Here is a 41,173-nt window from a genome sequence, read left to right on the forward strand (position 1 = left end):
GTGCCATTGACTTTGGAGATGTCTACACCCTGTTCACGAGCGAATTTACGCACGCTTGGTGTAGCCAGAACGTCACGGTCAGGAGCTGGTACAGCTGCTGGTGCTGCTCCGCCTTCTTTAGCATCAGCAGGGCTGCTTGCCGCAGGAGAAGAAGTGGTGTTTGCACTGCCTTGAGCTGCGTCAGCTTCTGCTTCTGCATTTCCGTCATCTGGAATATCGCCTTCTGCATCGATTACAGCTACAGTTTGGCCTACGTGGAATATGTCGCCATCTTTAGCAAATACTTCAAGAACGGTACCGTTAACTGGACAAGGAACTTCTACTACAGCCTTGTCGTTTTGTACTTCCAAAATAATATCTTCATCGGTTACTTTATCGCCGACTTTGATATGCACTTTAATAATTTCACCTTCATGCAGGCCTTCGCCAAGCTCAGGGAACGGGTAGTTGTATTTAGCCACGTTCAAGTACCTCCTTAATGGTAATAGACTATGGGATGTGATTTATTTAAAATTCCAGAACTTTCTTCACGCCTGCAATAACACGAGCAGGGTTAGGCAACCAAGTATCTTCGATTTGAGCGAACGGATAAATTGTATCCGGTCCAGCTACACGAAGCACTGGAGCTTCCAAGTGCAGGATACCTTTTTCATTGATTTGTGCAATAACTTCTGCAGCTACGCCGGAGCTCTTTTGAGCTTCTTGTACCACAATTGCACGGTTTGTTTTCTTCACAGACTCCATGATGGTGTCAATGTCGATTGGGCTAACGGTACGCAGGTCGATAATTTCGGCAGAAATGCCTTCTTTCTCGAGCTGTTCAGCAGCCTTAGTAGCTGTGTGAACCATCAGACCGTAAGCGATAATGGTAACATCGGAACCTTCGCGAACTACGTTAGCTTTGCCAAGTTCAACTGTGTACTCACCTTCAGGCACTTCAGCGCGGAAAGCATGGTACAAGTTAAGGTGTTCCATGAAGAATACCGGGTCGTTGTCGCGGATCGAAGCGATCATCAGACCTTTAGCATCGTAAGGGTTAGAAGGAACTACTACTTTAATACCCGGGCTTTGAGCAATCAAACCTTCCAGGGAGTCAGTGTGCAGCTCAGCCGCTTTAACACCGCCACCAAATGGTGTACGGAATACGATTGGAGAGTTGTATTTGCCGCCGGAACGGTAGCGCATACGTGCAGCTTGGATTACGATTTGATCCAGAGCTTCATAAATAAAGCCGATAAATTGAATTTCTGCGATTGGACGGAAGCCTTGGATACCAAGACCTACAGCCAGACCACCGATAGCGGACTCGGCCAGCGGCGTATCGAATACGCGATCTTCGCCAAACTCTTTTTGCAGACCTTCAGTTGTGCGGAATACCCCGCCTACATTACCAACATCTTCCCCAAAAACGAGAACGTTAGGGTCACGATTCAGTTCAACGCGGATTCCGTCACGGATCGCTTCTTTCAAGTTCATTTGTGCCATGCCTGTTATCCCCCTTATTCAAAATCGGCTTTTTGCTCTTCCAGATGTTTCGGAGTTGCCTCGAACATGCTGTCAATCAAGCCGGAAACGGTCATTTTTTCGGTTTGCTCTGCTTTTTTGATTTGCTCGTTAACAGTAGCTTTTGCTTCTTCTTTCACGCGTGCTGTATCTTCTTCGGTCCAAAGGCCTTTTTTCTCCAAATACTTAGCAAGACGGGCAATTGGGTCCTTCTCGCTCCATTGTCCTTCTTCTTCTTTAGAGCGGTATTTGCTCGCATCGTCAGAAAGGGAGTGTGGACGGAAACGGTAAGTTACAGCTTCAATCAGAGTAGCGCCTTCTCCGTTACGAGCACGCTCAGCAGCTTCTTGAACTGCGCTGATTACTGCGAAAATGTCCATACCGTCAACCTTGATTCCCGGAATACCAGCTGCAACCGCTTTGTGAGCGATAGACTTGGAAGCTGTTTGTTTCGAGAATGGCGTGGTGATGGCGTAACCGTTGTTTTGAACAAAGAAAATAACAGGCAATTTAAAGCGTCCAGCAAAGTTAAGACCTTCATAGAAGTCACCTTCGGAAGAACCGCCGTCACCAGTGTAAGTGATAGCAACATTCTTTTGGTTCTTCAATTTGAAGCCCATTGCAATCCCTGTAGCGTGCAGAATTTGTGCACCGATGATGATTTGTGGCATCAGTACGTTTACACCGTCAGGAATTTGTCCACCATGTTGGTGTCCACGGGAATACAGGAACGCTTGGTACAGCGGGAGGCCATGCCATACAAGCTGTGGAATATCACGGTAGCCCGGGCAGATGAAATCTTCCTTCTGCAGCGCGAACTCACTACCGATCATTGTAGCTTCTTGACCGGATACCGGTGCGTAGAAACCAAGGCGGCCTTGACGGCCCAGGTTCACCGCACGGTCATCCCAAGTACGGGTAAATACCATACGGTACATAATTTCCTTCAATTGATCATCAGTAAGAGCAGGCAGTTTATCTTTATTGATAACTTCTCCATCCGGGGAAAGTACCGAAAGAGCCTCGACGTCCTCTGTATACACTTCATAAGGAACTTTACTCATTATCATCTTCACCTCAACAAAAAAATTTGAATATCAGTTGCCTCTGTTATAGAATTATTATACACCTGTTTTATCCGTTTCGTCAAAGAAATACGCATAAAATTTATGTTTCCATAAATTTTGTATGTATAACAGGTCTAATTTTATTATATAACAGACGCCATACATTTTGGCAAGTAAATGATGTATGACACATTTACCCCTTGGTAATATTATCGTATTGCCGTCGGGAATGCAAAATTCGACAAGAAAGGTGACAAGAACAGCTATGAGTGAGCCTGTTTTTCTGAAACGTACAATAGTGAAACAAACCCTGTGGAGCGAATCGCTGCAGGAGGAACGTAAGCTGCGAATCTACCTTCCGCCCGGCTACAATGAAATTCTCAGTTATCCCGTCGTGTACTGCCAGGATGGTGAGGAGTTCTTCAACTTCGGCCGAATCGCCACACTGGCGGGCCAACTTATTCTCGAAGAAGATGTCGAACCCTTCATTATTGTAGGCGTTGAAGTTGATGTGAAAGTTAGAACCCAGGAATACGCACCATTCGGCAATCGTTTTGAACAATACCTGTCTTGCTTTGCCGAAGAAATTATTCCCTTCATTGAACATAATTATCCGGTACGGCGTACGCCTGCTGAGCGCATTCTAGCTGGTGACTCTTTGGGAGGTAGCGTCTCCCTCCACCTTGCCTTAGCTTATCCATCCATATTTAACCGTATCCTCAGTCTTTCCGGCGCTTTTTATCCCGAGACCCGTGAAATGATTGAAGATGAAGTGGATCTCTCCTGGCTTACTATTAATATGGTGGTTGGACTGCAAGAAACGGAATACAAGACGGATACAGGCGTCTATGACTTTGTTGATATGAACCGCAAGACGAGGGCGCTGCTTGAAGAACGCGGAGCCACAGTATCCTATCGTGAGAAAGACGGCGTTCACCTCTGGGGATTCTGGCAGAAGGAACTGCCCGAATCACTACTCTATTTTTTAAACAGCTAAAACAGGCTTGAGACAAGAAAAAATGAACATCTTGAGAACAGTATGTACAATCCATGTGTGATGACGCTTTCAGGGCGTGAGGGGCAGAAACGGCCCCCCGCCCTTCACAAGGACGGTTGTTCCGAATCTTAAAGCATGGATTAGAGCTTTTCTCTCACGATGGTGTCGAGCAGTACATCGCAACCAGCATCCATCAGATCATAAACCTGTTCAAAGTTTCCGGTAAAGTAAGGGTCCGGTACTTCGCGCAGTTCATCCTCTGGCAGCAAATCCATAAAGAACAACAGCTCCGCCTCTTCTCCACCCTGGAGCTTCCGCACATTGGTTCCATTAGAATTATCCATACAAATGATATATTGATAGTTCTCAAAATCATCGCTGGACACCCGGCGAGCCTTCATGCCTTCATAGCTGATTCCATGCTGGTCGAGGATACGCCGTGTCCCCTCATGTGGAGGGTTGCCGATGTGCCAGTCCCCTGTACCTGCAGAGTCTACAATAATTGAACCGGACAAGCCGCGTTCGTTGATCTTATGGCGTAGCACAGCTTCAGCCATTGGCGATCGACAAATATTGCCGAGACAAACAAACAGTACGTTAACGATTTCTCTCACCTCCAATTCTTTTTCTACAAAACCAAGCAGTTACCAGCATCACGCTGGACACGCTATTCTTATTTTAGCGCTGTCTGGGGCAATTGTACAACTTTTCAAACTGCATTATACTTGAGACTTGGTTCTGGATCAGAACTTTAGAATTGTAAGGAAGGGGAGGATTAGTGATGCCATCCGGAAGAATCGTGATTTGGGCCGGTGGAGAGCTATCTCCGGAACATTTGAATGTATTAGATGAAGAGGATTTTATTATCGGTGCCGATCGGGGTGCCTTGTTCCTCATTAACCATGGGATAACGCCGGATCTTGCAGTAGGAGATTTCGATTCTGTATCCCCAGAAGCGCTGCAAGAGATTAAGAACGGAAGCCGGGAGATTATTACTTGCGATGCGGTAGACAAAGACCTGACTGACAGTGAGCTAGCCCTGGACCTGGCGCTGAACAGATCTCCCTCATCGATCCTCATGATGGGCGTGACCGGATCGCGGGTTGATCACATGCTGGCCAGCATTCAAATGATGACACTGGCGATGCAGCGTCAGGTGAGCTGTTCCATTATGGACAGCCATAATTATATTAGCCTAACAGGGTCACAGGCCCTTGTTGAGGATCGCGGCTACACCTATGTATCCCTGCTGCCTCTAACGCCTGAAGTGACAGGAATTACGCTCGAGGGCTTTCAATATCCGCTGAGCAACGCCACATTGAAGCTTGGACAGTCACTTGGTGTAAGTAACAAACTGCTCTCAGCATCCGGGACCGTAACCATCGAGAGCGGTCTGCTGCTGATTATTCAGAGTAAGGATTGATTTACATACGAGATTTAGAGACATGGCTGTAACTTTTAAATGCATATCGATTAGGCCGAAAACCCCTTGCTGTTCAAGGGGTTTTCGGCCTTTTCATTCTATCATTCGCTGTAAATATTAATTTTTTGTAACTTTTAATCGTTTTTTAATAAAACGCTTACATCCCTTACCCTGCCTTGATTTGACTCATCTATTCCAATAAATAGGTGGTAGATTACCTGCTATACTACGAATCAGCGAAAGAAACAAAAGAAAAAAACGAAATAAAGAAATACACCTTGGAGGGATATACAACATGAATAAACAACAATGGTTCAAAAAATCAATTGTCATCGGGATGTGCACTACTATTGGCCTGTCCACACTGGCTGCAACTGAAATCGGCACACCACGCGCCGCCGCAGCTACAGCGTCCAAAGGACAAAGTATTATAAATCTCGGTAAAAAATATATGGGCGTTCGTTATGAATTCGGAGCATCTACTTCAAGCACTCGTACTTTTGACTGCTCGTCGTTCACCAAGTATATTTTCGGTAAATATGGTGTAGATCTACCCCGTACTTCTCAAGCCCAATCCAAAGTTGGTAAATCCGTTTCCAAAGCTAATCTTCGTGTCGGAGACCTTATCTTCTTCTCCAGCGGCGGTAGAGCTACCGGCAAGAATGTAACTCACGTAGCTGTATATGCAGGTAATGGCAAGATTCTGCACACGTACGGTTCGCCAGGCGTCACAGTCTCAGATCTGAATTCCGGTAACTGGAAAAGAACTTATCTATTCGCCCGCCGCGTACTGTAACAGCTCTAAAGATTAGAGTTTTGACTATGATAGAGGATTGGGTTCAGCATGTGGCGTCTCCGGGAGACGCCCTCATTACATAGCCGGATCCCCTTACCGTATGAATGAGTTTGTTCCGATAGCCCTTGTCCACCTTCAGGCGGATATGCCGGATATACACATCTACGACATTGGTGTCCGCTTCAAAATTATAGCCCCAGACCTGCTGCAAGATTTCGGTTCTGGGGCATATTTGCCCTGCATGTGCTGCCAGGTAATAGAGCAGGTCGAATTCCTTGCCTGTTAACTTCAGCTGTTGGCCATCTCGGTTCACATGCCGGCAGCTAGGATCCAGAACCAGACCGTCAATTTTTAAAAGATGATTCTTTCGGCGGCGCCGCCCGCTGAGAATTAATAAATTTATGATCCGGCAGGTCAGTTCCCCTGTATGGATAGGCCGGGACAGATAATCATTTGCCCCGGCCTTGAAGGCTGCTACCGCGCCTTCTCCAGCACCTGCGCCGGATATGACGAATACGGGCAGCTCCATCCCTTGGTCACGTAGCTCGGCAATGAGCTGCCAGCCATCCCATTCATTCGCCCGCTCCAGCTCGGCCAGGAGCAGCAAGGGCTCGCCTTCGATTAACAATGAGCGAAGATCTTCGAGATCCTCGCTCATTGTTATTTTTAAACCGGCTTCCGATAAGGCCTGTAGGACAGCGTCATGATCTGCTTTTTCCTGAATATAAGTTCCGCCGTTCGGTTCTTGTCCACTGTCTTCCCGAACTTCTTTAAACCACACGATTATCTCGTTCACCGCTGCGTCCTCCGCGTCACGACTTCTTGGCTTCCGGGTATTCCGGCACAGATAATCGTAGCGTTCCCCATATACAAAAAGAGCATTCCATCCTCGATGAAATGCCCCCTCTGTAATATACGCTTAGTTTCCTTTTACAACGTCGATCTCTTGAAACTTCACAACTTCCGTCTCCCAGCGTTGCTGTACGAACTCCTGGTGGGTCGGGTGATTCATGTAAGTCTCAAAAGCTTCTTGGCCATCAAACTCCATGCTGAAACCAAAATGGAAATCGCATTTCGGGCTGACTTGGCGCAGAACCTCGAATTCTTTCACTCCTGTAATGGAGGTCAAGATTCTCTCCCCATCCTTCAGAAAAGCTTCTGTCTCAGGTGCATCCACAGGATATTTCAAGCTAAAGTAAACCATGTGCCGAAGAATTCCGTTATTCATGTTATTAGCCTCCCATTATTTTATACAGATTGTGTCGACCACTGCTCGACATCCCAAGTCTTCGTAACCCAGTCTTCATAGAAATCCGGTTCGTGGGAAACGAGCAGTACAGTCCCTTTGTATTCCCGTAATGCACGTTTGAGCTCTGCTTTGGCAACCACATCAAGGTGATTGGTCGGCTCATCAAACAGAATCCAGTTGCTCTCGCGCATCATCAGCTTGCACAGACGCACCTTGGCCTGTTCTCCCCCACTCAACATGCTGAGCGGACGGGTGATATGCTCATTCTTCAAGCCACAGCGAGCCAGGTGTCCACGCACCTCGTTCTGACTCAGGCTGGAGAATTCGCTCCACACATCCTCAATCGGCGTAATATTCGCCGCCTTGGCCTCTTGCTGGAAGTAGGCTGGTGTAAGATAATCGCCGAGATACGTTTTGCCACTGTATGCCGGAATTACGCCGAGAATCGTCTTCAGCAATGTTGATTTACCGACACCGTTGCAGCCGACAATGGCAATCTTCTCGCCGCGTTCAATGGTCATATTCAGCTTCGGCAGAAGCGGGCGATCATAGCCGATCTCAAAATCAATACCTTCGAAGACCGTTTTGCCACTGGCCCGAGATTCTTTGAAGACGAAGGTTGGCTTAGCTGCTTCTTCTGGCCGGTCGATCCTTTCCATCCGATCCAATTGCTTCTCGCGGCTCTTGGCCCGGCCGGAAGTTGAAGCCCGCGCTTTGTTGCGCTGGATGAAATCCTCCTGCTTTTTGATGTACTCCTGCTGCTTCGCATAAGCTTCAATATGCTGGTTCTTGTTCAGTTCAGCCATCTCAAGGAAACGCTCATAGTTCCCGGTATAACGGGTCAGCTTCGTGAATTCCAGGTGATAGACCACGTTCACGACCTTGTTCATGAATTCCGTATCATGGGAGATCAGAATAAAGGCGTACGGATATTGCTTCAAGTAGTTGGTCAGCCAGTCGATATGCTCTACATCGAGATAGTTGGTAGGCTCATCAAGCAGCAGTACGGTAGGCTTCTCAAGCAGGAGCTTGGCCAAAAGCACCTTAGTCCGCTGACCCCCGCTCAGGGAAGCTACGTCTCGATCCAGACCAATCGCGGACAATCCGAGACCATTCCCCATTTCCTCTACCTTTACATCAATCAGATAAAAGTCGCCGATCTCCAGCTCCTCTTGAATCTCACCCATCTTCTCCAGCAGCACTTCAAGCTCTTCAGGCGTGGCATCACCCATCTTGTCAGTAATGGCCATCATTTCCTGCTCCAGCTCTAATAGCGGGAGGAAAGCATCTTTCAGCACATCACGTATCGTCTTGCCTGGCGTCAGTTTGGTATGCTGATCCAGGTAACCATAACGGACACGCGGCGTCCACTCCACCTTGCCGCTGTCTTTCAGCAGCTTTCCTGTCAAGATATTCATCAATGTCGATTTGCCCACACCATTTGCTCCGACCAATCCAACATGTTCGCCGGCTAACAACCGGAACGATACATCCCTGAACAACTGGCGTTCACCAAAATTGTGAGCAACTTCTTCTACTGTCAGTAAACCCATAACTTCTCTGCAAGCTCCTATCTATATTTTAAAATAAAGCGAGAATACGTAACACACAATGATTCATTGTAGCATAAGTATGCGTCACTCTGACAAGGAAAATTAACGAATACGAACTTAAGGTCCTTATTTATGACTAGATCGTCACTACGGTGAATGTTTGGACTTCCGGTCGCTGTTGTCCCCAGATTTCTTTGATTATACAGCTACTAGCGGTTGAAATCTGGGCACAAAGGCGATCGCTCCGCTCCTACAGTTCCAAATCTTCCCCTCCGTTCCTTCTCGTTTTAAGTCACTTTCTTTTATTCGTCTTATATAACGAATAAGAGCAACCAATCAGTTCTAAACAGAGAGATCACTGCATTTTGCCGCGAAAAAGAGCACTGCGCCGCTGCGGCCGTCGCATAGCAATTGCCTCCTTCAGCATCACCTCCAGCACATTTCCAAGTCTTCCCTTAGACCGGAAAGGATCGTGCTGCAAAGGCAAAGCGAACACCTCAGCTGTGCCCAGCGCCTTCTGCAACAGAACAGCAGCGCTATCTCCAGCCAGCGGCAGACCTACTTTCCAGCCTTTCTTCGGCTCAAGACGACGCCGGCGCAGCCAATGCAGCAGCTCCCCGAGCCGCCAGTCTGCCCCTGAAGCAATCAGCAGCGGCACATCACAGTGATTGAATGCTTCCATATCTCCCTCTTCGCTGAGAGTTCCGAGATCCAGTACAATGAAGGAATACTCGCCATGTGGGAGCCTGCTATTCCCTTTACCCGGACTACTCCAGTAATGAACATTGCTCCAGGCAAAGGATAGAGCAGCGCACATATCGGCTGGAACAAGTTCCTGCCCCTGTACCATCGCAAAAAGATTACGGAACACTGCTCCGTCCGAGGAGCCGTCAACCCAAGCTGTGAGACCGTGCCTGGACAGACGAGCAGCTACAGCCAATGAGGTGTGCGTCGTCCCAAGCCCATTCGCTGTACCAGCCAGCGATACAACAACGGCTTCCGATTCACATGTGGTGGGCCGTTCGGGTATCTCCTCAACTCGGATACGCTTGCCGAGATCTAGTGAAGCCAGTGCTTCCAGAACTAAAGCGGCGCTGGGGTACCTCTCTTCAGGAAGTTGCCTGAGCAGGCGGCGCAGAACCGGAATGAATTCTGGAGGAACGTCTCCCTGCAGCCTGGACTCCATACCCGGCTCCCAACTACAGTATTCGCCCCCCGTTGCCAAGTAGAGCAGCAGTGCCCCAAGTCCGTAGAGGTCGGAGACCGGCTGACTCTGCCCGGCATATTGCTCAGGAGCAGCAAAACCCACAGTTCCCAGCTTGCTCGTATCCCCATCCCCTGCGCGTCCATAGCTTCGGGCAATGCCAAAATCGATCAGCACCAGATTGTGCTGTCCAGTAAGCATGATATTAGATGGTTTCAGATCCCGATAGATGATCGGAGTGGGCTGATTGTGTAGATACTTTAACACTTCCAGCAGCTGCAGTGCATACTGGATCAGGAGATTCCAAGGTACTGGCCCGGGATGTAGTTCTAGATAACGACTCAATGTTACCCCTTCGATATAATCCATCACCAGATAGGAATACCCTTCTTTGTCGGGTGGATAGAAATCAGTGACTCTCGGCAGTCTGGGATGATTCAAGGAAATCAGCAATTCCGCCTCGGCTTCAATATCACCAGCAGCATGCATGACGTCTGGACTTACACTTTCCTTCACCGCCCACCATTTGCCCGGCAGCCGCAGATCTTCGGCCAGATACACTTGGCTCATTCCCCCAGACCCAATCAGGTCTACGACCCGATAACGTTCTCCAAGCAGTTGTCCTACTGCTAGCTTTGATGGATATCGCATATACACATCTCTCCCTTTAAGATCGCTCATTATAAATTCAGTGAAAGAATAAAGGACCTAACTCAAAATCAGTGCTTACTTACACAAGGAGCGGACTCCAAAGGCCTATGCCTTATCCAGCAAGCTAATTCAAGAAGCTAACGAACCTCAGAGACGCTATGGCCTATTCAACAAACTAATTCAAGAAGCTAACGGACCTCAGAGACGCTATGCCTATTCCACAAGCTAATTCAAGAAGCTAACGGACCTCAGAGACGCTATGGGGAGAAATCCTGAGTAAAACTTGCTATTCAATAGGAAATAACGTCATCTGAGTCCGCTAGATGCTCCAGAACAGCTTCATCCGGAAATAACGGCTATACAGTCCGTTCACTTCTATTAAATGAGCTTTAATCTACGAAATGGGTGTTCTCATAAAGTCAGTCGTTTTGAGCAAATTCTTTTGACAAACCCGGTTGATGATATTGAGCCAGAATAAAAATATAAAAAAAGAAAGCACCACCAATGACTCAATACCGGCGGTACGCCGGTCGTCAACGGGATGCTTTCCCAAAAATATATAATAATCTAATTAATATTTAATCATATAAAGTGTTATCTCGTCACGGTTATGGAACAGCTGCTTCGCCCGCTGGATCTGCATGCGCTCGCTCTCGAACATGGCGATAAGCTCCTTGATTAGCGCCAGTGGCTTCTTGTGCATCAGCTTCACCGTCACGATGGCTGTTCCGCCCGGAGCCAGACTGTGCAACTGCCCTGTCACGAGCTTAGCCATCAGCTTGGGGCTCCAGCTCATATCGCAGACGAAGAGATCAAATTCATGATCTTTGAATTTTACATCTCCGGCGTTCTTGCGCAGCACTTTAAGACCAGGAGCGTTACGCAGGGAAACGTGCATCAAGGCCGGATCAACAGCTGTGACTTTCACACCGCGCTCCAGCAGGAATGAAGTCCAGCCGCCCGGCGAAGCGCCGATGTCAACGGCATTTCGGAAGTTAGCAAAAGAAATACCGAACTCTTTCTCCGCTTCCATCAGCTTGAATTTGGCGCGGGAGATCTGCCCGTCTTCCTTGCGGAAACGGATCGCTCCACCGTTCCAACTGGAGAGGTTGTCCTCCGGGCGTGAAACCCCAGCGTACAGAGCATCCTTGGTTGCGTAAACGGAAATGACCCACTCCGGCTCCTGAACAGTGAACTCAGCTTCAAGGCTGTGCAGTTCTCCCTGAAGCCATTCCCGCAACTCACCTGGACTCTCCTCCCAGAAGGAATCCGCACTCTTGCGGACATGCAGCGCCACCTTCACGCCTTCTAGCTCACTGCGGCGACTCAAATAGGTAGCCAGACGCTGCAATGCTTCCATAACACCCTCGTCCTGAAATTGTACAGGCTGAATATGCCGCAGAAAAATTGGCGGCTGCTGTGCCAGCGATCGGGCCACATCCTCAGGACTTGCTTGAAGGGTGGCCAGGAAGATTTCACCTGGCAGCAACAGCGTGCTTTTCACAGCCCCAAACAAACGGCGCAATTCTTCCTGCGCATAGGGTGCAAAACCATGATTGGCCGTACAAATATAACGTGAAATCACTTCTTCCGAAGCAGTTACCTGCTCCGCTCTATCTTCTATCAAGTTGTTCAAATGGATTTGCCTCCAGGTCTAATTTTTATCCAGGGACGACCGTTTTCCCATTCCACATGGACAGGGATATCATAGGTCGCCCTAATCATCTCGTCCGTCAATACTTCTTCCTTGCGGCCGGAGCCGGCCAGCTTCCCGTCCTTGATCAACGCCACATGACTGAACATTGGCACGATCTCCTCAATATGATGCGTCACATAGACCACTGTAACATTGCGCTGTCTCAGCTTGTCCACTTCATCCAGCATTTTCTCCCGTTCGTACAGATCGAGTCCTGCACAAGGTTCATCCATGACAAGCAGCTTGGGATTAGCCATCAGACAACGAGCCAGCATGACCTTTTTACGTTCTCCCTGCGACAGTGTCCCAAGGGAATGGAAGGCAAGTGACCCGATATTCATATCCTTTAGCAGCGCAAGAGCCCGTTCTTTTACGTCCTCCGGGATACTTTGATAGAAACGCAAAAACGCAAACGCCCCGGTTGCCACGACTTCCCACACCGGATCGCTGAGCGACAGCTTCTCCATCAAGGAAGGTCCAATATAACCGATTTCCTTCCTTACTTCGCGCAGATCGCATTGTCCATAGCGGTTGCCAAGAACATCAATTGTCCCACTACTCGGAAACATATAACCGGTCAGCATCTCAAGAATCGTGGTTTTTCCGGAACCATTGCGACCAAGAATTGCCCAATTCTCACCTTCTTTGATTTCCAGCGATACATCGTCCAGGATCAGACTTTCTTCTCTACGGAGCGTAAGATGTTGTAATGACATCATGGCGTAATCCCCCTCCTTATGTATTCCAGCACCCGCTCTACTGAACCCATCGAATAATGAACTTCTGGTGGTGTCAGGCGGTCAGCTTGTGCCACTAGAAGGGCGGGCACACTGGATATACGATAACTCCTCACCAATTCTGGCAGCATGTTCACATTTGCCTCGTGAATCACAAGATCATCCCGCACCAAATGTCCTGCGACCTCCAGCATACGACGGGCAACTTTGCAGGTTCCGCACAGTGGTGTATGCAGAAAGACTATCAGAGGATCACCGGGAACCTCCAGCGCTTTCAGCAATTCCGGCTCCTTCATCTCCTGCATCATCATGAAGCACCCTTACTAGCGGCGATCTTCTGAAGTTGCTCCACACTAAGCGGGCCGTTATGCAGAGCCGTTCCCTCAGGCTTGGCCGGGTACAAGATTTCGAACATTTCCTTGCGCCCCCAAGGACTGGAAGTGTGCAGAAAGATAGACCGGGGGAACAGACCCTCCAGCACAATCCGCTTGGCCACTTCATCACCATTGTGGTCGTCAGGGCCCATATCATAATCCAGCGACAAAATATCAACATCGCAATCCCGCAGCAGCATCAGGCATTCTTCAGTCGTACGGGCCAGTGCGAAACCCTCCGGCCGCTTGCGGTAATCATCCATATATACGTTAATCAAGGTCAATCCTCCGTTCCAAACCAGGCCTTTACCAGGGAAATCTCATGGGAATGACTCCCGTCCGGTCCCTTCGCCGTCTCCATTACAAGCGCTGCACCCTGCAGCGGCTCTGACGTCAATAGTCCTGCCAGACCTTCCGCTCCGATATGCCCTTGCCCAATGGCAGCATGCCGGTCCCGGCGCGAAGCCAAGGGGTACCTTGAATCATTAAGATGTACGGCAACGAGATGGGGCCAATAGCCGAGGTCTTCTCCGCGGCGGAGCAGTGCCTCTGTATCTTCCGGGTTCCAGATTCCAGCTGCATAAGCATGGCAAGTATCGAAGCAGAAGCCAATTTTCTCTGGATATCGGCTCAGTTCACGTACCTTCACCATTTCTTCCAGCGTCATGCCCTCCCGGCCGTGATTGCCGGCTTGATTCTCGATTAAGAGCTTGGTTCGGCCTTCCCAAGACGCCAAGGTTTCATTCATACATTGTATAATATTTTGATAGCCTTGTAACGGCTCCATCCCGCCAAATTGTCCAAAATGCACGACAATCCCCAGTGAGCCGCAAGCTTCGGCAATCTCCAGATCATTTCGCAGTGAAGCCACCATCACGGCTGCAGGTGTTGCAGCATCCTTCCCTGCCGCCATATTGGTCGGATAAGGCGTATGCGCGATAGAGACGATTCCGTTCTTTCGACAAAAGGATGCGCAGTCCTCGGCATCCCGGCCATCGACCGGCTTGAGCTTCAGACTGCGCGGATTTTTCGGAAAATACTGAAAGCTTGTCGCACCGCTCTCCCAGGCGAAACGGGCCGCTCGGCCGTATCCACCACGAATGCTGACATGTGCCCCAATTTTAGGGCTATTGTTCATGCTGGCAGTCCGGGCAATAGAACACTTTGCGTCCGGACAGCTCGATTTTGACAACTGTTCCCCCTCCGCGCAGGCAAGGCTCGCCTTCACGGTCATACACCATGCACCGGTCGTTATACGATCCTGTGACGGTATCGCCATTCATAAATGGCATTTCCATATAGCCGCCGATCTCTGTCGCGTCAATCAAAACCTTACGGATGGCCTCATACAATCTTGCGATGGAATCCGGGGTCAGGTTCTGCACGAGTGCAGACGGCAACAATCTGGCTTCAAAAGCGATCTCATCGGCATAGCAGTTGCCAATACCGGCGATGAACTGCTGGTTCACCAGCAGGCTCTTCAGTGCGCCACGCCGACCTTTGAGCATCCCTGTAAAACGCTCCAGGGTCATCCGCCGATCCAGCGGTTCTGGTCCAAGCTTGCCCATGGCGGCTTCCGCTTCTTTAACCGACAGCAGATGCAGGTAGCCAAGCCGCAGACCCATGAAATAGAGGATATGATCGCCAAAGGCAATCTCCACTTGAGTGTTGCGGTCCGGTCTTTCTTCCTCCGTGCCGTAGAACAATAACCCGCCCAGCATTAAGTGCAGCAGCAGTCTGCGTCCGTCATGCAAGTGGAACAGAATATGCTTGGCCCGTCTCTCCACAAATACTACACGTGCGCCAACCAGAGCCTGAGTGAATGCCTCAGTCTCCAGATTAATGGATTTTTCTCTATTCACAGTTACGCCTGTAATCGGCACGTTGATAATATGTTGTCCAAGCCTTTGTCTATAGTTCTCCATTTCCGGCAGTTCCGGCATATCTCAATCTTCCCTTCTAGGTTGGTGGAATGGCCCGCGCCTATACCATTATACACCGAGAAATGTTTGAAGTTCAGCTAAATCGGCACAAATGACGTCCGGGGTGATTCCCGTGATCTCTTTATAATGTTCCAGGTTCTCCGCATTGGTGAGACCTGTATAGACCAATATGGTTTGACAACCTGCACGGGCACCTGCCGCAATATCCGTCCGCATGTTGTCTCCAACCATGATAGCATTTCCAGGCTCAATTCCCAGCCGATCTGTTGCATATGCTATCAGATGGGAATGAGGTTTGCCAATAACTACTGGAGCAATCCCGGTGGCTGCTTCAATAGCGGCACCAATCGTTCCTGCACCCGGCATGATTCCGCCGTCACCTGGCAGCATCAGATCCGGATTCGTCAGTACAGATGTGGCACCACCCAAAATCCAGCGCTGGGCCTGTGCCAGCTTGTCATATGTAAAGGAACGATCGATTCCCTGCACGACATACTGGGGCGATTCTGTCACAATATTCAGACCCGCCTCTTCACAAGCCTGGTGCAACCCCTTTTCTCCAAGTATCGCCACGGATGCCCCCGGCGATTCCTCGGCAATATAACGGGCAGCCGCCAGTGAGGACGTGCACACCTCATCCGCCTTGGCTTCAATGCCCATGCCACGCAGATGTGCCGCTACGTCCTCCGCTGTACGTGATGAATTATTGGTTACGAACAAGAAAGGGATCTCTGCTTTTCTTAAACCAGCAATTAAGGTATCTGCGCCCGCAATCATCGTATGTCCATGATACAACGTACCATCGAGATCGATTAGCAATCCTGAGGTTTTATTCATAACTTCTCCTTTGCTAAATGCAAAAACTATATTTAATAATGTGAATTAATCATCTTATGAATTAAATATTCCCTTATGTTATAAGGCTTCCAGATAACTCCAATACAACTTTCACCATTAAGTCTTTATATTCAAACACACTTTGTCGATGAGAATCGAACCTGGTTTGAGTTCCGGCATTTTTTGGACAAGGCTGTCAGTTCCTGCGCTTTCCCGGAAAATAATTATTTTCCGGGCGCTCTACGATACACAGGAAATGTACCAAACTCTTCGGCTAGTAATGTCTCCGGGAAGACGGCCTGCGCCTCTTCCTGAAGCGGAGCTAGCTCATCAAATGAAATGTATCGGGAACTGAAGTGGGTCAGTAGCAGAGAACGCGCTCCGGCTTCGCGGGCAGTCTCCGCAGCCTGTCTTGCCGTACTGTGGTGATACTGATGAGCCATGTCGGCCAGATCATGAGCAAAGGTAGCTTCATGGATCATCAGGTCGGCATCCAGTGAAAGTCGAAGGGCTTCCTTGCAGGGCCTTGTATCTCCAAGCACTGTTACAATACGACCACGCTTCGGCTCGTTAACAACATCAGCTGGCTGGATAACGAGACCATCCGGTGTTGTTACAACTTCCCCTTTCTTCAGCTTGCCGTACAGTGGTCCCGGTTTCAGGCCATAGCTCAGCAGAAGCTCTGTATTGAGGCTGCCAGGGCTATCCTTCTCCGTAACACGGTATCCGTAACTGTCAATCCGGTGTTCAAGCAGGCCCGCCTCCACACGGAAGCTTTCGTCCTCAAACACAACACCCCCGGTATGCTCTACAATTTCCAGCTTATAAGGGATGCGGGACTGGCTCACGGACAACGAGATCTCAAGAAAATCTTTCAACCCCGGAGGTCCATATACAGTCAGTGGAGCAGTGCCTCCTTGATAGCCACGACTGGAGATTAGCCCGGGCAGGCCAAACAAATGGTCACCATGCAAGTGAGTGATGAAGATCTTCTCCAACTTGCCTAATCGCAGTGGGGAACTAAGTACCTGATGTTGTGTCCCCTCCCCGCAATCAAACATCCAGAAGCTGCGCCGCTCTTCCAGCAGACGCAAGGCAATCGATGTCACGTTTCTTTGCAAGGTTGGCACCCCGGCATTGGTTCCTAAAAAGTATATTTCCATAGCTCTCCTCCTTTCTGTGCATTGTGTCTGTTCCGTTCTTCTATTATTCCAGCAAGCAGAAACGGCTTTGCCGTCCTCTAAGGGACGGTATCCGTTTCAGCGAGAAATATAAGGATGATTGTTAGCGTAAAACATATAAATCCTTATAGTTCAAAAAACCTCCCGTAACCGGGAGGCTTCGCCGGATGAGGGCTTATATACACCCTCATTCCGGCTATCATCAAAAGAAATTACTGCTTCTCTACGTTAAAATACTGCGCTTCAGGATGCGCGAATACCATCGCAGATACAGAAGCTTCAGGTTCCATCATGAAGCCTTCGGTCAGCTGAACGCCGATGTCTTCAGGAGACATTAACTTGAACAGCGGCCCCTGATCTTCAAGATCTGGACAAGCCGGGTAACCGAAGGAAACACGAATCCCTTGATAACGAGCGCCATGACGTTGCTTCATGGTCAGATCCGCCGGATCTGGGAAGCCCCAAGTATCCCGCATCATATGATGGACACGCTCCGCCAGACCTTCCGCCACCTCTAGAGCAACTGCCTGCAGTGCATGGGAGCGCAGATAATCTCCTCTATCCTTCAGCTCCGTGGACATTTCGCGAACGCCGTGTCCTGCCGTCACCACAAGGAACCCTACATAATCCATAATGCCGCTATCTACCGGCTTCAAGAAGTCGGCCAGACACAGGAATGGCTCAACCCCTTGGCGTGGGAAGGTAAAGGTATGCAGCACCTTGGAGATATCCTGCGGATCATAGATCAGAATATCATTGCCCTTGGACTGAGCCGGGAAGAAGCGGTACATCGCATGCGGCGTAATCGTCCCGTCCACCATCGCTTGATGCAGAATATCATCAACCGTCGCCTTTAGATCCACTGTACGCTTGTCCCCTGCCGCAAGCAGGTTTTCCACCGAGCCTTTAAGTCCCAGATGGTGGCCCAGTAGCATCTGCATGTTCACATAAGGTACGATATGCCCTAGCGGATAATTGCGCAGGACATGACGCTCCAGATCCGGAGGCGTAAAGACTGGTGCATCCGGTGAGATATTAGAGCGGACCGCACGGGTCAGCTTCGGCAGTTCTGTTTTCACCGCTACAGTAGCACCCGCTTCAGCTTCGGCACGAACCTCTTCTTCAATCTTGGCCCGTTCTTCCGGATTCATGAGCCGGTTGGCAATGTCCAATCCGTCCATGGCATCCTTGGCGTACAACACCAGTCCGTCATATTCCGGACGAATGCGCGTCTTGGTAAACTTGCGTGTCAACGCCGCACCGCCGACCATGATCGGCACATCAATACCGGCGTTCCGCAAATCCTGTGCAGTCAGCACCATTTGCTGGGCCGACTTCACCAGAAGGCCAGAGAGACCGATAGCGTCTGCTTTTTCACGCCGGAACGCTTCGATGATGTTTTCCGGTGGTACTTTTATACCCAAATTGACGATCTGGTAACCATTGTTGGAAAGGATGATCTCAACCAGGTTTTTCCCAATATCATGCACATCCCCTTTGACGGTGGCCAGCATGATCTTTCCTTTTACCGCAGTCTCATCCTTCTCCATAAACTGCTCCAGATGTCCAACCGAAGCCTTCATAACTTCCGCACTCTGCAGCACCTCAGCCACGATCAGCTCATTGTTGTTAAACAATCTTCCGACCTCAGACATCCCGGCCATTAGCGGACCGTTGATAATCTCCAGCGGGGACGCTTTGGTTAGCGCCTCGTTCAGATCGGGAATCAGACCTTCCTTCGTCCCTTCAACTACATACGAAGCTAGGCGCTCGTCCAACGAGAGATTGGAGATTTTCTCCTTCTTCTCGACTTTCTTGCCACGGAAGGCAGCGACAAAAGCGGATAGCGTATCATCGTTAGTATTGTAGATCAATTGCTCGGCCAAGATCCGCTCTGCTTCGGGAATGGAAGCATAACGCTCCACCTTCTCGGTGTTCACAATAGCGTAGTCGAGTCCAGCCTTGGTGCATTCATACAGGAACACAGAGTTCAGTACTTCACGCCCTGCTTCAGGCAGACCAAAGGAAACGTTACTGATCCCGAGAATCGTATGAACAGATGGCAGTGCCTCTTTAATCATGCGTATCCCGTCAATCGTCTCCTTCGCGGAACCGATATATTGCTCATCCCCCGTCCCAACCGGAAACACCAGCGTATCAAAAATCAGGTCTTCCGATGACAGTCCATACTTGTTCACGAGCAGGTCATGAGAACGTACCGCTACCGCCAGCTTGTCAACCGCCTTAATCGCTTGCCCGCTCTCATCAATTGTTCCAACGACAATAGCAGCACCATATTTATGGATCAACGGCGTAACATGCTCGAATTTTTCTTCACCATCTTCAAGGTTAATGGAGTTAATGATCGCTTTGCCCTGGCAATACTGCAAGGCAAGGTCAATAACCTTCGGGTCTGTGGTATCGATCATCAGCGGAACTTTAACCTTTTTGACCACGAGCTCCAAGAACTGCTTGATGTCTTCGCTCTCGTCACGGTCAGGGTCCTGTACGCAAACGTCAACTACCTGTGCACCGCTCTTGACCTGAGCTCGGGCAATTTCAGAAGCTTCCTCATATTTTCCTTCAACGATCAGACGTTTGAATTTCCGTGAACCCAGTACATTCGTACGCTCTCCGACCATGTATGGACGGTTACCATCTTCGACATAGACGGGATCAATACCCGACAAGGCAGGCGGATGAGTACCGTTCAGCGCACGCGGCGGGAATTTGGACAATTCATCTACCATAGCCCGGATATGTTCCGGTGTCGTTCCGCAGCAGCCGCCAGCGATGTTTAGCCAGCCCTTTTCGGCAAAAGCACCAATCTTGCGGGCCAGTGAATCTGGCGATTCATGATAATGCCCGTTCTCGTCCGGCAGACCCGCATTCGGATAACAGCTGATAGCGGATGATGAAATATCCGACAACGTCCGGATGTGATCGCGCATGAACTCGGGTCCGGTCGCACAGTTGAGGCCGACAGAGATCGGTTTCAAGTGCTCCAGTGAGATGTAAAAGGCTTCGATATTCTGACCAGCGAGCGTTGTGCCCATTGGCTCAATCGTACCCGAAATCATGACAGGCAATGTAATACCGGTCTTCTCAAAAGCATTACGAATTCCGATACTGCCCGCTTTAACATTCAGGGTATCCTGTGAGGTCTCTAGCAGCAGTACATCGACTTCACCATCAATCAAGGCAACAGCCTGTTCCTCATAGCTCTCCACCAGTTCCGCAAACGTGACACCGCCGGTTACCGACAAGGTCTTGGTTGTAGGTCCCATAGCACCAACTACATAACGCGGGTGGTCTGGAGTATCATACTTTTCAACAGCATTGCGCGCCAGTTTGGCGGCTGCCAGGTTAATCTCGCGTGCCCGCTGCGGAATATCGTACTCCGCAAGAACAACTGATGTAGCTCCAAATGTATTGGTCTCGATGAGATCAGCGCCTGCTTCCAGGTACTGCTCATGAATCGTCTGGATAACCTCTGGCCGGGTAAGCACCAACATCTCATTACATCCGTCCAGTTCTTCTCCGCCAAAATCTTCTCCAGTCAGCGGGACCTGTTGGATCATGGTCCCCATCGCGCCATCAAGAATCAAAATTCGTTGCTGTAAGCTCTCAGCAAGTGTATATTTAGCCATGTTCCTATCCCCCCAGTAAAACATTAGAGTAAGTTTAGCAGAATAAAGGGAATTCGGAAAGTCTTCCTTCCGTCTCTGCCGATTCTTAGCTGCTCATCTCATGCTGTCATAATTATGGCAATGGCTTAACAGTAAGCTCCTTGCTTGGCATAGAATGCTGTGTCCGTGCCGATACATGTGAGGTCACATTGTAAAGCCCTTCCTTATCAAAAGTTCCTTCTGCGGTGTACTTTCCTTCTCCTGCCGAAGTCCCTTTTAGTTCCATCTTTTCGGTCTTCCCATCTTTGTTTACGATTTCAAAAAGCACTTCCTTGGCATCATCCACAGGTTTACCCTCCTGGGTCACCTTAGCTTCGAATGTAACCGGGCTGCTCACTGTAACTTCAGCTGGACTCCATTCCAGCTCTACTTTGATCGGCTCCATCGATATATCTACCGAATGACCAGCGTGCCCTCCCCCAGCTGTCCCAGAGGCGCAGCCTGCCAGTAGCAATGTGAACGCAATACCTAATAATGAGACCTTTTTCCTCGGGTTCAACATTTGAAGCCCTCCTGATATAATGGTTATCCTATTACTAGAGTTGCTATTTAAGATGAGTTTAAGATACGAACTTAAGGCTTGGCGTCACTCCAGTGAAGCTTGGACTTTCGGTCGTTGTTGTCTCCAGATTTCTTCTGTTTAACCGCTAGTAGCGGTTGAAATCCGGAAACAAAGACGAGCGCTTCGCTCCTACAGTTCCAATCTTCCCCTACGTTCCTTCTCGCTTTTTGTTAATCTCTTTTGTTCATCTTAAATAGAATCAAACATTGCTGCATGGAGCCCTAGGTGTAATAATTCTCTTTCTATTATACACATTATTCTCATTTTTTCAGGAAGGAAAGCCTGTTTTATCAACATACTAGTAATAGAAAAAGCCGCCTCATCCGTAGGAAACCTACTTCAGAAGACGGCTCTATTCAAAAAATAAGTTCCTTACAGAGTTTGTACCAACGGCAGAAGCTCCGCTAGATGCCCGATCTCATAGTCCGGCGTAATCGCCGGATCTTTTTCCTTACCGGTACGGTTAATCCAGACGGTCGTAAGTCCCGTGCTCAAGCCGCCGAGAATATCGGTTGTCAGTTTATCACCGACCATGACTCCCTGCTCCGGTGTGATATCAAGCAGGCCAAGGGCATGCTCAAAAATCGAAGTATCCGGTTTGCCTTTACCAAAACTGCCGGAGATCACAACATGATCAAAATAAGGAATCAGTTCCGGTACTCCATCCAGTTTCTCCTGTTGAAGTGCAGGACAACCATTGGTTAGCAACAGTAGTTTCACTTGTCCGCGCAGTTGATCCAGTACCTGCAATGTCTCTTCATACATATAAGGACGGCTGCGGCGTTCGGCTGCAAACTTGGCTGCGAGCGTCTCAGCAAGAACCTCATCCTCTACACCTAGCGACGCCAGTCCCCGGCGCCAAGACTCTTTGCGGTAAACCGGTGCCAGTTGCTCCAACTGACGGAATTCAGGCTGTTCACCAGCGCTAAAGTTAGCCCAAAGCGCTTCAAACGGATTAATCCCAATCATTTTGGTAAACGGAAAGGTCTCATAGGACTCATACAAACCCCTGGCTTCCCTGCGTACAGCAGCTTCCAACTCATGGGGATCCACAGCGTCTCCTGCAGCCTCACAAGCAGAGCGAAACGATTCCTCTACACTGCGTTCATCCCAAAGCAGCGTATCGTCCAAATCAAAAAGTACAGCGGTAATCGGCATTTAAGTAACTCCCTCTCCCTGAAGTGAACTGCTCTCTATTGTTTACAATTGCTCTACCGGAATGTTGTTGACCTTACCGAATTCTTGCAGTCGTTCGCCCATCGCAGCCGTGTCATAACGGTTAATCAGCTTGGAGAACACCCACGTGGTGCGTTTGCCTTTATACTTAATCGTGACAGCACTGCGAGAAACTGTGATCTTCTCAATATCGGTAGCAGGCAGCCAACGTTCGCGGTTGAATTTGATAGTGGACAATCTGTTCCGCTCTACCTTCAGGTAAGGACGACGGAAATACAGCATAGCTGCCAGCAGCAAGTACAACCCCACGCCCAGCCAGTGCATGAAGACGCTTCCTCCACTTTGATCCAGTGTACCGATGAGCCAATAAAGCACACCTAGTGCAACGAGAACAACGGGCAATACGATATTGCGCCCCTTGAATACATCGCTAGTCTTTGTACTGGAAGCCGAGGATTGAATGGCATCCTTCCCTTGTTTCTTTCTTTGCTTATTGAGTTGCTGTGAATTGCGTTGAACCATTCTTTCCCAAGAACGGGCCATGTCTCTTCCCCCTAGTCATCCTGAAATATCTATGAAAAGAAACAGAGGGTTCATGTTAAGCCTCTGCTCCTTGTTCAACGCTTATTTATCTACGAATTCAATGTTGTCCAGTTGGGCACGGAAATTGCGGCGAATGTTGCCCAAGTAAATTTCACGGAGCTTGGCGCGCTCAGCCAGTTCTTCTTCATTCAGACCCTCGTTCTTCTGCTTGTGTGCCAGTTCATTAATTCGTGCAATCAATTCATCTATATTCAATATTTTCGCCTCCCTAATAAATTCATTCTAACTTTGCCATGAGAAAAAGAGCTTGTCAAGGTTTACCCCCTGCAAGCTCTCTAATGTTCCTATCTCTGAACATAAAGTTGTTAAAATAACGGGACTGTTAAAACGTCTCCTGCATGAATAGTGCTGTCGGTCAATTGGCTCGATCGTTTAATTCCTTCTATATATACAGCTGTCTTCATATTGGTCGGCTTATATCTAAGAGCGATGCTCCAGAGAGTATCTCCTTGTTCAACCACAACCCTCTTCTCTTGCTTCGCAAGATTAACAGGTCCAGCAAACACATTACCTACTACTGTAAAGCCCGCAACAATCAGCAGCAGAAAAAGAGCGATCTTATAGAAGTTAAATGTTCTGATCAACTGACTTAATCCATTCGATAGCACATTGGTGATTTCTTGAATTCTATTTATTAGTCCAGAACCTAAAGTTTGTCCTACAGAGCTAACTTCTGTGTCCTTGTCATAGATGCTATGGTATGTACTGTACTTTAACATAATTCATCATCCTCCAAACACTTGTTCTTACTTGCAAAATCAATATAACACGAACATGTGTTTTGATCAATACTATTTTCGAACAATTGTTCCCCTCTTATAAAATCCCCTTTCTGAGTGAAAAAAATGCTCTTGATGTGCTCATCTCCCTTGCCGTTCTTGCGTATTCCTTCGACATAGAGGCCGATTATTGAAGATATCATTCTCCTTCCTGTTCTCATCCTTGTTCCCTTCTCTTAAACTATCGATAACGTTAGAACTTATGTTTGTGCGAACGGCAGTTCTATGTTATAATTTTCCCAAACATTACTATATGGGGTTGATTCTGATGTCAAAGATTTCGAGTCGCCAGCTGGCGATCCTGGAATTTATACGTAACGAAGTCCGCAGCAAGGGTTATCCTCCTTCCGTACGGGAAATCGGAGAAGCTGTAGGCCTCGCCTCCAGCTCCACGGTACACGGTCATCTGGACCGCCTTGAGAAGAAAGGCCTGATCCGCCGGGATCCGACAAAGCCGCGTGCCATTGAACTGCTTGGCCAGGAAGACTCGGAGAATGTCCATCAATTTGCCCAGACGATCACTCGCGTTCCTGTAGTAGGGAAGGTTACCGCCGGGGTACCTATCACCGCAACAGAGAACATCGAGGACTATTTCCCGCTCCCAACACATTATGTTGGTGACAACAAGGTATTTATGCTTTCTGTTCTTGGTGACAGTATGATCGATGCTGGCATTATGAACGGCGATTATGTCATTGTGCGCCAGCAGCAGACCGCAGACAATGGTGATATTGTTGTCGCTATGACTGAAGATGATGAAGCTACCGTTAAGACTTTCTATAAGGAACGTGATCATATTCGCCTCCAGCCGGAGAACCCGTCCTATGAGCCACTTCGCCTGAATCGGGTAAGCATTTTGGGTAAAGTCATCGGATTATTCCGGGATGTCCACTAATCTATCATTAATGTCTCTATTAGAAGACTGTTCCGTTCAGCGGTGCAGTCTTTTTTCTGTCTAAACTCTTTTCCCTAACTCGAATAAAGAAGCAAGAATTCAGAACAAAACTATCGCGATAGTTTGCGTCAAATAAGTACTGAGGTATCCTCTGAGTTTAGATAGGGCCACACTTTTTTTATTTTTACTCACGATTTCGGATTAACGGCACCCTTGCTCCGCACATATCCTAATTTAAAGGAGTGCTGATCCCATGCCCAATTACCGAATTGTCGTCGATTTAACACAACGAATGCTGTATTTGCTGGATAACAATACTGTCGTCCGAGGTTACCCTGTCGGAATCGGAACGATGCTAACCACAACACCAGAGGGAGAATATACGATCATTAACAAACAGCCTAATCCCGGAGGTCCATTCGGTGTGTTCTGGATGGGACTTTCCAAGCTGCATTATGGCATTCACGGGACGAATGACCCCTCCTCCATTGGACATCTGGTCTCGCACGGATGCATTCGAATGTTCAACCAAGATGTACTGGCACTTGCTGCGCTGGTTCCAATTGGGACGCGGGTGACTATCCGGCGTTAACCGCCTGGTACTGGATGATTTGACGTGCAAATAGCCGTCAGACGGTGTCTGGCGGCTTGGTCATGGGGATAATTCAAATTACAGCAAGAAAGATCTAGAGATAATAACTAACAAGATGAAGAGAACCAAGATTGCAGCAGTAGATGTGCCAAGACCATATCCTCCAGCAAATTCACCCATGAGTAATTCCTCCTTTTCTATGAAGACACCAGGATTTGCAGCGACAAAAGATCGGCCCTTAGGAAAGGGAGATTTCTTCTCCGCTAACTTAATGCCCGAATAGTCCAGGCCCCTTGATTAGATCCAGCAAATACTCAAAATGATTACAAGCAGAATGTAAAGCACCAAAATCGTTCCTGTTGACGTAAAAGGACTAACTACTGGTCCACAATGTTCTGCACCCATGTGAATTCCTCCTTCAGATTAATGACTACAGAACAGAATATGTAACAGTATCCTACTGAGTTTGGGCAAACCGGAAAAGAAATGTACTCCTGTGACGAAGGTAAAAGCTTACCTTTGAGGGGACTTAGAAGGTCCACACTAAGATGGATCTTATTTATTTCTATCGGGGAAGTATAGTACACTGGTAACAAACCAATGTTCGGAGGATTCTCATCATGTGCGGACGTTATACCATTACAGTCTCTATAGAAGAACTAATGCTGAGGTATCTTACGAATGATGCCAGCATCCTTCATTATGCTCCCAGATATAATGCCGCTCCCATGCAGCATATTCCGGCTGTGATTCACACAGGTACCGGCAACCGAATCGGTGAGCTTCGTTGGGGCCTTGTTCCATCATGGGCGCAGGACGATAAGATCGGCAGCAAAATGATCAATGCCCGTGGGGAGTCTTTATTGGAAAAAGCCTCGTTCAAGAAACTCGTTGCCTCTCGGCGGTGCCTGATCCCTGCAGACGGCTACTATGACTGGAAAAAGGTAGACGGTCGCAAGCAGCCTATGAGAATTGGCATGCGGGACGGCAGTATTTTCTCAATGGCTGCTCTATATGATATATGGCTGGACCCGAAAGGCGAGAAGCTGGCCACCTGCACGATTATCACGACCACACCTAATTCATTGATGGCTGAAATTCACGATCGTATGCCTGTTATTCTGCGACCGGAAGACGAAAGCGATTGGCTCGGACGGGACAACCATGATGTCCAAAATTTATTAAAGCTGCTTAAGCCTTATGATTCTGCCAAAATGAGAGCATACCCCGTAGCCCCTGCAGTCGGCAATGTCAAAAATGATTATCCTGAACTATTAAAAGAGGCTGCCCAGTAGCAGCCCCCTTTACTTACTCTTTGGTATTTCCAATCCGGTTGTTAAAAGCCAGCTCGAACAGCCCCGTCGCGGATAAACCTGACAATGCCCCCGCCCATAATCGCAGCACCAATTCCATGTCTGTGAACGGATAGGCCGCCGCTCCGATAAGCATCCCTACAATTACACCGATAAGCGGCACCATATTTTTAGGAACCTTCACCGTGACCTTTACCAGCTGTACTCCTGTCAACACAAAGACAGACAACAGAGATGCAAAGGCCAGAACATTACTTAAATTCTGATTCTCCATTCACCTCTCCCCTTTCTGCTCTTCTATTCCTATTCCTCTCCTCTGCGGTACATGCTCGATAATCCAAGGCCTCTCTTCAAAAATATACCGCTGCGCATACAAATTCTTGTATTGTGTGCATAGTATATTGCAAAAAACTAGTGACAAGAAAAAGCATTGATAACACTATGTGTCACGTTTACATCAAATTACTCCTGAGAATGAGGAGGTGCAGGTTATATGTGGGGAATCATGATTCGCCAATACCTCGATTACTGCATGCGACATCCAGAGGAGCAGTTCAAGCCGGGAAATATCTACGAGCGCTTCTATTCGTTTCTGGTGGATTTGCTCGGCATGGATGAACAGGACGCGGAGATGGAAGTCGCTTATTTTATGAACACAATGTATGACCTGATGGATTAACAACTACCGTTCCATGTAAAGGAACCCTTCAGTGTCCAGCCCTGAGGGGTTCGCGGCATGCCCTTTTATCAGTATTTCTCTCGCAAAACCTCATCTTCTTCACCGTTTCCCGGTTCCGACTAGCAAACTCACCCTAAAGTCCTATCATTTCAGAATATTTTCCTATGTATATAGAACTATAGACGTAGAGATGCTATATTTAGGGAAACCCTATAATTGGAAAGGTGAGACTATGCTCCGGAAAATTGCTAGATTTAGTTTGTTGTTCGTTCTTATTTTTTGTGCTCAGTACCCAGCCCCTGTTCGCAGCTGGTAAAACTGTAAAGATTAAAGTTACTTTTGTAGAAGCCAAATTAGTGGAAAATAATCACGTGGGCAATGAATGGTGGTGGGGTGGCTTTGTCAATGGCAAAGAACTCAATGACGGGGAAAGTGTAACGATCAACGCCGATGCCGCCGGATCAATCAAGCTTCACGCAGAAGCACAGGAACAGGACAAGTATCCGGATGACGGCGAAGCCAGCGCCTCCGTTAAAGTCTCCTCCATTAAAACTAGCGTGACCAAGAAGCTGAATGTGACCGTTGTCGAGAACCGCGGGCGCTATTCCGGGAACACTGCGAAGTGGCAGTTTACTTTTAAGCTGGAGAAAGTGAAATAAGCTTCAAATAACTATACTTAGAAACACCTTCCTAGAGGTTTAGGAATTGAACCTGAGTCCGACCCATCCGATAACACATGCAGCAAGGATGAATAAAAGAATAACTGCTGTTCGCCAACCATATTTCTTGCTCACTCCACTACCTCCCTTGTCTAATGTAGCCAATTGCTACATGCGGATAACGGGGGGTCCCCTGTTTTATTTGAGTTAAATGGTCCCAATCATCATAGTATAATTTTAAAGAAATTTAACATAGAAAGGTAATTTTTCAATGAATGAGTTTTTTGTAAAAAAAGCGAATTCTATACTTCGTTATAACGATTTCCCCGGTAAGGAAATACCCATTTTGTTTATTCACGGTCTTGGATGTGCTGGTTCGTTTGATTATCCGCAAGTGGCCACCCAGGAACACTCAAGAAACCACCGTTGTATTTTAGTTGACCTATTAGGTTCAGGGTACAGTGACAAACCGGAAGACTTCATTTACACAGTCAACGAGCATGCGGAATATCTCGCAGAGTTAGTTAAGTCCTTAGATTTGAAATCATTTGTATTATTTGGCCACAGTCTAGGAGGCGCCATTGCGCTGTCATTAGCAACGAAATGCCAGAATCAAATCGATAGAATAATTCTGAGTGAAGCAAATTTAGACAAAAGTAGCGTAGGCTCAACCAGCAAGTATATTGCGGACTTTGAGATGCACGATTTTTTAGAAAATGGATTTAGCAAATTGGTTCAAGATAGTCGGACAAACGGAAACGAAATGTGGGCAGCAGCTTTATCTTCATGGTCACCTAAAGCCGCCTATCTTGTATCTCAATCGGCAGCAAAAGGGGAAGAACCATCATGGAGAGAAAAGCTCTACTCTCTCGATTGTCCTAGAACCTTTATCTTTGGAGAAAATTCATTGCCAGCTTCAGATTTAGAGGTACTTAGTGCACATAATATTAATATCGAAATTGTAAATAATACTGGGCACTCTATGGCCTGGGAGAACCCAAAAGGATTGGCTAGAGCAATTAAAAATGGTATACAAGTAAAATGAAATAGGAAACACGACATGGCTGCGTAATTGAGCCATGTCGGTGTGCCTGGAAATGCTTTGATAATTTCGCTTTTACAACACTTCCTTTAAGAACATTCCTGTATATGATTCGCTTACCATGGCTACTTCTTCAGGAGTCCCCCATGCGACTACAGTTCCTCCGTCACGCCCCGGACCCGGACCAATATCGATGATGTGATCTGCCGTTTTAATGACATCCATGTTATGCTCGATGACTAACACGGTATGACCTAAATCCACCAAGCGATTGATACACTGTAACAATTTTTGAATATCTGCGACATGCAGCCCTGTCGTTGGTTCATCTAATATATAAATATTGCTTGCACCCTTTTTGATTTTTGATAGTTCAGCCGCAAGCTTCACACGCTGAGCTTCCCCTCCTGAAATGGTGGATGATGATTGCCCTAATCGCAAATAACCTAACCCTAATTCGCTCATAACCACTAATTTATGATGAATGTAAGGCACCGACTTAAAAAACTCGATTGCTTCATCAATCGAAAGCTGTAATACTTCTGAAATCGACTTTCCATTATACGTAATTTCCAGGATTTCTTCTTTATAACGGGAGCCTTGGCATGAGGGGCACGTGACTACGACATCGGGCATAAATTGTAGCTCTGTAGTTAACAATCCTATTCCATTACATTCATCACATCTTCCGCTTCCCGTTTGAGTAAAGCTAAAGTCAAATGGCGTAACCCCCGCCTCTTGTCCTTGGTCTGTCTCAGAGAAGAGCTGCCTGATACGATCAAAAATCCCCATGTATGTAGCCGGACTTGAGTTTACCGTTCGGCCGATCGGTAATTGATCGATATGTATGCAGTGATTCACATGCTGAATCCCTTCAATAGAATCATGTTCTCCCGGGATAATATGAGGATTTACAATAGAATGTAATTTTTTATATAAAATTTCATGGACCAACGTACTCTTACCCGAGCCTGATACACCGGTTACACACACAAACATTCCTAACGGAATTTCGACATTGATATTTTTTAAATTGTTATCCCTTGCCCCATTAATGCGTAGACTTGTTCCATTCCATGTTCGTCTGTTAGCGGGACGATCGATCCGCCGATGACCCGAAATAAATTGCCCTGTAATGGACTCGGCATGATGAGAAATCACCCCGGCATTTCCTTGTGCCACAATACGCCCACCATGAATGCCCGGTCCTGGGCCAATCTCAATAATATGGTCAGCTTCTTTGATCGTTTCCAAGTCATGTTCCACTACAATGATAGTATTGCCAATGTTTTTAAGACGTTTAAGCATTTTGATTATTTTAGAGTTATCTCTGGGATGCAGGCCGATACTTGGTTCATCCATAATATAGAGCATGCCAATGAGACCGATCCCGACCTGTGTTGCCAGGCGAATTCGTTGGCATTCTCCGCCAGATAAAGAATCCGACCGCCGGTTTAACGATAAATAACCTAAGCCAATGTCATTTAGCATTTCGATACGCTTGGCTATTTCTTCAAGAATGGATGATGCTACATCACGTTTCTCAACTGGGAGTTCTATTTGTCTAAAGATCTGTTGCAATTCCTCCAAGGGGAGCTCGCCTAATTCATGAATGGAAAGGTCTTTAAGCTTCACTAGCAAACGTTGTGGTTTGAGACAGGTTCCTAAGCAGTCTGGACAACGCTGCTGCACCATATGCTTTTTGAAAATCATTTCCTGTACAGAGCCGTTTACTTTGCTTCTCCGTGACTGAGCATACTGTTGATCCAATTGTGTCAGAATTCCAGGGAATGCAACATAATCCCCAGCATTGTTATGAGCAGTCTTCGCACCCGGAGGATGGAGTAATTGAAAGGATTCACCCTTTGTACCATAGAAAATAAGCTCCTTCGTTGCCCGGGGTAAATCCTTAAACGGAGTGTCCAAGCTAAAGCCAAAATGAACAGACATACTATATAACAGCATGTATTTGTATGGATGCTTCACGCTAAGTAATGTATTAGTAAGAGCGCCCTCGTTAATACTCTTCTTGTCATTATCTACTGCCAACACTTCTTCTGCTTTGAGATAGATCCCCATTCCTCCACAGCTAGGACAGCAGCTTGCGGGATCATTAGGCGAAAAATATTTAGGCTCCAGATCTCCAATCGTAATATGGTGTTCCGCACAGGCAAACCCTTCATAAAATAATTGCTTTTGTTTCTCGGGTAAAACTGATTGTTCTAACTCCAGCTTAATGAAGCCCTCACCGAGCTGAAGAGCCTCCTTGATTTTGGCGATTAGCTGCTTGTTGTAATCTTGCTTAGCATACACTCTATCTACTATGACTTCGATTTGGTATTCTTGCCCATCATGGAGCACTAGACCCACCAAACTACCTGTATCGTGGAGTTCACCCTCTATTTTGACCTTACGATATCCCTGCTTTCTTAATACATCGAATAAATACGAGTACTTCTCATTATAAATTTTGGATACCGGCGCTAATAGAGTAACTTCTGTTCCAGAAGGCAATGCTTGAATCCGTTCTGCAATTTGATTAGCGCTTCGAAGAGAGATTCGCTGCGTACAATGTGGACACTGGGCTACCCCCATCGTACTGTACAATAATCGTATATAATTCGAAAGGTCTGTCATCGTTCCCACTGTAGACCTTGGATTGAATTGGCCTTTCTTTTGTTCCATGGCAACAACAGGTGATAATCCATGGACATAATCTACTTTAGGTTTATTCACTTGAGACAAATACCGTTTGGCATGGGTGGATAAAGTATCTAAAAACAAGCGTTGCCCTTCCCCATAAATAACATTAAATGCAAGAGAAGATTTCCCCGAACCACTAACACCGGTGATTACCGTTAATTGATCTCTGGGAATCTCGACATCTATATTTTTAAGGTTGTTTTCTCTAGCCCCTTTTACCACAATATGATTGTTCATATTATTCCTCCTTGAACGAGAACATATGCTGGCTCATCTACTTCGACCCTGCTCCGGCTGGTTAAGCGAATAGAATGTGGAACTCTTGTAATCATGTTCAGGTCAGATAACCATTCACAGGCTTCGAGAAAATGCGGAATACTGACATCTGTACGTTTAAGCAATTGTTCATGAATATAGGATACGGGTTGGGGCATTCCTGTTTCCTGTAGAAACTGTAAGATGGGATGGAAAAATAGAGTATTATGCTTAACAAGAAATTCATAGATGGTCTCCATGACAGAGGTTACCTGGGCTTCATCCGGTAATGCCCGGATAAATCGAGTATATAGAACATCAAATAGTTCAGGTTCAAGCTCCTTCGCTTGAAGGACTACTTTTTGTAAAGGGACTTTACCGTTCATGATTACGACAAGATGAGCAATATTATCAATGAGGTCACCCATCTTATAGTAGCCGTATGAAAAATCCTTTAAAACCGTGAGTGTTTTTAGTGTTTTATAATAACCGGCAACCGCATTTATTCCATAAATAGCCAACTGTAAAGCTATGTCATTATCCCCCATCTCCTGGATGTCAGAAAAATAAGTCTCCATACTGGGGTCTGTAGTATACAAAAGCCTGCTTTGGTGAATTAAAGAGTGAAAATCATCGCCTTGTACAAGGCTTTGAAGCTTCTTCTTGAAATTCATTCTGGAGAAAACCAGCGCATTGATAATAATGCCATGTTCTAAAAAACTGCGAAAATCAAATGCAGTCTTCTCATCATTGACCACAAGTATCAAATCAATATCTGACCTCTTCCAAAGGGTACCGCTGACATAACTGCCATAAGCAATGGCTGCTACAATGGCTTTGTCCATCTTGAGTTTGGCAACGAACTGACCTAATGCAATATCGAAGTTCTTTTTTGAAGACAATTCTTTTATTGCTCTTCTATGCAATTCTGACTGGATTACTGGATAAGTTAGTTCTCTTGGCAACTCTTCCAAGAAACATATCTCGCCTATTTCACTTTCAGGCATTAAATCTCCTAGTTCTGTAACCTCAGAATAATATAACCCCCCGAAAGTTTCCTCACTATTGTCATTTGTAACAGAATAAATTAATAATGGAGCTATATTAAACGTAAGGGCTCCGGTTTCTTCATAAAGTTCACGACGAGCTGTCTCATGAATATCTTCATTTATTTCTCTTCTCCCACCTGGAATTTCCCAAGTATTCCGTTCTTTATGTTTTACATAGATGGATTTATTTTGGTACCTAGCGAAAATCACAGCATATTTCAACCGAGAATCATCTATTGTATTCAAATCATAAAACTTAACTTGCATACAGTAGCACCGCCTATAATATTTTTAGCTTCATCTACGACTCTATTTGATCGCTGCTCTGATCCAGTTACATATTCTGGTTAATCGACAAGCATGAAAACCATTATATTTTGTTGGGAACATTATGTAAATGATGTTAATCCCTTCAATCAACACAAAGTTAATATTTAGTTATTTAATAAGATAATAATGCTGAGCGTGTTACTTCTGTCCACAAAAAAAGCCCCCGACGCTAACGCGTCAGGGGCTACTTCATTTAGTAAAGGGTAATGTATTGATCTCTTTCCCATTGGTGTACTTGCGTACGGTAGATATCCCACTCGATTTCTTTCAGCTCGTAGAAGTGAGCCAGCGCATGCTCGCCGAGTGCTTCGGTGATCACTTGGCTGCGAATGAGTTCGCCCAATGCTTCTTTCAGGTCAGATGGCAAGCTAGGGATGCCTTCTTCAATGCGCTCTTCTTCGGACATCACATAGATGTTACGGTCGATTGGAGCTGGAAGCTCAAGCTGACGCTTGATGCCATCAAGGCCTGCCTTCAACATTACAGCAAGTGCAAGGTAAGGGTTAGCGGCAGGGTCCGGGTTACGAACCTCTACGCGTGTGCTGAGACCTCTCGAAGCCGGGATACGGATCATCGGGCTACGGTTACTTGCAGACCATGCCACGTAACAAGGAGCTTCATAACCAGGAACCAGACGTTTGTAAGAGTTCACTGTCGGGTTAGTGATTGCGGCAAAAGCACGTGCGTGCTTCAGGATACCTGCCATGTAATGACGTGCAGTTTTGCTGAGGCCCAGCGTATCGCTTTCGTCATAGAACATGTTCTCGTTGCCATTGAACAACGATTGGTGAGCGTGCATACCGGAACCGTTCATTCCGAACAGCGGCTTCGGCATAAAGGTAGCATGCAGACCATGTTGACGGGCAACAGTCTTAACTACCAGCTTGAAGGTTTGAATTTGGTCAGCCGCTTTGATCGCGTCTGCGTATTTGAAGTCAATCTCATGCTGGCCGGAAGCCACTTCGTGGTGGGAAGCTTCGATCTCAAAGCCCATTTCTTCCAGAGTCAATACGATTTCACGACGGCAGTTTTCGCCAAGGTCCATAGGTGCCAAGTCGAAGTATCCGCCATGGTCGTTAAGCTCCATTGTCGGGTTACCCTTTTCATCTGTCTTGAACAAGAAGAATTCCGGTTCTGGACCAACGTTCATGGAAGTGAAGCCAAGTTCTTCTGCTTCCTTCAGACAGCGTTTGAGGATACCACGTGGGTCACCTGCAAATGGAGTACCATCTGGCATGTAGACATCACAGATCAGACGCGCTACACGGCTATCAGTTACCCAAGGGAAGATTACCCAAGTGCTGAGGTCAGGATACAGATACATGTCAGACTCTTCGATACGTACATAACCTTCGATGGAAGAACCATCGAACATCATTTTATTGTCCAGTGCTTTTTCCAATTGGCTTACAGGAATCTCAACGTTTTTGATAGTACCCAGCAAATCGGTGAACTGAAGACGAATGAAACGAACATTTTCTTCTTTGGAAATACGCAGAATATCTTCTTTAGTAAAGCTCACAATAACCTCTCCTTTTCACGTATCTATATATTATTTATTGAAAAACCGGGATAACTCACCTTGAATGAGAGATACTTGTCCCGGTCTTTTTCCGGAAACGAGTTCTTGCTTCAACAAGCGGTGAAGCTGGGAATCGGACAACTCTCTTCGTTTAACCTCTGTATCAGGGGTGATCACCGTCGCCTCTTCGGATTCCTTGGATACAGGATTCATCACCTGTTTGATCCCGGCGATATTAACACCCTTCTCAATCAAAGCCTTGATCTCCAGCAAACGTTCTACATCGTTAAAAGAGAATAGACGCTGGTTACCGGAAGTACGCGCTGGTACGATCAGGCTGTGCTGCTCATAATAGCGAATCTGCCTTGCCGATAAATCGGTTAGCTTCATTACAATTCCTATAGGAAATAATGCCATATTTCTGCGGATTTCATCACCCATGACTCATCCAACCTTCCAATGATCTTTTTCTAATTATCATTGTACATTCCCTAATCCAGCGCGTCAATAGTATGTTAGATAAACTTACAACAATTCGCGATCCTTCATACCTTGGAGAGCCATCAATACGCCATATTTCACATGAGAGTAGGTCAAGCCACCTTGCATATAGCCAATATATGGCGCTCTGATCGGCGCATCGGCCGATAATTCCAGACTGCCGCCTTGAATGAACGTACCTGCCGCCATAATGACAGGATGTTCGTACCCCGGCATATCCCATGGCTCTGGAACCACATGGCTGTCTACAGCCGCAGCGCGCTGAATACCTTGAACAAAGGCAATCAGATGCTCCGGTCCGTCAAAAGCCACGGCCTGGATAAGATCTGTACGAGGTTCATTCCACGCAGGTTTTGTCTTGAAACCACAGCGGGCAAAGACAGAAGCTGCGAAAATACTACCTTTAACTGCTTGTCCCACCGTATGAGGCGCGAGGAACAGACCTTGATACAGGCCGCGAGTGGTTCCCAGCATCGCTCCCACCTCACCGCCGATGCCCGGCGCAGTCAGCCGGTATGCGGCTAGCTCCACGAGATGGCTGCGACCGCAAATATAGCCCCCAGTCTCGGCAATGCCGCCTCCAGGATTTTTAATAAGCGAACCGGCAATGAGGTCTGCACCGACCTGTGTCGGCTCCAGTTCCTCTGTGAATTCACCATAGCAATTGTCCACAAAAACAATGACATCCGGCTTCAGCTCCTTCACTTTTCGCACCATCTCTCCGATCTGAGACACCGTGAATGATGAGCGCCAGTCATAACCGCGTGAACGCTGAATGCCGATGACTTTGGTATTGTCATTGATGGACAGTGCCACCTTATCCCAGTCTACCCCGCCCTCAGGGGTCAATGCAACTTCACCGTAACCAATACCAAAGTCCGCAAGGGAACCTGTTCCGTCACCGGTTTTGCCGATAACCTTATGTAAGGTATCATATGGGGTTCCTGTGATATAGAGCAGCTCATCCCCCGGTCGCAACACACCAAATAGAGCCGTGGAAATGGTATGTGTACCAGAAGCAAAATGAGGGCGCACCAGCGCTGCCTCCGCACCGAATACATCCGCATAAACAAGATCCAGCACCTCACGGCCCCGGTCATTATAAGCATAGCCAGTAGAACCGGCAAAATGGTAATCACTAACTTGATGACGCTGAAACGCCTCAATGATTTTCCATTGGTTTTTGTCCACAATCCGTTCTAGGTTCTTTACTGCACTTTCGATCTCAAGCTCTGCGGCTTCTGCCGCCTGTAGAATATCCTCTGCAAATACTGCCATGTTTCTCTGCTCTCTCCTTACATTTACTTGCCATTAAAATAACAGGAAGCGACAGTTGCCTGACGCTTTCCTGAGCAATGCATAAATTCATTTTACTTCGGGTCCACAAAATCAGCCAGCATGTAACCCCATTTTTCATAATCTTCTTTATTCAGCCGAACCGTGTATAGTATATCATTCTCATCAAAATCCTGCTCCAACACCTCACCGACCCGGTACAGCACGGAGGTCAGATCTCCCCGTTCCCCAGGAATGCGGAAGGTCAGTGTATCTCCGGCCAGTTCATCGGCAATCACTTGCGTGATGTGGGCCAAATCCTCAGGGTTAAACGCACTGATCTTCAAATATCCATCACCCGACGGCAGCATTTCGAGCTGTCCCGGTTCACAAATATCGGATTTGTTGAACAGCACGATCTGCGGTTTGCCTGCTGCGCCAAGATCTTGCAAAATGCTTTGCACGACATCCATCTGCTCTTCCCGCATCGGTGAAGAAGCATCCACTACATGCAGCACCAGATTGGCTTCATTCACTTCCTCCAGCGTCGCTCGGAAAGAAGCAACGAGATCATGGGGCAGGTTCTGGATGAAACCAACTGTGTCAGTAAGCACTACATCCTTGCCACCAGGTAGTTGAAGAACCCGGGAAGTGGGATCAAGCGTGGCGAACAGCTGGTTTTCGATATAAACATCCGCGTCGGTGAGCTGCTTCAACAGCGTGGACTTTCCAGCGTTTGTATACCCCACCAATGCCACTTGCACGGCTCCGCTCTTCCGGCGGCGTTCACGGTGCAGCTCGCGTGTCTTGACAACCTCATCCAGCTGGCGTTTCAGTTCGGTAATCCGGTCGCGGATATGCCGACGGTCGGTCTCAAGCTTGCTTTCCCCCGGTCCTCTCGTCCCGATACCACCGCCCAGTCTCGACAGGTTTTTGCCATGCCCGGATAGACGGGGTAGCAAGTACGACAACTGAGCCAGCTCCACCTGGATAATCCCTTCTCGCGTCTTCGCCCGGCCAGCAAAAATATCCAGAATCAACTGGGTCCGGTCAATGATTTTGAGATCCAGTGCTTCCTCCAGATTGCGGACTTGAGCGCCCGACAACTCTTGGTCGAAGATAGCGGTGTTAGCCCCTAGGCCGTCTGCCGCCATACGCAGCTCCTCCACCTTACCTTTACCGATGAACCATCTGGGATCAGGAGTTTCCTTGTTCTGACGAAGCACATCCAGCACCTCGACTCCAGCTGTCTCCGCTAATTGAACCAGTTCCTGCAGGGATAGCTCTGGGTCAACGCCTGTGCGCTTGATTTTGTCCGTAACGAGACTGACCAGGATCGCCCGGTCTTGTACTTCCGTTGTTGTGTTATGTGTTACGATTGCCATGTATGCATACTCCTTATGCCCGTTTCGGTATTCCTGTCCGCTCACTCAGGCCCTACAGCTTAAAGTCCTCTGTTCGCAGTGTCATTAGCTCCTGCTTGCCGGGACTATTGTTCTCATACTGGTACAAGAGCCTTTCAGCCTAGCTGCGGACCGCTTTTTCGATTGCATTGCGCACATATCTCGCATTACTGAACGCATGAAGACTTTCCGTCTTCTCCAGCAGCAGATGCTGCTTTAGTTTGAGTATCGCCTGCGGCATCAAAATATAATCGCGTTCTTTAGCCATCAGCCCCGCGATTTCAAGCAGCTGATCGGTGGTATAGTCGGGAAACTCGACCTGAATCGGGAACCGGGAAGGAAGTCCTGGATTGCTCATCAGAAAATAATCGATCTCGCTGGAATATCCGGCTAAAATGAGGATAAATTGTCCACGTTGATCTTACATGGACTTAGCTATGGATTAGTTTTTATTATGTAATATTCATTTATCCTCTAATTCTTTTAGCGATTTGATTATACTCGTTGCATACATTTCTGTATAGCGCGCACCTTCTCCTTCTTTTTCATCTATTAATCTCTGCAGCGACTTTCATTTAGTGTTTATTTCTTTTATTTATTTATATATTTTTCCATTTCCTTCTCATGTCGTATTCACAGTGAGCATATTTACTGTTTATCCGTTCGTCATATTTACCCTGCTTATAAGCTACAAAGTACAGATTATCTCGAACAGTTTTAAAAAATTTTGACCAAAACAACCAAATAATAAATCGATTCATATATCTCTTAAAATTCACTATGTTTTCCTCACCCTTTCAATGAGCTTTATAATTGGCGAAAACAATACCTCTTTGGTTTAGATTTAGATTTCTTCCTAATAAAAAAAGCACAAGCTATTTCACTTGTACTCATTATATAATTATGTTTATATATGTATTTTATCTTTAATTTCATATCCTTTCGATTAGTGTTAAATTTCATAAGCTGAATTTCACCGCAGGCAATTCTAACTGTATTGTATGTCCTTGAAAGAGTCTGCGCTCCTATTTTTTTTATACATTTCGCTTACACACATATTAAATACCCCGAAAAAATCTTTCCCTGCATCATTAACAACATATGCTTCTCCATTCAAAAAGTCGGCCGGGTTGTCATTGTAAAGCATCCTCTCTACTTTATATATCTTCCCTACTGTTATGTTACCTCCCTTGTAAAGCTCTTTTATGATTTTGATGTATTCTGCCTCTTCCTCTGTTTTAGCAAGAGTTAAGTTGCTTATGTCATCGTAAGAATTTTGCATGTTAATATCTCCTTTTAATTATTCAACTTTTTACCTCTTTCACTTTACGAAACGAACGTTTTATTAATCAATTTCTTCGCCAATTTTTTGTTCCACATAGTCCAACACATCATTAGTTTTATCTCTTAGTTCCAGTAAATCACTATAGGTGTGTTCATCATTTGTAAGATCATCAAGAAGTTGTTTATAGATTTCTAAATTAATAGGAAACATAGCTTTTCACTTCCTTTGATTTATTTAATGAATCTCTGCTTTCAGTTTTGATAATGAAATCAATAATATCCACTGCCTTTTGAAAATCGTAGTTAACTACCTTATAGTCAAATTTCTTATTTCTAAATTTAATTCCATCTGTTGTTACTTTCGCGAGAATTTTATCAAAGTTATCTCCACGTTCTTGCATTCTTCTCAGTCTTGTTTTCTTATCTACTTTGATATAGATAGTTACAAATTCTATGTCCTCAATGTTTCTCTTTAAGTCCTCAATTCCATCGGGATCAACCGCATATATATCTGCTTCGTACATTTGCTCTTTTGTGTTAAAGTAATGATTGCCCTCAAATAGACTGTAGGCAACAATATCATTATTCTTTTTGAAGTTTTCATATTCTTTTATCGTTGTAAACATATGGCCCCACTCATCCTCAGAACATGGCTGTCGTGTCGTATATGGCTGTAATACATTGTATCCATAATCCTCTAACCTTTTAGCAATCTTTGTTTTACCTGCCCCGGAATAGGCCATTAACAGAAACACTTTTTTCATTTTTTCTTTTTCTCCCCCATCTTTAAAACCTTTACTTTGACATTGTGTTTCCGACCAAAATTTCTGGCCCTTTGTAAGTCCTCAATGAACAGGTCTAGTTTATAACCTTTAATAGCTCTCCCAGTATCTTCAACGATACGCTCGCCAACCCCATCTATATACAGAACGGTGCCATAAGGAAATAGATTTATATCTGCCGATACTGTACGTCCCTCTTTAGTCAATTTTCCACTTGAAGTTATGCCGTAGTCCTTATTCCCTTTCGTCTTGCCCGTAGACTCTTTCCCGTTCGTATAGGCAGATATTTCAAAGGACAACCACATTTCTTCATTTTTCATTCGTTTCTTTTCTGGTTTTACTTTAGTCTCTTTAACAAATTGCTGCTGTTTCAATATATTCTTTAAGGTACCTTGCTTATTATGTAATTCTTTTTTTAAAAACTCTTCTTTTATATCTGTATTCACATCTTGGTTAATAGCATATGTGTTCTTAATTTCTCTAATGATTTGCAAACTATCTGGCTGTTGAAAGCTTGGAGTTGGTTGCACGAATAATAGAGATAGAAGTAATCCTTCTAGCATCTGAGCCTCCTTATATTTAGATAATTCCACACTTCTATCGTGAGGTTTTTTATTTTATGTATAAGAGTTCAACCTTTAGTATATTCCTTTGTTTTATTGATACCGCCTGCTCATCATTTAATTTGCAAATGGGTTGCTACTGCACAGATTCTCTGTATTTGCACCACTAGTTTCAAAAGAGTTATCATTTGTTATTGCTACTAAAGATAATATGTATTTTATTAAAATAATTATATTTATTTTTATTTTAAAAAATATTACAACCTTTACTTCTACAACATCTATCACAGATAAAAAATTATAAAT

Annotated in this window: 45 protein-coding genes and 1 pseudogene (1 of these 46 running past the window's edge); 9 read left to right on the plus strand and 37 right to left on the minus strand. The window is 46.5% G+C overall.

Annotation, left to right across the window (positions count from 1 at the left end; genetic code table 11):
* The 3 genes in view from AC3Y23_RS24120 to pdhA are tightly spaced (at most 46 nt apart) and all read right to left on the minus strand, a layout consistent with a single transcriptional unit that may run on beyond the window.
* Positions 1–461 carry the start of a dihydrolipoamide acetyltransferase family protein gene (locus tag AC3Y23_RS24120; protein ID WP_379203879.1) on the minus strand. It extends 850 nt beyond the left edge of the window, so 461 of the gene's 1,311 nt are visible here — the first part of the coding sequence; the start codon lies at positions 459–461; its stop codon lies beyond the left edge, outside the window.
* Between the two features lie 46 nt (positions 462–507).
* Positions 508–1,485: an alpha-ketoacid dehydrogenase subunit beta gene (locus AC3Y23_RS24125; protein WP_379203881.1), complete on the minus strand. Its 978-nt coding sequence runs from the start codon at positions 1,483–1,485 to the stop codon at positions 508–510.
* Between the two features lie 14 nt (positions 1,486–1,499).
* Complete coding sequence (gene pdhA / locus AC3Y23_RS24130) at positions 1,500–2,567, minus strand: pyruvate dehydrogenase (acetyl-transferring) E1 component subunit alpha (protein WP_175373251.1); 1,068 nt, start codon at positions 2,565–2,567, stop codon at positions 1,500–1,502.
* Positions 2,568–2,835: 268 nt separating this feature from the next.
* Between pdhA and AC3Y23_RS24135 the strand changes: the two genes are divergently transcribed.
* Positions 2,836–3,567, plus strand: coding sequence for an alpha/beta hydrolase (locus AC3Y23_RS24135; RefSeq protein ID WP_379203883.1), 732 nt, complete (start codon positions 2,836–2,838; stop codon positions 3,565–3,567).
* 140 nt (positions 3,568–3,707) lie between these two features.
* Here the strand turns inward: AC3Y23_RS24135 and AC3Y23_RS24140 are convergent, their stop codons facing one another.
* A complete protein-coding gene (locus tag AC3Y23_RS24140; RefSeq protein WP_379203979.1) occupies positions 3,708–4,172 on the minus strand; it encodes a low molecular weight protein-tyrosine-phosphatase in 465 nt (154 codons plus the stop codon).
* Between the two features lie 176 nt (positions 4,173–4,348).
* On the opposite strand from AC3Y23_RS24140, the gene AC3Y23_RS24145 reads away from it, so the two are divergent.
* Together AC3Y23_RS24145 and AC3Y23_RS24150 are read left to right on the plus strand one after the other, a co-directional pair.
* Positions 4,349–4,990 (plus strand): thiamine diphosphokinase, encoded by a 642-nt coding sequence (locus tag AC3Y23_RS24145; RefSeq protein ID WP_379203885.1) that lies wholly within the window; start codon positions 4,349–4,351, stop codon positions 4,988–4,990.
* Between the two features lie 295 nt (positions 4,991–5,285).
* Entirely contained in the window at positions 5,286–5,786 is a 501-nt protein-coding gene (locus AC3Y23_RS24150) for a C40 family peptidase (RefSeq protein ID WP_379203887.1), read from the plus strand.
* A 43-nt stretch (positions 5,787–5,829) separates the two neighbouring features.
* Here AC3Y23_RS24150 and AC3Y23_RS24155 read toward each other — a convergent pair whose 3' ends face one another.
* The 18 genes from AC3Y23_RS24155 to AC3Y23_RS24240 form a co-directional block, all read right to left on the minus strand.
* Positions 5,830–6,582 (minus strand): winged helix-turn-helix domain-containing protein, encoded by a 753-nt coding sequence (locus AC3Y23_RS24155; RefSeq protein ID WP_379203889.1) that lies wholly within the window; start codon positions 6,580–6,582, stop codon positions 5,830–5,832.
* A 123-nt stretch (positions 6,583–6,705) separates the two neighbouring features.
* Positions 6,706–7,014, minus strand: a complete 309-nt coding sequence (locus AC3Y23_RS24160) for a Dabb family protein (RefSeq protein ID WP_379203891.1) — start codon at positions 7,012–7,014, stop codon at positions 6,706–6,708.
* A gap of 20 nt (positions 7,015–7,034) precedes the next feature.
* Positions 7,035–8,588, minus strand: a complete 1,554-nt coding sequence (locus tag AC3Y23_RS24165) for an ABC-F family ATP-binding cassette domain-containing protein (RefSeq protein WP_379203893.1) — start codon at positions 8,586–8,588, stop codon at positions 7,035–7,037.
* 355 nt (positions 8,589–8,943) lie between these two features.
* On the minus strand, positions 8,944–10,443 hold the full coding sequence (locus AC3Y23_RS24170; protein WP_379203895.1) for a serine/threonine protein kinase: 1,500 nt from the start codon (positions 10,441–10,443) through the stop codon (positions 8,944–8,946).
* A gap of 571 nt (positions 10,444–11,014) precedes the next feature.
* Positions 11,015–12,070: an SAM-dependent methyltransferase gene (locus AC3Y23_RS24175; RefSeq protein ID WP_379203981.1), complete on the minus strand. Its 1,056-nt coding sequence runs from the start codon at positions 12,068–12,070 to the stop codon at positions 11,015–11,017.
* A 5-nt stretch (positions 12,071–12,075) separates the two neighbouring features.
* The gene (locus AC3Y23_RS24180; RefSeq protein WP_379203897.1) at positions 12,076–12,858 is read right to left on the minus strand and encodes an ABC transporter ATP-binding protein; all 783 of its coding nucleotides are present in this window, start codon (positions 12,856–12,858) and stop codon (positions 12,076–12,078) included.
* Entirely contained in the window at positions 12,855–13,184 is a 330-nt protein-coding gene (locus AC3Y23_RS24185) for a thioredoxin family protein (protein ID WP_379203899.1), read from the minus strand. The genes AC3Y23_RS24180 and AC3Y23_RS24185 overlap by 4 nt, the downstream gene beginning before the upstream one ends.
* The gene (locus AC3Y23_RS24190) at positions 13,184–13,528 is read right to left on the minus strand and encodes a cyclic-phosphate processing receiver domain-containing protein (protein ID WP_379203901.1); all 345 of its coding nucleotides are present in this window, start codon (positions 13,526–13,528) and stop codon (positions 13,184–13,186) included. The genes AC3Y23_RS24185 and AC3Y23_RS24190 overlap by 1 nt, the downstream gene beginning before the upstream one ends.
* A 2-nt stretch (positions 13,529–13,530) precedes the next feature.
* Entirely contained in the window at positions 13,531–14,388 is an 858-nt protein-coding gene (locus AC3Y23_RS24195; protein ID WP_379203983.1) for a deoxyribonuclease IV, read from the minus strand.
* A complete protein-coding gene (locus AC3Y23_RS24200; protein ID WP_379203903.1) occupies positions 14,378–15,193 on the minus strand; it encodes an Fpg/Nei family DNA glycosylase in 816 nt (271 codons plus the stop codon). The genes AC3Y23_RS24195 and AC3Y23_RS24200 overlap by 11 nt, the downstream gene beginning before the upstream one ends.
* 48 nt (positions 15,194–15,241) lie before the next feature.
* A complete protein-coding gene (locus AC3Y23_RS24205; protein WP_379203905.1) occupies positions 15,242–16,030 on the minus strand; it encodes a TIGR01457 family HAD-type hydrolase in 789 nt (262 codons plus the stop codon).
* A 224-nt stretch (positions 16,031–16,254) separates the two neighbouring features.
* On the minus strand, positions 16,255–17,193 hold the full coding sequence (gene rnz / locus AC3Y23_RS24210) for a ribonuclease Z (RefSeq protein ID WP_379203907.1): 939 nt from the start codon (positions 17,191–17,193) through the stop codon (positions 16,255–16,257).
* A 230-nt stretch (positions 17,194–17,423) separates the two neighbouring features.
* Complete coding sequence (gene metH, locus AC3Y23_RS24215; RefSeq protein WP_379203909.1) at positions 17,424–20,861, minus strand: methionine synthase; 3,438 nt, start codon at positions 20,859–20,861, stop codon at positions 17,424–17,426.
* A gap of 112 nt (positions 20,862–20,973) precedes the next feature.
* A complete protein-coding gene (locus AC3Y23_RS24220; protein WP_379203911.1) occupies positions 20,974–21,402 on the minus strand; it encodes a FixH family protein in 429 nt (142 codons plus the stop codon).
* Between the two features lie 432 nt (positions 21,403–21,834).
* Positions 21,835–22,620, minus strand: coding sequence for an HAD family hydrolase (locus AC3Y23_RS24225; protein WP_379203913.1), 786 nt, complete (start codon positions 22,618–22,620; stop codon positions 21,835–21,837).
* A gap of 42 nt (positions 22,621–22,662) precedes the next feature.
* On the minus strand, positions 22,663–23,181 hold the full coding sequence (locus AC3Y23_RS24230; RefSeq protein ID WP_379203915.1) for a hypothetical protein: 519 nt from the start codon (positions 23,179–23,181) through the stop codon (positions 22,663–22,665).
* Between the two features lie 81 nt (positions 23,182–23,262).
* Positions 23,263–23,436 carry a DUF896 domain-containing protein gene (locus AC3Y23_RS24235; protein ID WP_379203917.1) on the minus strand — a complete coding sequence of 58 codons (174 nt, stop codon included), beginning with the start codon at positions 23,434–23,436 and terminating at the stop codon, positions 23,263–23,265.
* 110 nt (positions 23,437–23,546) lie between these two features.
* Positions 23,547–23,960 (minus strand): LysM peptidoglycan-binding domain-containing protein, encoded by a 414-nt coding sequence (locus tag AC3Y23_RS24240; protein ID WP_379203920.1) that lies wholly within the window; start codon positions 23,958–23,960, stop codon positions 23,547–23,549.
* Positions 23,961–24,288: 328 nt separating this feature from the next.
* Here AC3Y23_RS24240 and lexA point away from each other — a divergent pair, with 328 nt between their 5' ends.
* On the plus strand, positions 24,289–24,915 hold the full coding sequence (gene lexA, locus AC3Y23_RS24245; RefSeq protein ID WP_066361701.1) for a transcriptional repressor LexA: 627 nt from the start codon (positions 24,289–24,291) through the stop codon (positions 24,913–24,915).
* A gap of 253 nt (positions 24,916–25,168) precedes the next feature.
* Positions 25,169–25,507 (plus strand): L,D-transpeptidase, encoded by a 339-nt coding sequence (locus AC3Y23_RS24250; protein ID WP_379203923.1) that lies wholly within the window; start codon positions 25,169–25,171, stop codon positions 25,505–25,507.
* 78 nt (positions 25,508–25,585) lie between these two features.
* Here AC3Y23_RS24250 and AC3Y23_RS24255 read toward each other — a convergent pair whose 3' ends face one another.
* Together AC3Y23_RS24255 and AC3Y23_RS24260 are read right to left on the minus strand one after the other, a co-directional pair.
* On the minus strand, positions 25,586–25,687 hold the full coding sequence (locus AC3Y23_RS24255; protein ID WP_379203925.1) for a sporulation protein YjcZ: 102 nt from the start codon (positions 25,685–25,687) through the stop codon (positions 25,586–25,588).
* 117 nt (positions 25,688–25,804) lie between these two features.
* Positions 25,805–25,912 carry a YjcZ family sporulation protein gene (locus AC3Y23_RS24260; protein ID WP_379203927.1) on the minus strand — a complete coding sequence of 36 codons (108 nt, stop codon included), beginning with the start codon at positions 25,910–25,912 and terminating at the stop codon, positions 25,805–25,807.
* A 215-nt stretch (positions 25,913–26,127) separates the two neighbouring features.
* Between AC3Y23_RS24260 and AC3Y23_RS24265 the strand changes: the two genes are divergently transcribed.
* Positions 26,128–26,802: an SOS response-associated peptidase gene (locus AC3Y23_RS24265; protein WP_379203929.1), complete on the plus strand. Its 675-nt coding sequence runs from the start codon at positions 26,128–26,130 to the stop codon at positions 26,800–26,802.
* A gap of 13 nt (positions 26,803–26,815) precedes the next feature.
* Here the strand turns inward: AC3Y23_RS24265 and AC3Y23_RS24270 are convergent, their stop codons facing one another.
* On the minus strand, positions 26,816–27,094 hold the full coding sequence (locus tag AC3Y23_RS24270; RefSeq protein WP_379203931.1) for a holin: 279 nt from the start codon (positions 27,092–27,094) through the stop codon (positions 26,816–26,818).
* 219 nt (positions 27,095–27,313) lie between these two features.
* Here AC3Y23_RS24270 and AC3Y23_RS24275 point away from each other — a divergent pair, with 219 nt between their 5' ends.
* The 3 genes from AC3Y23_RS24275 to AC3Y23_RS24285 all read left to right on the plus strand — a co-directional run bounded on the left by AC3Y23_RS24275 (position 27,314) and on the right by AC3Y23_RS24285 (position 29,203).
* Positions 27,314–27,499 (plus strand): hypothetical protein, encoded by a 186-nt coding sequence (locus AC3Y23_RS24275; RefSeq protein WP_379203934.1) that lies wholly within the window; start codon positions 27,314–27,316, stop codon positions 27,497–27,499.
* Positions 27,500–27,855: 356 nt separating this feature from the next.
* On the plus strand, positions 27,856–28,158 hold the full coding sequence (locus AC3Y23_RS24280) for a hypothetical protein (RefSeq protein ID WP_379203936.1): 303 nt from the start codon (positions 27,856–27,858) through the stop codon (positions 28,156–28,158).
* A 271-nt stretch (positions 28,159–28,429) separates the two neighbouring features.
* Positions 28,430–29,203 (plus strand): alpha/beta fold hydrolase, encoded by a 774-nt coding sequence (locus tag AC3Y23_RS24285; protein WP_379203938.1) that lies wholly within the window; start codon positions 28,430–28,432, stop codon positions 29,201–29,203.
* 72 nt (positions 29,204–29,275) lie between these two features.
* On the opposite strand, the gene uvrA is transcribed toward AC3Y23_RS24285, so the two are convergent.
* The 12 genes and pseudogenes from uvrA to AC3Y23_RS24345 form a co-directional block, all read right to left on the minus strand.
* Complete coding sequence (uvrA, locus tag AC3Y23_RS24290) at positions 29,276–32,140, minus strand: excinuclease ABC subunit UvrA (RefSeq protein ID WP_379203940.1); 2,865 nt, start codon at positions 32,138–32,140, stop codon at positions 29,276–29,278.
* Entirely contained in the window at positions 32,137–33,474 is a 1,338-nt protein-coding gene (locus AC3Y23_RS24295; RefSeq protein ID WP_379203942.1) for an NUDIX domain-containing protein, read from the minus strand. The genes uvrA and AC3Y23_RS24295 overlap by 4 nt, the downstream gene beginning before the upstream one ends.
* 256 nt (positions 33,475–33,730) lie before the next feature.
* Complete coding sequence (glnA, locus tag AC3Y23_RS24300) at positions 33,731–35,059, minus strand: type I glutamate--ammonia ligase (protein ID WP_379203944.1); 1,329 nt, start codon at positions 35,057–35,059, stop codon at positions 33,731–33,733.
* Positions 35,060–35,089: 30 nt separating this feature from the next.
* On the minus strand, positions 35,090–35,500 hold the full coding sequence (locus AC3Y23_RS24305; RefSeq protein WP_066361713.1) for a MerR family transcriptional regulator: 411 nt from the start codon (positions 35,498–35,500) through the stop codon (positions 35,090–35,092).
* 84 nt (positions 35,501–35,584) lie between these two features.
* Entirely contained in the window at positions 35,585–36,838 is a 1,254-nt protein-coding gene (locus AC3Y23_RS24310) for a methionine gamma-lyase family protein (protein ID WP_379203947.1), read from the minus strand.
* A 92-nt stretch (positions 36,839–36,930) separates the two neighbouring features.
* Positions 36,931–38,220, minus strand: coding sequence for a GTPase HflX (hflX, locus tag AC3Y23_RS24315; RefSeq protein WP_379203949.1), 1,290 nt, complete (start codon positions 38,218–38,220; stop codon positions 36,931–36,933).
* A 52-nt stretch (positions 38,221–38,272) separates the two neighbouring features.
* Positions 38,273–38,659 (minus strand): annotated as a pseudogene (locus AC3Y23_RS24320) (AAA family ATPase); the annotation flags it as partial.
* Positions 38,660–39,226: 567 nt separating this feature from the next.
* Positions 39,227–39,520 carry a hypothetical protein gene (locus AC3Y23_RS24325; RefSeq protein WP_379203951.1) on the minus strand — a complete coding sequence of 98 codons (294 nt, stop codon included), beginning with the start codon at positions 39,518–39,520 and terminating at the stop codon, positions 39,227–39,229.
* A 63-nt stretch (positions 39,521–39,583) separates the two neighbouring features.
* On the minus strand, positions 39,584–39,733 hold the full coding sequence (locus AC3Y23_RS24330) for a hypothetical protein (protein ID WP_379203953.1): 150 nt from the start codon (positions 39,731–39,733) through the stop codon (positions 39,584–39,586).
* Positions 39,720–40,286 (minus strand): AAA family ATPase, encoded by a 567-nt coding sequence (locus tag AC3Y23_RS24335; RefSeq protein ID WP_379203955.1) that lies wholly within the window; start codon positions 40,284–40,286, stop codon positions 39,720–39,722. The genes AC3Y23_RS24330 and AC3Y23_RS24335 overlap by 14 nt, the downstream gene beginning before the upstream one ends.
* Positions 40,283–40,867 carry a 3D domain-containing protein gene (locus tag AC3Y23_RS24340; protein ID WP_379203957.1) on the minus strand — a complete coding sequence of 195 codons (585 nt, stop codon included), beginning with the start codon at positions 40,865–40,867 and terminating at the stop codon, positions 40,283–40,285. Before AC3Y23_RS24340 ends, AC3Y23_RS24335 begins: the two co-directional genes overlap by 4 nt.
* Before the next feature lie 117 nt (positions 40,868–40,984).
* A partial coding sequence (locus AC3Y23_RS24345) for a hypothetical protein (RefSeq protein ID WP_379203959.1) occupies positions 40,985–41,173 on the minus strand: 189 nt, incomplete at its 5' end.

It is taken from the genome of Paenibacillus sp. MAHUQ-45 (assembly GCF_058133325.1).

What these genes read in the sequence shown, in the direction of transcription:
- AC3Y23_RS24135 (WP_379203883.1), top strand. Translation starts at nt 2,836, where the DNA reads ATGAGTGAGCCTGTTTTTCTGAAACGTACAATAGTGAAACAAACCCTG.
- AC3Y23_RS24260 (WP_379203927.1), bottom strand. Translation starts at nt 25,912, where the DNA reads ATGGGTGCAGAACATTGTGGACCAGTAGTTAGTCCTTTTACGTCAACA.
- AC3Y23_RS24295 (WP_379203942.1), bottom strand. Translation starts at nt 33,474, where the DNA reads ATGCAAGTTAAGTTTTATGATTTGAATACAATAGATGATTCTCGGTTG.
- AC3Y23_RS24305 (WP_066361713.1), bottom strand. Translation starts at nt 35,500, where the DNA reads ATGGGTGATGAAATCCGCAGAAATATGGCATTATTTCCTATAGGAATT.
- AC3Y23_RS24265 (WP_379203929.1), top strand. Translation starts at nt 26,128, where the DNA reads ATGTGCGGACGTTATACCATTACAGTCTCTATAGAAGAACTAATGCTG.
- AC3Y23_RS24160 (WP_379203891.1), bottom strand. Translation starts at nt 7,014, where the DNA reads ATGAATAACGGAATTCTTCGGCACATGGTTTACTTTAGCTTGAAATAT.
- AC3Y23_RS24150 (WP_379203887.1), top strand. Translation starts at nt 5,286, where the DNA reads ATGAATAAACAACAATGGTTCAAAAAATCAATTGTCATCGGGATGTGC.
- AC3Y23_RS24185 (WP_379203899.1), bottom strand. Translation starts at nt 13,184, where the DNA reads ATGATGCAGGAGATGAAGGAGCCGGAATTGCTGAAAGCGCTGGAGGTT.
- pdhA (WP_175373251.1), bottom strand. Translation starts at nt 2,567, where the DNA reads ATGAGTAAAGTTCCTTATGAAGTGTATACAGAGGACGTCGAGGCTCTT.
- AC3Y23_RS24310 (WP_379203947.1), bottom strand. Translation starts at nt 36,838, where the DNA reads ATGGCAGTATTTGCAGAGGATATTCTACAGGCGGCAGAAGCCGCAGAG.
- AC3Y23_RS24250 (WP_379203923.1), top strand. Translation starts at nt 25,169, where the DNA reads ATGCCCAATTACCGAATTGTCGTCGATTTAACACAACGAATGCTGTAT.
- AC3Y23_RS24225 (WP_379203913.1), bottom strand. Translation starts at nt 22,620, where the DNA reads ATGCCGATTACCGCTGTACTTTTTGATTTGGACGATACGCTGCTTTGG.
- AC3Y23_RS24170 (WP_379203895.1), bottom strand. Translation starts at nt 10,443, where the DNA reads ATGCGATATCCATCAAAGCTAGCAGTAGGACAACTGCTTGGAGAACGT.
- AC3Y23_RS24255 (WP_379203925.1), bottom strand. Translation starts at nt 25,687, where the DNA reads ATGGGTGAATTTGCTGGAGGATATGGTCTTGGCACATCTACTGCTGCA.
- AC3Y23_RS24200 (WP_379203903.1), bottom strand. Translation starts at nt 15,193, where the DNA reads ATGCCGGAACTGCCGGAAATGGAGAACTATAGACAAAGGCTTGGACAA.
- AC3Y23_RS24205 (WP_379203905.1), bottom strand. Translation starts at nt 16,030, where the DNA reads ATGAATAAAACCTCAGGATTGCTAATCGATCTCGATGGTACGTTGTAT.
- rnz (WP_379203907.1), bottom strand. Translation starts at nt 17,193, where the DNA reads ATGGAAATATACTTTTTAGGAACCAATGCCGGGGTGCCAACCTTGCAA.
- AC3Y23_RS24330 (WP_379203953.1), bottom strand. Translation starts at nt 39,733, where the DNA reads ATGTTTCCTATTAATTTAGAAATCTATAAACAACTTCTTGATGATCTT.
- AC3Y23_RS24195 (WP_379203983.1), bottom strand. Translation starts at nt 14,388, where the DNA reads ATGAACAATAGCCCTAAAATTGGGGCACATGTCAGCATTCGTGGTGGA.
- AC3Y23_RS24325 (WP_379203951.1), bottom strand. Translation starts at nt 39,520, where the DNA reads ATGCAAAATTCTTACGATGACATAAGCAACTTAACTCTTGCTAAAACA.
- AC3Y23_RS24230 (WP_379203915.1), bottom strand. Translation starts at nt 23,181, where the DNA reads ATGGCCCGTTCTTGGGAAAGAATGGTTCAACGCAATTCACAGCAACTC.
- AC3Y23_RS24165 (WP_379203893.1), bottom strand. Translation starts at nt 8,588, where the DNA reads ATGGGTTTACTGACAGTAGAAGAAGTTGCTCACAATTTTGGTGAACGC.
- metH (WP_379203909.1), bottom strand. Translation starts at nt 20,861, where the DNA reads ATGGCTAAATATACACTTGCTGAGAGCTTACAGCAACGAATTTTGATT.
- AC3Y23_RS24335 (WP_379203955.1), bottom strand. Translation starts at nt 40,286, where the DNA reads ATGAAAAAAGTGTTTCTGTTAATGGCCTATTCCGGGGCAGGTAAAACA.
- AC3Y23_RS24340 (WP_379203957.1), bottom strand. Translation starts at nt 40,867, where the DNA reads ATGCTAGAAGGATTACTTCTATCTCTATTATTCGTGCAACCAACTCCA.
- AC3Y23_RS24145 (WP_379203885.1), top strand. Translation starts at nt 4,349, where the DNA reads ATGCCATCCGGAAGAATCGTGATTTGGGCCGGTGGAGAGCTATCTCCG.
- AC3Y23_RS24180 (WP_379203897.1), bottom strand. Translation starts at nt 12,858, where the DNA reads ATGATGTCATTACAACATCTTACGCTCCGTAGAGAAGAAAGTCTGATC.
- AC3Y23_RS24275 (WP_379203934.1), top strand. Translation starts at nt 27,314, where the DNA reads ATGTGGGGAATCATGATTCGCCAATACCTCGATTACTGCATGCGACAT.
- uvrA (WP_379203940.1), bottom strand. Translation starts at nt 32,140, where the DNA reads ATGAACAATCATATTGTGGTAAAAGGGGCTAGAGAAAACAACCTTAAA.
- AC3Y23_RS24285 (WP_379203938.1), top strand. Translation starts at nt 28,430, where the DNA reads ATGAATGAGTTTTTTGTAAAAAAAGCGAATTCTATACTTCGTTATAAC.
- AC3Y23_RS24270 (WP_379203931.1), bottom strand. Translation starts at nt 27,094, where the DNA reads ATGGAGAATCAGAATTTAAGTAATGTTCTGGCCTTTGCATCTCTGTTG.
- AC3Y23_RS24220 (WP_379203911.1), bottom strand. Translation starts at nt 21,402, where the DNA reads ATGTTGAACCCGAGGAAAAAGGTCTCATTATTAGGTATTGCGTTCACA.
- AC3Y23_RS24240 (WP_379203920.1), bottom strand. Translation starts at nt 23,960, where the DNA reads ATGTTAAAGTACAGTACATACCATAGCATCTATGACAAGGACACAGAA.
- AC3Y23_RS24125 (WP_379203881.1), bottom strand. Translation starts at nt 1,485, where the DNA reads ATGGCACAAATGAACTTGAAAGAAGCGATCCGTGACGGAATCCGCGTT.
- lexA (WP_066361701.1), top strand. Translation starts at nt 24,289, where the DNA reads ATGTCAAAGATTTCGAGTCGCCAGCTGGCGATCCTGGAATTTATACGT.
- hflX (WP_379203949.1), bottom strand. Translation starts at nt 38,220, where the DNA reads ATGGCAATCGTAACACATAACACAACAACGGAAGTACAAGACCGGGCG.